We start from the raw sequence: 57,043 nt of genomic DNA on the forward strand, positions 1-57,043 counted from the left end.
GTCGAGCAGCGCCACGTCGGGCTTGAGCTTTCGGGCCAGCGCCACCGCCTCGACGCCGTCGGCGGCCTCGCCCACGACCTCCATGTCGGGCTGCGCACCGATGATCATGCCGAAGCCGGTGCGGACCATGGCCTGGTCGTCGGCGATGAGAACGCGGATCATGCTTCTGTCCTCGGGTCGATCGGGAACGCGGCGTCGACGACCCAGCCGCCCTCGATGCCGGGCATGGCCGTGATGCGGCCGCCGACCGCGCGGACCCGCTCGGTCAGGCCCACGAGACCGTACCCTGAGCGCTCGCGCGGTGCGGCGGTGCGCGCCGGGAGCTCACCGTCGTTGGCCACCCGCACCAGCAGCCACTCGGGCGTACGGCGGATCCAGACGTCGGCGGCCGTCGCGGCGGGGGCGTGCTGGCGCACGTTGGTCAGCGCCTCCATCACCACCCGGTAGGCCGAGGTGGAGACCTCGACGGGAAGACCGCCGACGTCGCCGTCGAGGTGCATGCGGGCCTTCGCGCCGCCGGCCGAGTTGAACTGGTCGAGCAGGGTGCCCAGGTCGGAGACGCCGGCGACCGGGGCGAGGGGGGCGTCGGGTTTCGAGTCGGGGTCGCGCAGCACGCCGACCATGCGCCGCATCGACGCCATCGTCTCGGCGCCGGCGGTCTCGATCTGTTCCAGGGCGAGCAGCACCCGTTTCGGGTCCTGTTCGGCGATGAACTTGGCCCCCTGGGCCTGCACGACGATGCCGGTGACGTGATGGGCGATGAAGTCGTGCAGGTCACGGGCGAACTCGGTGCGCTGCTCGGCGCGCACGGCGTCGACCGCGCGCTGGCGGGAGCCCTCGACGATGCGCAGGTAGATGGCGAAGCCGATCACCGCGGCGGCGGCCAGCGCCTGGATCAGGCCGAAGATCACGTAGACCGCGTTCTGGCCCGCCCGCAGCGGCGCGAAGCTCACCGCCGCGCCCACCACGAGCAGGGCGATCGCGCCCCGGCCGGCGGTGGAGTTGCGGGCGATCACGTAACAGACGCCGAGCAGCGCGAACGACTCGGCCAGGCCCCAACCGGCGCCGTACTCGTTGCCGTCCGACATCGCCGCGCCGACCAGCGTGACCAACAGCGACGCGCCACCCAGGACTATGGCGGCCGTGGGCAGGCGGGTCGAGCCCGGCTTGTGCACGGGCAGCCACACCGCGGCCGCGGCCAGGGCCAGCAGCACCTGGAACAGGCCCAGCACCTCGGAGCGCGACAGCAGGCCGCCCTGGGCGACGTCGAAGAGGCCGAGCAGGAACATGCCGCCGAGCGCGAGGAGCTGCGCCGCCCGGCGAAGGATCATGCGGTTGGGATTGGTCTGCATCGCCATCCAGCGTAAGCGCTGGTCCGGGGTGACCCATCGGCCGAAAGACAGACCCGCCGCCCGGCATCGACCCGGCCGCGGGCCGATGTGCCGGTCGATCGGCTGCCCCCAGACTCCTCGGCGACAAGCAAGCCACCGAGTGGAGATGACATGCAGACGCAGAGCGTGGACACGTTGGCCGCGGTCGCCGCCGTCGACCTGGTCAAGGTCTACGGCAGCGGGGACACCGCGGTCCGGGCGCTGGACGGTGTGACCGTCGGTTTCTCACGTGCCCAGTTCACCGCCATCATGGGGCCCTCGGGCTCCGGCAAGTCCACCCTGATGCACTGCCTGGCCGGCCTGGACACCGCCACCTCGGGGCAGGCCCTGCTCGGCGGCACCGACCTGACCAAGCAGCCGGACAAGGTGCTGACCAAGGTGCGGCGGGAGCGGATCGGCTTCGTCTTCCAGGCCTTCAACCTGTTGCCGCAGCTCACCGCCGCGCAGAACATCACGCTGCCGCTCGAGCTGTCCGGCCGCAGGCCCGACCCGCACCTGTACGCCCACCTCACCGAGTCGCTGGGCATCGTGGCCCGGCTCGACCACCGGCCGGGCGAGCTCTCCGGCGGTCAGCAGCAGCGGGTCGCCCTGGCCCGCGCGCTGATGTCGCGCCCCGAGGTCGTCTTCGCCGACGAGCCGACCGGCAACCTGGACTCCCGCTCGGGCGCCGAGGTGCTGCTCTTCCTGCGCAACTCGGTGCGCGAGCTCGGCCAGACGATCGTCATGGTGACCCACGACCCGGGCGCCGCCGCGTACGCCGACCGGGTCGTGCTTCTCGCCGACGGCCGGGTCGCCGGCGAGATCGACCGGCCCGACATCGCCTCGGTCACCGACGCCCTGCAGAACCTGGCGGCCGCCCGATGAGCGTGCTGCGCACCCAGCTCCGCGGCGTGGCCCGCCGCCCGGCCCGGCTGCTGCTCACCGGCCTGGCTGTGCTGGTCGTCTCGTTCGTGGTCTACGCCACGGTGCTCGCCCAGCAGATCACCGAGCGCAGCCTGCTCGACGGCCTCTCCGGCACCCCTGAGACGGTCGACGTGGTGGCCCGCAACGGCACACTCGACTCGGCCCAGCTCGCCGCGATCAACAAGCTGCCGGGGGTCGCCGAGTCGACGGCCCGGCTCGAGGTCGGCGCCGAGCTCGGCAACGAATACCTGAACCTCGCGAGCGACCCCGGGACCGGCCCGCTGGCCGTCACCAAGGTCACCCAGGGGCGTTACCCGTCGAAGGGCGGTGAGATCGCGGTCACCGCGCGCACCGCGGAACGGCTGTCCCTGCCGGTCGGCGGCACCACCCAGGCCGTCGTGAGCTGGGACGACAACGGGAAGGGCCGGCCCCCGGTCAAGCTGACCGTGGTCGGGCTGGTCGAGGCCCCGGTCGACTACGGCGCGAACGGGTTCGCGCCCACGTCCGCGCTGACCGCCCTGACCGGCGTGAAGCAGTTCCAGCGGGTCGACCTGGACGCCGCCCCCGGAACCGACCCGGCGACGTTGCGCGACCGCGTCGAGGCCCTGATGACCTCGTCGATCGCCAAGGCCGACGAGCGGGCGGAAGTGCTCGAAGGCGCCACCGTGCGGCAGAAGGAGGCCGAGGAGACCGCCTCCGGAGTGAACGCGGTGTTCGCGGTCATCGGAGCCTTCGTGGGCATCGCTGTGCTCGCCGCGGGCCTGGTCGCCACGTCGACCTTCCGCATCGTCTTCGCGCAGCGGATGCGGCAGTTGGCCCTGCTGCGCGCGGTCGGCGCGGGCCGGCGCTCGATCACCTGGGCCCTGGCCGTCGAGGGTGCGCTGACCGGGCTGGTCACGGGTCTGACCGGTGTGCTGCTGGCACTCGGCGTCGGGCACCTGGTCCCGGCCGTGGCCGGCTGGAACGACATGCAGGTGGCCTCGCCGGGCTTCCCGCTGCCCGCCGCACTGGGGACCGTGCTGCTGGCGGTGCTGCTCACGGTGCTTGCGGTGCTCGCCCCGGCCGCGTCGGCGTCGAAGGTCTCGCCGCTGGAGGCTCTGCGCGGCGCGGGCACCACCGGCGCCCGGGGCGACATCGGCAAGCTGCGCTGGGCCACCGGAATCCTGCTGGCGGCCGGGGCCGTGCTGGCCGTCGCGTACGTCGCCACGAACCTGCCCGGCCGCGACCCCAAGGACTACGACCCGACCCCGATGCTGTTCGCCGTCATCGCCTCCGCCGGGTTCGCGTTCTTCGCCCTTGTCGTGCTCGGCCCGGTGCTGGTGCGGCCGGTGCTGGCCCTGCTGGGCTGGCCGATCCGCCGCTTCAGCCCGGTGGGCCGGCTGGCCGCCGGGGGAGTGGGTGCGGCCCCGCGCCGGGCCGCCGCGGTCTCGGTCGTGGTCGCCCTCGGGGTCGCGCTGGTCGGTGGTGCGCTGGTCGGCGGCTCGTCGCTGCGGGTCCTGCTGGACCGGGAGACCGCGTCGGCGGCGCCGGCCGACTACGAGCTGACCGCCCAGGACGACGCGACGGTCCCGGCCGCGCTGACCGAGCAGCTCAAGCAGCGCGACGAGCTCAAGGACGTCACCGGTTACCGCCGGTTGCCGGTCAAGATCGGTGACATGGAAGGGCTGGACGTCACCGACCTGAAGGTCGGGGCGCTGCCCGAGCTGAAGAAGCTCGACGTGTCCTCGGGCTCGTTCGCCGACGTCGGGCCGGGCAAGGTGGCCCTCTCCGGGTTCGGCTCCGACATCACCGGGGCGGGCGTCGGCGACCAGATCGAGATCAAGACCGACAAGCGCACCGTACGGGTCACCGTCGTGGCCAAGCTGCCGGCCGACGCGCCGCTGCACGCCACGGCCCTGCTCGACCCGTCCGACCTGACCAGGCTCGGCGCTCCGGCCGCGTTCTCCGGGGTGCTGGCCAACGCGGCCGTCCCCGGCGAGGAAGGCCGCACCGACGGCAAGCGGGCGATCAGCGAGGTGCAGGGCGCGGCCGGCGGCAAATGGCAGGTCGCCGTGCTGGCCGACCAGCGCGACGAGATCAACGACCAGGTGACGCTGCTGCTCGTCATCGCGCTCGGCCTGGTCGGCCTGACCGTGATCATCGCGGTGGTCGGCGTGGGGACGACGACCGCGCTGTCGGTGGTCGAGCGGGTCCGTGAGTCGGGAGTGCTGCGCGCGGTCGGGCTGTCCCGCGCCGGTCTGCGCACGATGATGACGACCGAGTCGGCGCTCTACGGGGTCATCGGCGCCGCGCTGGGGCTCGCGCTCGGGGTGCCGTACGCCTGGCTCTTCGTGCGGGCTCTCGGGGTCAACGCCCCGCTCACCCTGCCGGTCGGGCAGCTCGTCGTGGTCTTCGCCCTGCTGGTCGCGCTGACCGCGCTGGCCGGGGTGCTGCCCGCCCGCCGCGCCGCGAAGGTGAGCCCGGTGGCGGCGCTGGCCACCGAGTAGACCGGATCAGCCGTGCCGGCGCGCCTGACCTCGGCGTTCCGGGTTGGCGGGGGCGGGGGAGGGCGGCAGCGTGAACCAGAAGGTCGCGCCCCGCCCGTCCTCGCCCTCGGCCCAGATCTCGCCGCCGTGCCGTTCGACCGCGCGGTGCACCGTGGTGAGGCCGATGCCCGTCCCCGGGAAATCCTCGGCGCTGTGCAGCCGGGCGAAGGGCCGGAAAAGCTCGCCCGCCTTGCCCGCCGGGAAGCCGGCGCCGTTGTCGCGCACGAAGAAACCGTCCGGAGAACAACCGATCTCGATCGCGGGCCCGGCGACCTTGCGGGTGAACTTGACCGCGTTGTTGATCAGGTTCTCCAGGATGACGTGGACCAGGCCCTCGTCGGCGTCGGCGCTCAACCCGTCCTGAACGGTGAAGGCGACGCGGTGCGACGGGTCGCGGGCCTCGACCTCGCCGATCACCTGCCACACCGTCGCGGTCAGGTCGAACTCGGCCCGGCGCAGGTCGCCCCGGCTGGCCCGGGCCAGGATCAGCAGCGACTCGACCAGGTCGGCCATGCGGTGGGCGGCCGCCTGGATACGCGAGAGCCGGCGGCGGGCCTCGGTGCTCAACGGATCGTCCTCGTCGTCCAGCATGTGTTCGGCGAAGCTGCTGATCACCTGCAGCGGGCCGCGCAGGTCGTGCGAGACCGAGCCCGAGAACGCCTCCAGCTCGCGGTTGCGCCACTCGAGCTCCTCGACCAGCGCCGCCCGGGTCTCGGCGAGCTGGCGGGCCGAGCGTTCCTCGGCGGCGTCCAGTTCGCGACGCATCAGCTCCTCGCGGATGCGGCGGCTCTCGTCGTGTGACTGCTTGCGCCGGATCTGCGTACGGACGTGCGCCCTCAACGCCTCCGCGCCCGAGTCGGCCCGTACGTAGTCGTCGGCTCCCGACGCGAGGCAGGCCAGCATGTCGTCGTCGTTCGCGCCGGTCATCACGATCGGCGTCTCCCCGATCACCGGCACCTCCTTGATGCGCCGGCATGCCAGCCGGCCGAGATCGCCGGACAGGCCCAGACCCAGCACGATGCAGTCGACCGGCTGCTCGGCCAGCAGGTCGAGGGCGTCCTCGGTGGACGCCACCGGGATCACGTCGTAGCCCTCGTCGCGCAGCGCCTCGGCCAGCTCGGTCAGCCGTTGCCGGTCGGGCGTCAGGGCCAGCACCTTGCTCGGCCCGTGCAGGCTGCCGGTCACCTCGATCGGGAGCTGCTCGGAGCTCTGCCGCAGCACCGCGTTCAGCTTGGCCGGCACGATCGCCAGGTTCTGCTGCTTGCGGACGAAGGCGTCGGCGCCCGCGTCGAGCATCTGCAGCTCGGTGGCGTAGTCGTCGGCCGCGGTCATCAGGATGCACGGGATGTCGCGCAGGGCCGGGTCGAGGCGGATGCGGCGGATCACGGTGGCGCCGTCGATGCCCGGCATCACGCCGTCCACGATGATCGCCTGCGGCCGGCGGTCGGCGGCGGCCCGCAGGCCCTCCTCGCCGCTGGGGGCGGTCAGCACCGCGTATCCCTCGCCCTCGAGCAACTCCCTCAGCTGTTCACGGAACGTCCTGCTGTCGTCGACGATCAGGATCGTGGTGCGGTTGTCGGCGCGGTCCTGATCGCCGAGGAGCTGGCGGACGCGGGCCACCACATAACCCGCGTCGTACGGCTTCCCGACGTACTCGTCGGCTTCTATGCGCAGCCCGGCGAGCCGGTCGGCGACCTCGTCCTCGCTGCTCAGCAGCACCGTCACGACCCGCGAGCGGCTGGGCATGCCGCGCAGCTCGGTGAGCAGCTCGAGCCCGTCGGCGTCGGGCAGCAGCACGTCGAGCACGGCCACGTCGAAGCCGTCCTCGATGAACGCCTTGCGGGCCTCGGCGCCGGTCGCGCACAGGATCGTGCCGAACCCGGCCGCCTCGAAGGACTCGTGCAGGTCCATCCGGACGGTCAGGCTGTCGTCGACGATCAGCACGCGGTGGGTCATCGCCGGCTCCCCGCGAGCTGAAGCTCGACCAGCCGGGCGGCCATCTTCATCGGCGGCAGCACGTAGGCGGCCGCGCCCAGCAGGGCGGCCTCGCGCGGCATTCCGTAGACCACGCAGCTCGCCTCGTCCTGCGCGAAGGTCACCGCGCCCCGCGCGCGCATCGCCAGCAGCCCCTCGGCGCCGTCGCGGCCCATGCCGGTGAGCAGGCAGCCGGCCGCGGACGTGCCGAACTCGGCGGCCACCGACTCGAAGAGCACGTCGACCGAGGGACGGCAGGAATGCCGCGGCGGGGCGTCGCTGATGCGCAGCAGGCCGTCGCGCACCAGCATGTGCCGGTCGGGCGGGGCGAGCACCACCCGGCCGGCGAGGGCGCCCACCGGCGTACGGTCGCGCGCGTAGGTCACGTCGCGTCCGGTCTGCCCGGCCAGCCAGTCGGAGAACGCCACCGCGAACGGCTCGCTCGCCGCGATGTGCTGCACGCAGAGCACCGGCGGCAGGAAGCCGGACGGCAGCGCGCGCAGCAGCTCGGTCAGCGCGCCCGGGCCGCCGGTCGACGCGCCGAGGACCACCGCGCGCAGGGTGTCCGCCGCCGGCAGCGGGACGACGGCAGCGGCTTCGACCCCGGGCCGCCCGCGACCGTCCAACCGGGCCCGTGGGTGCGTGATCACCCGGATGCGCGAGACGAGGCGTACGGCCGCGCACAGCCGGCGCCCCCAGCCGGAGTCGGTGGCGTCGCCGCGCGGCTTCTCCAGCACGTCGACCGCCCCGGCGGCGAGCGCGTTGTAGGTGCTGAACAGCTCGCGCCGGTCGGCCGACGAGACCACCAGGATCGGCGTCGGATGCTCGGCCATGATGTGCTCGGTGGCGACCAGCCCGCTCATCGTGGGCAGCATCATGTCCATCGTCACCACGTCGGGACGCAGCCGCCCGACCAGCTCGACCGCCTCGCCGCCGTCGGCCGCCTCGCCGACCACCTGCAGCTCCGGGTCGGCGGCGAGCGACTCGCGCAGGTGGTGGCGCATGGTCGCGGAGTCCTCCACGAGCAGGACACGAATCATCAGAGGATCAGCCTCCTGATGTGCGCGAGCAGTTCCTCCTGGTTGAACTCGCCCTTGACCACGTAGGCCGAGGCGCCCACGTCGGTGCCGCGGCGGCGGTCCTCGGCGCTGGCCCGCGAGCTGACCAGGATCGCCGGCACCGGGGCCAGCGCCGGGTCGGCCCGGGTGCGTTCGACGAAGGTGAAGCCGTCGATGCCGGGCATGTCGATGTCGGTCAGATAGAGCCCGTACGCCCGGGCGCGCGCCTTCTCCAGGCCCTCCTCGCCCGACGCGGCCAGATCGACCTCGTAGCCGGCCGACTCCAGGATGCTGCGCTCGAGCTGGCGGGTGGTCAGCGAGTCGTCCACGACCAGGATCGGCATGCGCGAGCGGGGGACGGCGGCCGACTCGCTGCGGGCCGCCGTGCTTTCGTGCCGGGCCTCGGCGACCAGGCCGTGCGCGTCGAGCACGAGCCGGGGATTGCCGTCCAGGTCGATCGAGACGCTGCCGATCACCGGGGCGGCCGGGGCGAGATCGGGCAGCGGCCGGGCGACCAGCGTGGTGGTGCCGGCCAGCCGGTCCACGCCGATCGCCACCGTGTCCCGGTCGGCGGCGAGCACGATCGCCACGCCCGAGCCGGAGTCCGACTTGTCGGGCGGCGTTGCGCGCAGGGCGGTCGCGAGCGGCAGGAAGGGGAGCACCTCGCCCTCGTGCGCGAGCCGGGCGGTGGCGGTGGCGGCGGCCATCTCGCCGGCCGAGAGGCGCACGCAGCGGCGCACGGAGTCCAGCGGCATCGTCGCGGTCATCGTGCCCGTCTCGACGATCAGGCCGTTCATGCTGAGCAGGGTCAAGGGCACGATCAGGCGTACGGTGGCCCCGTCGCCGGGCCGGTTCTCGATGGAGACCTCGCCCCCGAGCTGCACGGCCACGTCCCGGGCGACGTCCATCCCGATGCCGCGGCCGGCGACCTCGGTGACCGCCGGGGCGGTGCTGATCCCGCCGTGCAGCACCAGGTCGATCAGCTTCTGCGAATCCGCGTCGGAGCCCGTGGGCAGCAGGCCGCGCTCCTCGGCGGTGCGGCGCAGCGCGGCCAGGTCGAAGCCGCGCCCGTCGTCGCTGCAACGGAACTCGGCATAGCGGCCACGGCGTTCGACGTGGACGGTGACCGTGCCCTCGACGGGTTTGCCGGCCGCCCGGCGTTCCGGTTCGGGCTCGATGCCGTGCACCACCGCATTGCGTACGACGTGCAGGAACGCGCCGTTGATCAGGTTGAGCAGGTAGGGGCCCATCCGCACGTCGGCCCCGCTGGCCTGGAACTGGACCTGCTTGCCCTCGGCGTCGGCGGCGTCGCGCACGGCCCGGCGCAGCGCCGTGAAGATCGTTCCGGCCGGCACCAGGCGCAGCCCCTCGGCCCGGCCCCGCACCTCGTCGAGCTCGCGTTCGACCTGGTCGACGGCGTCGGTGAGGCGGCGGCCGAGCGCGCCGATCTCGCCGCCGAGCCGCCGCACCGCCGTACGGGCGGTGGAGTCCGACACGGACATGCGGCCCAGACGCATCCGCTCGCCGAGCGCCTCGACCTTCCGGTGCACGCGGGCCAGCGTGCGGCTGCCGTCGCGCAGCGGGGCGATCCGCGCGCTGGCCTCGCCGATCGCGTCGAGAAGCTCGTCGAGGTCGGCGGTGGCGGCCCGTTCCGGCTGCCGGTCAGCCGACGCCTCGGCGCCGCGCGCGTAATCGGCGTCGATGTGGGCCTGGTCGACCTCGGCCTGCGTGGTGGGCGCGTTGAGCGGGACCGTACGCACGTGTTCCGGCTCGGCGGCCGGCTCGCCGGACAGGGCCCGTACGTGTCCGGCGATCTCGTCGTTGAGGCGTAGCAGCTCGCGCATCTGGTCGGCCGGCAGCGACGGGGTGTTCTCGTCGCGGTGCGGGACCAGCACCTCCTCGAACTCGTGGGCCCGGTCGGCGATCTCCTGCTGCTTGACCACCCGGGCCGCGCCCTTGAGGGTGTGCGCGAACCGCAGCAGCCGCGCCACCAGATCGGGCCCCGGCTGCTGATCCAGGTCGAGCACCCCCGCGCTGATCTGATCGACCAGTTCGCGGGCCTCGATCCGGAAATAGCGGAGCGGGTCCTGCCCTCCCATCAGTGGCGTCCGGAGCCGACCAGGTCCAGCAGTTCGCCGGAGAGCGTGGAGAGGTGGGCGGCGGTCTGCTTGGTCTGCACGGCGCTGGCCTCGGTCTCGCGGGTGACCCGGGCGGTGTCCGAGGCTGCCACGTTGACCTGCTCGACGGCGGTGGTCTGTTGCTTGGTCGACAGCTCGATCTCGCGGGTCGCGTCGCTGGTCGTGGCGACCAGCCCGGCGATGCGGCGGAACGAGCTGGTGGCGTCGTCGAACTGCCGCGAGCCGGCGTCCACCGCCTTGGCCCCGATCTCGGTCGCCATCACCGTCGTGTTGACCGCGCCCCGGACATCCTCGATCAGCGCCCGGATCTCCTTGGCCGAGCCCGCCGTACGGTCGGCGAGCTTACGGATCTCCTCGGCCACCACGGCGAACCGGCGGCCCCACTCGCCCGCCCCGCTGGCCTCGATGGTCGCGTTGATGGCCAGGATGTTGGTCTGCTCGGCCAGCTCGGAGACCAGGTCGACGACCCCGCCGATCTGCTGCGACTTCTCACCCAGGGCCAGCATGTGCTGCACGATCTGGTCGACCTGGGTGCGGATCGCGGTGATCGAGGCGCGGGTCTGGTCGATGGTCGCGTCGCCGGTGCGGGCCGCGTCGGCGGTGTCCTCGGCGATCTTGGAGACCCGCTGGGCGCTGTCCGCGATCTGCCGCGAGGTGATCAGCAGTTCGCTGATCGTCGTGGTGATCTCGCTCATCGCGCTGGCCTGGTCGCGCCCGCCGGTCGCCTGCTGGGCCGCGGCCGCCTCGAGCTGGGCCGACGAGCTCTGGATGTGCCCGACCGCGGCGCCCACCTCACGGCGCAGGTCGCGGCTCAGCTTCCAGGCCATCAGGGCCGACCCGATGATCAGCAGAAGGCCGATGGCGACGATGAACCAGCTCGCGGCGGAGGCCCGTGCGGTCGCCGCGTCACTGCGGGCGTCCACCACGGCCATCTGCCGCTCGATGAGGGCGTTTAGCGCCCGCTGCAACGAGATCCGGGCCGCCCTCACCTCCTGGCCGCCGGAGAGCTGGCTGACGTCGGCCAGGGTCTTGAGCCCGGCACGCTGCTCGATCAGCGGCTCCAGCACCGAGGCGTGCCTCTCCTCGGCCTCGGCGACGCTCTGCAGCAGATTGCGGGAGGTCGGGTCGGTGATCGTGGTACGCAACGACGCGACCTGGCCGAGGAACCTGGTGCGGTCCTGGCCGGCGGCGGTGCGGTACTCCTCGTTGGCGGTGAGCAGGTATCCCCGGTAGTCCGCGATCCGCGACTCCATCGCGGCGTTCAGCACCTCGGAGCCGACCAGGTTCACCCGGGCCGCGGTGATCACGTTGTCCTTCGTGCTCAGCACGTAGCGCAGGGTGAGGACGGAGGTTGCCGTCATCAGCAGGGTCAACGCCAGGGTCAGGCCGAAACCGGCGGCCAGCTTGGTGCCGAAAGTGCGTCCGGCCATCATGAAGCGTTCTCCTCGTCGGTGGCTGGGGTGTGCCCGGCCAGGCCGTGCACGGTGACGCGGGTGGCGGGGATGTCGATGATCGGACGGCTGCCGCCGGGCAGGTCGACCAGCCCGCGCAGGCTGCCGGTGCGGGTGTCGCCCTCGTCGCCCGATTCGCGGATGATGTCGGCGGTCACCGCGCGCACGTGCCCGTCGAGCTCGTGGAAGGCCAGGCCGAGCAGGGGCGAGCCGGCTGCCAGCACCAGCCAGCGCGGCACGTCCGGCACCGGATGGCCGAGCAGTGCGGCCAGGTCGTAGACCGGCACCACGGCTCCGGCGAACCCGGCCAGGCCCAGCAGAGCGGGCATCGGTCCGGGCAGCGCGGTTACCGGACGGTCCGGGTGCACCCCCGAGGTCTGCGAGAGCCTGATCGCGTACGGCCGTCCGCCCGCCCGGATCGTGAGCAGCTCGAGATGCTCCTCGTCGTGGCTGCGCGCCGGCTCGGCGAAGGACTGGTCGAAGTCCTCGCGCAGCGCCCGCAGCCGCCGGATCACCGAGCCGGCCGGGGCGGTCAGAGCTTGCTGGGCCCACCCTCCTGGCCCGGCGAACGCTTCGCTGACTCCGGTGCAGTCGGTCATGGCCGGCGCACCCCGCAGGCGTCCAGTTCGGAGCGGCACACCACCGTGAGGGCCAGCCGGCCGAACCCGCCACCGAACAGTGCGATCCGCTCCTCGTCCTCGCGCACCAGCAGGTCGAGCGCGCGCTCCAGCTCACCGGCGGCCGCGCGGTCGTCGCCCTGGCGCCGGGCGAGCTGGCCCAGCCGCAGCCGGGGCAGGGCGAACCCCGGGTCCAGGTACGCCGCCAGACGGTACTGCCCGACGGCCTCGGCGACGGCTGACCCCTCCTCGAGGCAGAGCCCGAGCAACTGGTGCGCGTCCGGGTTGAGGCCGTTCTCGTCGCTGAGCCGGCGGGCCAGCGCGACCGCCTCGTCCAGCCGCCCGGTCTGCGCCAGCAGCACCCCCCGCAGCAGACGGTTGCGCGCCCCGCCGCGCGACGCCCCGACCAGATCGAGCGCGTCCGCGAAGCGTTCGAGCCGCAGCAGATCCAGAGCTTTCCCGTACGGGTCCTCGTCGGCGGGCGCCGCAGCCGGCGACTCGGGCGTGGGTCGCGCGGCGGTGTCGGCCGGCGATGCGGCTCGCTGCACCGGGGGCGGCCCGCCAGTGCGCCGGTAGTAGAAGGTCTTGTGGCTGTGCCGCAGTTCGAGGCCGGCCGGATCGCTGCCCAGCGAGTCGGTGTGGCCCAGGAAGAGGAAACCGCCCGGCGCCAGCGCGTCGGTCATCCGCCGCACCAGTGAGTTCGCCACCTCCGGCGTGAGATACATCAGCAGGTTGCGGCAGAAGATCACGTCGTACTGCTCGGGGCGCCACAACCCGTCGCCGTGTTCGGCCACGTTGCCGCGCTGGAAGTGCACCAGCCGGCGGATCTCGTCGACGACCCGGAAACCGCCGTCGTCCGGCCGGAACCAGCACCGCCGCACCAGGTCCGGCGTCTCGCGCAGCGCCCACGCCGAATACCAGGCGCTCTCGGCCTTGCTCAGCATCGCCGGGTTGGCGTCGAGACCGATCACGTTGATGATCCAGTCAGGATCGGACCGCACCTCCCGCGCGGTGATCGCCAGCGAGTACGCCTCGTCGCCCGACGAGCAGGCCACCGACAGCATGCGCAGGGCCCGCTGGGCCGACCGGACCGTGGCCCGTTCGGGCAGGGCGTCCTCGCGCAGCGCGGCGAACTGCTCGCCGTGCCGGAAGAAGTAGGTCTCGGTGATGCTGAGCCGCTCGACCAGCTCGGACAACTCCGGCTCCCACCGGCGCGCGCCGAGCCGGGTCAGGTAGTCCTCGCGTTTCATGCTGTGCTCGGCGGCCCGGTCCCGCAGCAGGTCGGCGAGCTGCGGGCCGTCGCTGTCGGCGAACGTCCAGCCCAGGTGCTGGGCGAGCAGATCCCGGAAGCGCATGGTCTGCGCGGGCGCGGTCACGACGGCACCCCCAGGGTCGCGCCCGCGTCACGGGCCTCGCCGGGGCTGCTCGCGACCGGTGTTTCCCGGATCGCGTCCGGTCCGCCGGCGGTTGCTTTCGGGATCGCGGCTGGTTCGCTCGCTGCTTCCCAGACCTCGTCCGGTCCACTCGCCGCGGCGGCCGCCTCCCAGACCTCGTCCGGCACGGCACGCATGCTCTGCAACAGCAGCAGCGGCTCGGCGCCGAGAATGCCGACGCCGGCCACCAGCCGGGTGCTGCGCCCGCCCAGCAGAGCCGGGTGCCCGCCGGTGGGCTCGGCCTCGACGGTACGGATGCCGACGATCTCGCCCGTGGCCAGCGCGACGGTGCCCCGCTCGGTGCGCACGGCGAGATATCGCTCCGGCTGCTCGGCCGTGGCCCCGGCGCCGAGCAGCCGCGACACGTCGATCACGGGCGTGGGCACCCCCCGCATCACGGTGATGCCCCGCACGAACGAGGGCGTACCGGCCAGGACCCGGGTCTCGAGCGGCCGCATCGTCTCAACGATCTCGTCGAGGCTGAGCGCGCAGAGCAGCGGCCCGGCCCGGAAGACGAGCGCGACCACCCCGGCGCCCTCGTCGGAGTGCGCGGACACCTGTCCGTACTGCCGCATTCGCTCAGGTTAGCGAGAGTTCATCCCGGATAGCCGAGATTCCTTCACACCGGGAACACGTCAGGCCCCGCCCGGATGGGGGACGACGCCTCGCGCTCCTCCGGTCGGGTGGAGGCCGATACGTCGCCCCCTTGGGCCGGGTGGAGGCCGACGGGTCGGGTCCTCGGGCTGGGGTGGAAGCCGATGGGTCGGGTCCTTGGGCCGGGGTGGAAGTCGACGGGTCACGCCCTTCGGTCGGGGTGGAACCAGTCGGTGGCCTCGTCCTCGAGCGGGTCGGCCCGCCGCCCGGCCACCGGCAGCCCAGGATCATGCCGCGGCGGCAGCAGCGAGTCGGGTGCCTCAGCATCGAGCGGTACCTCAACCCCACCCACCGCATTACCCGCGACGTCATCGACACCCGGCACCCCGGGCGCCCCGGGCGCCACGTCGTCGACTTCTGGACGCCTCATTTCGCTCGGGTGTGCGGTCTCCTCCGGGCGTGTTATCTCGCTCGACTGTGCGGTTTCTCCTGGGCGCGTTATTTCGCCCGCTCGTGTTTTTTCCTCGGGGTCGCGGGGAATGGGCGGCCAGTTGGCGGGCGTCCGCGTCATGGCGGCCGCGGCCGTGGAGCGGGCCATCGCCGCCGCCGCGGACGACCGGCCGGAGCGCACCGGTGCCGCCGTGGGCAACCCGTCGGAGCGGGCCGGTGTGGCCGCGGCCAGACCGCCGGAGTGAGCCGGTTCCGCTGCGGACGACCGGCCCGAGCGTGCCGGTGCCGCCGCGGACAGTCCGCCGGAGTGAGCCGATGCCGCTGTCGCCGTCCGGCCGGACGCGGCCGCTACGGCGAGTGACGGCTCGGACGGCGGCTCTGTGGTGTGCTGCCCCGAGCGTGGCGCCGGGGCGGTGTCCGGCCACAGGCGGGGGCGGCGGCGGGCGCCCAGGTCCTCGGCCCAGCCGAACGCGACGACGGCGAGGCCGGTCAGCGCGAACGCGAGCAGCAGGTCGGTGACCGGGCCCAGGCGGTCGCCGAGGTCGTCGAGGGCCAGCACGGTCAGCACCGGCCACACCGCCGCGATCGCGATGTTGTGCCACAGGTAGACCGTGACCGCGCGGGCGTTCAGCAGCGTGACGGTCCGGTCCAGCGGGGCCACTCGGGCCAACCAGTCCATCGACGGCTGCCAGCGCAGCACGACCAGCACGAAGGCCAGCGACCACAGCGCCTGCGATTCCGAGACGTCGTTGAAGTCCCAGGTCTCCTCCTGCCGTGCCCACCACAGCGCGGCGGCTGCCATGACCAGGGCGGCCGGATAGGCCAGCCAGGGGCGCAGCCGGGCCAGCCGGCCGTCCTGGTGGGCGAAACCGGCGATCCAGCAGGCGCCGTACGTGATGAAGTCCCACAGGGCGGCGTCGGCCGTCTCGGGCAGCTCGAAACCGGTGTAGTCGAGCGCCGCCATGATCAGCAGGGGGAGGGCCACCGTGGCCCAGCCGACGCGGCGCCACAGCAGGAAGAGCACCGGGGAGAGCAGGACGAACCAGACGTACGCCCGCAGGTACCAGAGCGGCTCCCACACGTCCAACGCCTGGTCGCTGCCGGGCGGGTCGCCGATCGGCAGCAGCCAGAACACGAGCGTGGCCGGGCTGAACGGGTGCTGCCCGCCGTCCTCGCGGGTCCAGCCGGCGACCAGCATGACCGGCACCGCGATCGCGCCGAGCAGCCACAGCGGCGGCAGCAGGCGACGGAGGCGGGAGGTGACCACCTGGTTCGCCGCGCGCCGGGAGAGCGAGGCGGCGGTCAGGGAGCCGGCCAGGGCGAACATGACGCCCATCGCGGGGAGCACGATCGACAGCCATGGCCACCCGAAGAGGTGGTAGACGATCACGCGGACGATCGCGGCGGCACGGAGCAGATCGAGGTAGCGATTGCGCACCGCGACGAGGTTGCCAGTCCGGACCCGCGCGACGGGACCACCGCGAGGACCGGAAGAACGACACCCCGGGCTTACCCCGTACGAATGAACTGTCCGTTTTGTCTGTGCGGTTGTGCGACCTCCGTGCTCCGCTCCGCCGCGGGGAAACCGCAGTTGACGGCCGGTATTTCAGCGATCGCGGCCGAGGCGCCGGCGGTGACGGGCGCCGGGGAGGCAAGTGACCGTGCCCGGTCTGTGACGTTGACACCCGGTGGAGGCGGCCCGGAGAAGCCGGGCGGCCGGGAATCGATGGGGAAGACGGGGTTATGCGGAAACCACTCGTGGTGGTCTGTGCGACGGCTACGGCGCTCCTGCTGGGCGGCGGAGTCGCGGCGACCTCGGCGGCCGCCGACGAGAGGCCGGACACGGCGGGCTGGGGCGGATTCTGGTGGCCGGACCTGTTCGGCGGCTCCGGTGCCGACAGCGACGACGACGCCTTCGAGGAGCCGTTCGCCGACCGCGGCGACGCCGAGCGCCCGACGCTGGACGCCCCGCCCGGCGACACCCGGGCCGATGGCGCCCAGGCTGATGGCACCCACGCCGATGGCGCCCAGGCCGATGGCACCCATGCCCGCCCGGGCGCCGCCCCGCAGGACGATCGAGGCCGCAGCGCGCAGGACGACGCGGCCGACCAGCGCAGCAATGCGGCCCAGCGAGGCGCGGCCACCGGAGACGGCGCTGCTCAGCGAGGCGGCGCCGCCCAGAGTGACGGCGCCGACCGGCAGCGGCCCGCCACCGCCCAGCGCCCGCACGCCGCCCAGGCCCCCGTCCGTCGTCCCGGCTTCGCGGGGCAACGGCAGCCCGGTTTCGCCGCCCAGCAGCGTCAGCCCGCCGGCAACGTGATGGCCGGCGCCCGTCAGCCGGTGACCACGAGCGACGTGTCGGCCAGTCCGCACGCCCCCGTCCAGCAGCGCGTTCTCGTGCTGATCAACCAGAACCGGCGGCGCGGCGGCTGCGACCCGCTCACGCTCGACCGGCGGCTGATCGCCGCGGCCTACCGGCACGCCGCCGACATGGCCCGCCGCGACTACTTCGCGCACGAGTCGCCCAACGGCGACGACGCGGGGGAGCGGGTCAGCGAGGCCGGCTACGAGTGGAAGCGCTACGGCGAGAACATCGCGCGCGGCGCCGACAGCGCGTGGGAGGTCGTGGACGGCTGGATGAACAGCCCGACGCACCGCGAGAACATCATGGACTGCCGTCTGCACCAGATGGGCATCGGCCTGGCCATCTCGCGCGACCGCACCCCGTACTGGGTGCAGGACTTCGCCACCCCCGACCGGTAGGCGAATTGTCTTAAGTGCCGGTGGTGCGAGCCGATCTCATCTCCTGGATTCGCGCCACACTCGTTCCCCCGAGGTTCTGTGCGGCGTGGCTGTGCTTCTATGTGCGCACAACTTTCCTGGGGAGGAACCACATTGAAATCCAGTCGGGTTGCCGCCCGCCTCACCGGGGTCGTCATGGCCGCCCTGGTCGGCGGCGGTCTCGCCGCGGTGGTGACGGCTCCGGCCGCCGGTGCCGCGGTGCGCACTCCGGCGGCCAAGCCGGTGGCCACGACCGTGGTCACGAAGGCCGCGGCCGCGAGTTGTGCCACCGGTAAGTACCAGAAGAACGTCGAGTGGTGGCTCAACAAGATCGGTGGCTACGGAAAGCTGTCCTACGACGGCAAGCAGTCACCGAGTGACTGTGCCGCCATCAAGAAGTTCCAGCAGCGGTTCGGCATCCAGCCGGCCCAGGGTCTGGCCGGTCCGACGACCTTCGACGTGGCCAAGCGGCTGGGCAGCACGAACGTCGCGGCCTGCAAGCCGAAGAAGTCGGGCTACACGTTCTGTGTCGACCTGACCCAGCAGACGTCGTGGATCATGAAGAACGGCAAGAAGTTCACGAACCCGACGGTCGTCCGCACGGGCATGAAGAACTACCGCACTCCGTCCGGGACATACAAGATCAACAAGCGGACGAAGAAGGAGTGGTCCGACCCGTACGAGGTCTGGCTGCCCTACTGGCAGCGTTTCCAGGGCGGGAAGGGCTTCCACCAGACGACGACCTACATCCACGACAAGTGGCGCGGGTCGCACGGCTGCGTCAACCTGCTCCCGCAGGACGCCAAGGCGTACTGGAACGTCGGCAAGATCGGCATGACGGTCAAGCTGTTCGGACGTCGTCCGGGCACCTGATCTGCGCTTTCCTCGAAGGCGGGCTGCTATGCGGCCCGCCTTCGTGCATGGGTGGTCAGAACCTCGTGCGGCGGGAAGTGGCGTTCGCCCCCGGCCGCGGTGATCAACCACAGCCCTTCCCTGGTCAACGTGTAGCGCACGTCGACGAACCGGCTTTCCGTGTCGTCATGGTGCACGACGGTCAGCTCGTCGGCTCTCAGCATTACTCACCTTCTTTGTTTCCTGTGCGAGCAGTAGTACGGATTGAGCAGGCCACACGGTTCATTCCGGCGATCGGCATAGAGTGGCGTGCGTGTCCCGCGATCAACCGCGCCGCCGCTCCCGTCCCCTCGTGCTCGCCGCTGCCGGGCTGTTCCTGATCTCGTCGACCGCTGCCTCCTGCGGTGACGAGCAGACCGGCGTACGCCTCGGCGAAGCGTCCCGGGGCACCGTGGCCGAGATCGTCGAGGCGCCCGGCTCGGTCACCGCCCGGGCGGCCGCCACGGTCAGCGCCCCCGCCGCCGGCACCCTCGACGACCTGCGCGTCGAGCCCGGCAGGCGGGTCAGCAAGGGCCAGGTCCTGGCCGTGATCGACGCCCCCGACCTCGAGGCCCGCCGCCGCTCGGCCGAGCGCGCGCTCGACCAGGCGAGCGGTGGTGGCTCCGCCGTCGCCGATACGTCCGGCTTCACCGCCGTACGCCACCGGACCGATCGGCAGGCGGCCAAGTCGTTCGCCGAGGCCCGCGCGGCCGCCGCCAAGATCACCGACCCGGCACTGCGGCAGGTGCTGCTCAAGCAGGTCACCGCGGCCGAGGAGCAGTACGAGGCCGCTTCGAGCGCGGCGGCCGAGGTGATGCGCTCGGTGCAGACCGGGGTGGCGTCGCTGGGCGAGGCGGTCGACTCGCTCTCCACCGCCCAGCGCCTGCAGGCCCAGCAGGCCTACGACCTGGCCGACGCGGCCGTCGAGGCACTGACGCTGCGGGCGCCGGTCGCGGGGGTCGTGCAGTTCGGCGGCGTCTCCGGGGGCACCACGTCGTCGCTGACCGATCTGCTGTCGGCGGGCGGCGCTGCTCCGGCCGCGGCCGGCGGCGGGGCGGGCCTGCCGGGGGTCGACACGGCCGTCCCGGAGGGCGCGTACGTCGCCGCGGGCACACCGATCATGACGGTGGTCGACGTCAGCCGGCTCGGCCTGACCGCCGAGGTCGACGAGACCGACGTGCTGCTGGTCAAGCCGGGGGTCGCGGCCACGGTCGAGCTCGACGCGGCGACCGGGGCCACGTACGAGGCGGCTGTGCGCTCGATCGATCTGCTGCCGACGACGTCGAGCCGCGGCGGGGTCTCGTACAAGGTCAGGCTTGATCTGGCGGCCGGGAAGAACGCGCAGGGGGGAACCGCGCCGACGCCGCGGCCGGGGATGAGCGCGGTTGTGCGGCTGCAGGTGCGCGAGGCCGACGACGCCGTCACCGTGCCCGCATCGGCGATCATCAACGTGGACGGGCGTGACACGGTCTGGACCGTGCGCGGCGATCGCTACGAGCGGGTGCCGGTGACGCTCGGGGTGCAGGGCGAGGACGTCGTGCAGGTCACCGGCGGGCTCGACGCGGGGCAGCGGATCGCGGTGTCGGGCGCCGACCAGATCCAGCCGGGCGACCGCACGTCATGATCCTCGCCGACGACATCAGCCGCAGTTACGATCTCGACGGCGTCTCCGTCGAGGCGCTGCGTGGCGTGTCGCTGACCATCGAGCCGACCGACTACGTGGCGATCGTCGGGGCGTCCGGCTCGGGCAAGTCGACGCTGATGCACCTGCTCGGCGGCCTCGACCGGCCCACCGGCGGCACCCTGCTGATCGGCGGGCGCGACGTGGCCACGCTCAATCCGGCCGAGATGGCCAAGCTGCGCAACGAGACGATCGGGTTCGTCTTCCAGTCGTTCCACCTGCTGGCCCGCACGACCGCCCGCGACAACGTGGCGCTGCCGCTGGTCTATCGGGGCGTCGGCCGGCGCGAGCGGCGGGCCCGCGCGACGGCGATGCTCGAACGCGTCGGCCTGGCTCACCGCCTCGACCACCGCCCCAACCAGATGTCCGGCGGCGAGCAGCAGCGGGTGGCGATCGCCCGCGCCCTGGTCACCGACCCGTCGGTGCTGCTGGCCGACGAGCCCACCGGCAATCTCGACACCACCACCGGCCAGTCGGTGCTGGGCCTGCTCGAGTCGCTGAACGCCGAGGGCGTGGCGGTGGTGCTGGTCACCCACGACCGCGACGTCGCCGCCCGAGCCCACCGCCAGATCGTCATGCGCGACGGCTTGATCGTGGATCCCTCCTCTTCCCCCTCATTGAACATTTCGCCCTTCCCGTCCGCACCGGATATTTCGGATGCGGAAGGTGACCGGTGAGGCTAGCCGAGGCCTGGCGGGTCGCTCTCGACGCGTTGCGGGCCAACCGGCTGCGCAGCGTGCTCACCATGCTCGGCGTCGTCATCGGCGTGGCCGCCGTCGTGGCCCTGGTCGGCATCGGCACCGGCACCAAGGGGCAGATCGAGCAGCAGGTCGAGGGCCTCGGCTCCAACCTGCTGCTCGTCGTCCCGGGCCGGCTCGAAGCCGGTTCTGCCCCGACCGCGTCCACGATGAGTCTCGACGACGCCGAGGCCGTCACCCGCGTGGTCGGCGATCGCGACCGGGTCGCCGTCACCGTCGCCTCGGGCGAGACGATCCGGGCCGGTTCCCGTTCCGCGTTCGCCAGCATGCAGGGCGTTCTCGAGACCACCCCGAGCGTTTTCGTACGCCGGCTCGACCGCGGCGCCTACCTGACGCGTACGGATGTGACGACCGGCCGCCGCGTCGCGGTGCTGGGCGCGGGTACCGCCAGCGCGCTCTTCGGCGACCGCGACCCGATCGGCCGCCAGATCACGATCAGCGGCGTCCGGTTCCGGGTCATCGGCACCTTCGAGCGGCTCGGACAGAGCCTCGGCGTCGACCGTGACAGCGAGGTCCACGTACCCGTGACCGCCGCGCAGCGGCTGCTCGGCACCGACCGCATCGACGGTCTGGCGATCCGTGCCCCCGACCGCGAACGCATCAACGCGCTCGCCTCGGCCGTCGTCGCCACCCTCAGCGAACGGCACCCCGACACCGACTTCAGCGCGGTCACCCAGGAGCAGATCCTCGGCGTGCTCGGCGACATCCTCGGTGTGCTGACCGGGGTGCTCGCCGCGATCGCCGGCATCAGCCTGCTCGTCGGCGGCGTCGGCGTCTCGAACATCATGCTGGTCTCGGTGCGCGAGCGGACGAAGGAGATCGGCCTGCGCAAGGCCGTCGGCGCCCGGCCCCGCGACATCGGCGTGCAGTTCCTGCTCGAGGCGGTGCTGCTGACCACGATCGGGGGCGTGCTCGGGATGGCCCTCGGCGTGACCGCCGCGCTGCTGGTCGACGGGCTGACCCCCGTACCGGCCACCATCACCTGGTGGTCGCTCGCGCTGGCCTTCGGCGTCTCGGCCATCGTCGGCATCGTCTTCGGCGTGGTGCCCGCCCAGCGCGCCGGACGGCTCGACCCGGTGGTGGCGTTGCGCACCGAGTGACCGGCGGCACCCCCGGTCCGGCCACCCGCGCGGTCGGCGGCCCGACCGGGAAGGCTTCATCGACATGAGGAAGATCGACGTGCCCGCGCCCGCGCAGGTCCTGCTGGCCATCGCGTCCGTGCAGGTCGGCAGCGCGGTCGCGCGTGGCCTCTTCGACGACCTCAGCGCGGCCGGGGTGACCTTCCTGCGCCTGTTCCTGGCCGCGTTGATCCTGGCCGTGGTCACCCGCCCCAAGATCCGTACGTGGTCGCGGACCGCCTGGCTGGCCGCCGCGATGCTCGGCGTGGCCATGGCCGGCATGAACCTGATCTTCTATCTGTCGCTGCGTGATGTGCCGCTCGGCACCGCCGTCACGATCGAGTTCCTCGGCCCGCTGCTGCTCGCCCTGGTGCAGACCCGTCGCATGGTCGACCTGCTGTGGGCCGGGCTGGCCGCCGTCGGCGTGCTGCTGCTCGGCCTCGACGGCGGCGGGTCGGCCCCGGCGAGCGGCTTGATCCTCGCCTTCGTGGCCGGGCTCTTCTGGGCGGCGTACATCGTCTTGAGCGCCCGTCTCGGCAGCCTCGTACCCGGAACCGGGGGCCTGACCGTCTCTCTGGCGGTCGCCGCCGTGCTCGTCCTGCCGTTCGGCGCGGGCGGCGCCACCGCCGTACTGGATCGTCCGTCGCTGCTCATCGGCGCGGTCGCGGTGGCCCTGCTGTCGTCGGTGCTCTCCTACGGCCTGGAGATCAACGCGCTGCGCCGCATCCCCACCCGGGTCTTCGGCATTCTGATGAGCCTCGAACCGGCCGCCGCCGCGATCGCCGGACTGCTGATCCTGCACCAGCGCCTCGGGACCGGCGAGATCGTCGCCCTGATCCTGATCACCCTGGCCAGCGCGGGCGTGACCCTGGCCCGCCGTCGCTCGGTGGCCGTCTGAACCCTCAGCTCCGGGCGGCCGCTGCCGATTCTTCCGGGGTGCACTACCAGCTGCGTGACCAGCACGGGGCCGCGCACAGCGTCGGCTACCTGATGCTGGCCGCCGCGCCCGCCGTCTTCCTGACCGGCATCGTGCTGCCCGACGAGCACCCGCTCGGCTGGGTCGTCACCATCTCGATCACCTGCGTCTTCACGGCCTGCGTCGGCTCGATGGCGCGGTGGCGCCCGGCCCGCCTGCCGCGCGTCTGGTGGCTGATCGCGCCGTTCCTGGCCACCGTCTCGATCGCCGGCCTCAACTTCGTCTCACACGACGCCACCGCCGGCTCCCAGCTCTTCTACCTGTGGCCGGTCCTCTACGCGGCCAACTTCCTCAGCCACCGCAACGCCGCGATCACCCTGGTGCTGGTCTCGGCCGGACACGCCGCGGTCGCGTTCACGTCGCTGACCCCCAGCCGCGCACTGGCCGACTGGATCTCGGTGACGGTCGCCCTGAGCCTCACCGGCTTCCTCGTGGCGTCACTGCGCACCCGCAACGACCGCCTTCGCGAGGTGCTCGAGTCGCAGGCCCTCGCCGACCCGCTGACCGGCGTGGCCAACCGGCGCGCCTTCGACGCCGAGCTGGTCCGCTCCGTCGCCCGGGCCCGTCGCGGCGGGGAGAGCCTCGCCATGCTGACCGTCGACATCGACCACTTCAAACAGATCAACGACACCTGGGGGCACGCCGTCGGCGACCAGGCGCTGCAGGCGATCGCGGCCGCCCTGCGCGGCGTCGCACGGCGCGACGAGGACGTGGTCGCCCGCCTCGGCGGTGACGAATTCGCCGTGCTGCTGCGCACCGACGCTCTCGGCGCTCAGCGTGCCGCCGACGAGGTGCGGGCGGCCCTTCCCGGCGGGTCCCCCGGCCTGAGCATCGGCATCGCCCTGTTCCCGGAGCACGCCTCCACACCCGCCGAGTTGACGGGCGCCTCGGATGCCGCGCTCTACGAGGCCAAAGAACAAGGCCGAGGGCGTACGGCCCTCGCCGTCTAGCCGCCGAGAATGTCCTCGCGGGTGCGCGGGTACGGGCCCCAGCCGTCGCGCAGCACGTGGATGTAGACGGCCTGCAAGCACACCCCGACCCGTGCGGCCAGCTCGGCGTCGTCCGGCCCACCCAGCCGTACGGCCCGGGCGAAGTGATCGAGGGCCTCCATGTGCCGGCCCTGGTCGAAGCAGGAACGACCCGCGTTCTCGTGCACCACGCTGCGCAGCGTCTCGGGCACCTCGGCGCCGGTCGCCTTCGCGAAGAGACGGTCCGCCTCCTTGAAGTCGCCCCGCAGCCGCAGGATGTGCGCCAGCTCGGCCTGCGCGATCACCTCGGACTGAAGATCGCGGGCCGACTCGGCGTGGGCCAGCGCCAGCCGGCTCGCCGCGGCCGCCATGCCCAGCTCGCCGAGCAGCCGGTAGACCTCGGCCCGTACGCTCAGCAACCCGGACTTGGTGACGTTGTCGACCTCGTCGGCCAGCGGCCCGTCCAGGCGTTCACCCAGTTCACGCAGGGCGTCCTTGTTGTCGACGACCTCGCGCAGCGTGCCACCGTCGAGCCGCCAGCGAATCGCCTCGAGGTCGGCCGCGGACAGGGTGGGACGCGCCTTCTCGGGCTCGGTCGGGGGACCGGCGGCCTGCCGGGCGTCCCGTTGGGCCGACATCCGCTCGTCGATCCGCGCGCGCACGGACTCGGCGTCGTTGGACGGTTCCTCCCGGACGGCCTGCTGCTCGCCGGTGCTGGACATCCGCTGCACGAGATCGGTGACGTCCAGGTCGATGACGTCGCCGGCCGGTTCCTGCTCGGTCGTTCCCGGCTCCTCGACGGGCTTTGCCGGATCGGGCTGGGCCAACTCGGGCTTGGCGTCTTCGACCCTGGCTTCCGCGGGCGCGGCGTCTTCGAGCTTGGCTTCCGCAGGCTTGGCTTCCGCAGGCTTGGCTTCCGCAGGCTTGGCTTCCGCGGGCTTGGCTTCCGCGGGCTTGGCTTCCGCGGGCTTGGCTTCCGCGGGCTGGGCGTCTTCGGGCTTGGCCGTGAACCATTGCCCGCCGAACTCGGTGTCCGCCGTCCGCTTGGGCGCGTCGGGCCCCGACACGACGAGTTTCCCGATCGGCCGCAGGTTGTGCAGCGTGCCGTCCGGATCCATGTACGGCGCGGCGTGCGCTCCCGGGCGAGCCGGGTCGTTCGCCGTGGGGCCCTCCTGCTCGATGCGGCCGCCGTTGTCCGGCCCCGCGTGCCGGGACCGGCGGTCCGGTTCCGTGGGCTCGGGGTTCGCCGTGGGCTCGGGGCTCACCGTGGGCGCGGGGCTCGCCGTCTGCTGCGGGGCCTCGATCGGGGACCGCTGGGCCGGAACGCGGGGAGTCTGCTGCGCCGCCGGAGCTGGTTTGGCCTCCGGCGCGGCGAGCTGTTCCGGGGGAGTGGGCGACATCTTGGGGCCGCTCGGACCGTCGTTCGGTACGCCCGGATGCGTGTCGGCGATCCGTGGCGGTGTCAGCGCTTGGGTCGGCGCGTCGGCTCGTGGATCCGCCGGTGCGCTCACCGGACGCGGGCTGCCCACCTGCGGCGTCGCGACCGGTGGCCGGTCGCCGCGCGGCGCGCTCACGGGCGCCGTGGCGAGCGTGGTCGGCCGGCCCGTGACCGTCCCTCCCGGCGGAGGCGGCGCCCACGCCGAATCGCCGGCCGGTTTCGGGTTGACCTGCGGCGCAGGGACTTGAGGGGCCGGCGGGGAAGAGATCGGCTTGGCGGGCACGGGGCGCTGCTCGGCAACAGGCTGAGCCGGAGCCGGGGCGTGCTGGACCAGCGGTTGCTGGACCGGCGGTTGCTGGACCGGCGGTTGCTGGACCGGCGGTTGCTGGACCGGCGGTTGCTGGACCGGCGGTTGCTGGACCGGCGGTTGCTGGACCGGGGCCGGGGGAGTGGGCGGCTGGTGATCCGTCGCGTGTCGTTCCGGACCGCCGAAGAGCTTGTCCACCGCTCGCCGGAAGAAGTCCCCGCCCGTCTTGTGCCCGGCCGCGTCCTCTGCGTTCTCGTGGTGCTGCTCGGCCCCCGGGCGAGCCGGGGCGTGCTGATCCGGCACGGCCTGGTCCGCGTCGCGGTAGGCAGGCCTCGGCGCCGGCTGAGGCTCGCTCGGACGTGCGACAGGCATGGCCGGTTCGCTCGGGCGATCCACGGGCGCGGAAGGGCCGGCCGGGACCTGACCCTGAGCCGCCGCGGGAGGCGCCACAGCGGGCCGCACGTTCGGCGCGGCCGGCGGCGGCGTCGACGGTGAGACCGGCACACTGGGCGGAGCAGTCCGCTGCATCGGCGGCACCGGGATCGACGGCGGCGTCGCGGCCGGCCGCGGAACCAGGGGCGAGCCCTGAACGGGAGTGGGCCCGTGCACGCCGTGACCCGGTGGAACGTGGACAGCCGCGGCGGGTCGAGGCGCGGCCGGCGACACCGGTCGGCTGAGCCCGCTGGTCGGCACCGCGGCGGGCGGCGCCTCGTCGGCCACCATCGCCCACGGGTCCTCCCCCTCGGAGAGGAAGACGTGCGCGGTGCGAGGGCTGCGGCGCGACCGCTGACCCGGCGGAATCTCGAGCCGCGGATCGGTCTCCCACGGCGAGCGGTCGAAGTGACCCTGCGGTCCACCCGGCTGGTCGGAGTGCGCCGCGGCCTCGCGACCCGGCTGCGGCGGAACGGGCCCACGAGCGGGTGACTGCTCGAACGCTCGGCCCTGATCGCCGGGCCCGCCCCGGGGCGCCGAAACCTGTGCCGGCCTCGGGGGAACGGGACCATAGGCGGGACCCTGCCCCGCCGCCGCGACAGCAGCCGGCGGAACCGGACCCTGGCCCGAAGCAGCCGGCGCGTGGGGCGCGCGCGGCGCGGCGTCCGGGGTCTGCGGAGCCTCCCGGCCGGGGGCGGCCGGAGCCTCAGGCGCCCGTGGCGGTACCGAAGCGCGAGCAACCTGAGGCTGCGCCGGCGCGACGGGTGGCGGGGTGGCAGCGGGCCGCGGCTGCACGGCCGGCGGCTGCGGCGCGGGCGTGACGGGGGCCGGAGCGGGGCTGATCACCCGGGCCGCGGGCGTCGGCGCGTGCGTGCCGACGACGCGGGGCGCCTCCGACGGCTCGGCCTTCTTGACGACGCGTGGCGGGGGCGGCGGCTCCTCCTTGCCGATGACCTTGGGCGTGGCCGGGGGAGCGGTCTGGCCGGCCGCACGGGTGCCGGCGGCGGCGTCCTCCTCGACCGTGGGCGCAGCCTGCGCGTCGGCCGGGTTCGCCCGCGCGGCCGGTGCCGCGGGCACCGACGGCTTCCCGTGCACGACCGGCACCTCTTGCGTCTGCCGCCCGGGCGCGGCCTGCGCCGGCGGCGACTGCCGGACGGGCGGCGGCGTCGCCGACTGAGGCTGTGGCTGTGGCTGCGGCTGTGCTTGAGGTTGCGCTCCCGCGAACTGCGCCGCGGGCGGAACAGCCGACGGCTCGGCAGGCGGCCCTTGCAGCTCGGCCGCCGGAAGCATCTCCCGTCGCTCCGGACCAGCCCCGGCGGCAGCCCAGCCCGGGTCGGCCACGCCACCGTCGCCGGTCCAGCCCTGGCCGCCGACGGGGTTGCCGTCGTCCCAGCCGCGTTCGTCGCTCCAGTCCGCCGATCGCCGGGCCGCGGGCGCCGACCGCCGGTCCTCGTCCCACTCGCGGCGGGCGGCCGGACGGGCGGCGGGCCGCTCCTCCCAGCCTTCGCGTCCACCGGCGGGCCGACGGTCGCCCTCCCACGTCTCGCGGGCGGCGGGCGCCGATCGACGGTTGTCGTCCCTCGTCTCGCGGGCGGGGCCGCGCCGATCGTCGACGATCTCGCCCTCGATCGTGCGCGGGCCACGCCGGCGTTCGTCGGTCTCGTCGGCGTCGGACGGGTACGGGCGTCGTCCGTCGGCGTCACCCGGCCAGGGGCCACGCTCGTCGTAGTCGTTGCGACGCCGCGGGTCGTCGGCGCGCCGGTCGCCGTACTCGTCGCGGCGGCGCGACCGCACGTCCCGTTCGCCGGCCTCGCGGCGCTGGTCGTCGGTGCGCCGCTCGCCCACCTCGGGGGGCGGCCCGGAACGCCGTCCGTCCGGTCCCGTCCGTGGGTCGGCCACCTCGTCCCAGATCATCGCCGTGCGCTCGCCCGAACGGCGTACGCCCTCGTCCGGGTAGGGACGGCGGCGCCGCTCGTCGTAGTCGTAGGCGTCCTCGCGCGGACGGTCCCGAGGACGGCGGTAAAGGTCGTGGGAGTCCGCCGGCCGCGCCTCGGGCACCCGAGCGCGCCCACTGGCAGCCGGACGTTCCTCCTCGCGGCGCCGCTCCGGAGCGGGCCGCCATTCCGCGGCGGGACGCCGCTCGTCAGCGGTCCGCCGCTCGTCAGCGGGACGGCGCTCGTCAGCGGGACGGCGCTCGTCAGCGGGACGGCGCTCGTCAGCGGGACGGCGCTCGTCAGGGGTCCGCCGCTCCTCAGCGGGACGGCGCTGATCACCGGGACGGCGTGGATCACCGGGACGGCGTTCGTCGGCGGTCCGCCGCTCGTCGCCGGAACGCCGCTGGTCAGCGGGCCGCTGCGAGTCGCCGGGCCGACGTTCCTGAGTGGGCCGCCCGTCCGGAGCCGGCCGGCGTCCCTGAGCGGGCCGGCGATCTTGAGTGGAGCCCTGCCGCCACCGGCCGGCCGGCCGCTCCTCCTCGTCGCTGCGGCTGACCGTCTTGACCCCGGGGTTCGGCCCGTGTCCGTACGCCACCAGGTCGCGATGGTCGTACGGCTCGTCGATGTCGTCGTGCAGGCCGTAGCGCTCGTCGGGACGCCGCGAGGTCGATTCGGCGTACGTCGTGTCGGGCGCGTCGAAATCGGCGCCGAGCTCGGGCCGGTTGAAGTCGACGTCGGCGAAGTCGTCGCCGGCCAGGTTGGGCTGCGAGGTGTCGATCGGCACGAAGTCGGGGTCGTCGAGCCAGCTCGGCCGCTGCGAGTCGAAGGCGACCTGCGGCGTACGCGGCTGATCTGAACCGGCGTTGCCCTGCGAGCGGCGACGGCGGCGGGCGGCCAGCTCGTCGACCGGGGACTCGGGGCCGCCCCGGCGCGTGGGGATGACCGGCTCGGGAGTGTCGCGTCGCTGGTACTGCCGTTCCTGAACGACGGCCGCGTTGGGGACGATGGAGTACTCGGAGTATTCCTCGTCCCAGTATTCGTCGTCCTCGAAGCTCATGCCGCGGCTCCCGGGACGTGCTCACGGCGCCAGGGGGGATGCCCTTCACCCCGTCGCCGCATGCCTGGCCCCCCGTTCGTCACGCGTGCCCGGATCGTCCCCTCCCACGCGGTGGATGTGGAAGGTTAACCACGGATTTGCGGGCCGCGCCACCACCCCCAGGAGCGCGTCCCGCGACCTTGCGACCGGGCCGGGACCGAGCTGCGGTCCGGTCAGGTCGCTCCCCCGGGCTTGTTCTTCGGCGGAGAGTACGTGGACCAGCGGCGCACGGTTCAAAAGGTGTCGGCTGTCGTACAGATTTTTCGCCGCGCGCGGCGGGGATCGGCGACCCGAACTTAAGCAAGTCTTAAACCCGTTCTGAGGATACGGACGAGTAACTAAGGCCCGCCGCCAGTGGCGAACCACACTCTCCGCAGAAACGGATCATGTTGCTATGCGTGTCACGGTGGAGAGGCGCCCGGGACGATGCCGCCCCGGGCCCCCTCAGCCACACACCGAAGTCCCCCCGGCCGGCGGCCGCCGCCCCCGTCTCTAGATGGCCGCCAATCGCGCAAACGCCACGCGAACGCTCACATCGTCCTGCCCCCCATGCCGATGTGAGGTCGTGCCTGCGCGGTCGTGCCGGGAAAGGAACGGCGGCGGGCTAACTCCCCGCCGCCGTTCCGCCACTCTCCTCATCTGTCACACCCTCGGAGTAACTTCTTCGGTGTGAGCAGCTTCGAAGCCGACCCCGAGGTCGGCCTGTCCGCCCCGGCCACATTGGAGCTCCTCGAGGGCGCCCCGGTCGCGCTCGGCGGCCCGCGCGGCTTCGCCGTCACCCGCACCCTGCCCAACCGTCAGCGGCGCATGGTCGGCGCGTGGTGCTTCCTCGACGCCTACGGCCCCCACGACATCGCCGGCTCCGGGGGCATGCGCGTCGCCCCGCACCCCCACACCGGCCTGCAGACCGTCACCTGGCTGGTCGCCGGCGAGGTGCTCCACCGCGACAGCCTCGGCAACGTGCGCGAGATCCGTCCCGGTCAGCTCAACCTGATGACCGCCGGCCGCGGCATCTCGCACGCCGAGGTGACTCCCGAGAGCCACACGCCGACCCTGCACGGCGTCCAGCTCTGGGTCGCCCTGCCCCACCAGGCGCGCGACATGGCCCCCGCCTTCGCCCACCACGACGACCTGCCCGTCGTCAGCGAGAACGGCCTCACCACGACGGTCCTGATGGGCACCTTCGCCGGCGTCACCTCGCCCGCGATCTGCCACACACCCCTGGTCGGCGCCGAGATCGTCCTGGCCCCCTCGGCCGAGTCCACGCTGACCCTGAGACCAGACTTCGAGTACGCCTTACTCGCCCTCGACGGCGCCCCCACGGTCGAGGACGCCACACTGAAACCCGGCCCGCTGCTCTACCTGGGCTCCGGCCGCGACGCCGTCCGCGTGGCCACCGGCTCCGCGTCCCGCCTGCTGCTGCTCGGCGGCGAGCCCTTCGAGGAACGCCTGGTCATGTGGTGGAACTTCGTCGCCCGAGATCACGACGAGATAGTCCAGATGCGAGCCGACTGGTCCGACCACACCCCGCGCTTCGGCGAGGTCCACGGCTACGACGGCGATCCCCTGCCCGCCCCCGCGATGCCCATCAGCCGCCTCGTGCCCCGGGGCCGCACCCGCTGATCGGTTTTGACGGGTGGCGCACGGCCGGTGCGATGTGTGAGGCAATCGGGTTGACGCTGTCCGGCTGCGGGCGGATCGTCGAAGGTACGGCCTTGTCCGCCGTTCGCAGGGAGCATCAGTGAACGTCTGGGATGTGGGAAAACTCGCCCTGATCGTGGCCGCGCCGACGCTGCTCGGCGCGCTCCTGGTCTTCGCGCCCCGGTGGTGCGATGCGATAGTCGACCGCTGGTCGGCGCTGCGGCCACAACCACCCGTACCGCTGGGCCCGCCGATCGAACAGCTCGCCGCCGACCTGCGCCGCCTCCTGCGCCTGCACGGCGAGATCATCGCCTCCGCCCACCTGGCGATGCGCGCTCACCGCCTGTGGGCCGTCGAGGCAGCTATCGGCACCCGAGCGATCGAGGCCGCCCGCGCCCTGGGCGTGCCCCACCCCGAGGTGTCGGGCCACGACGCCCTGTCCCGAGGCCAGCTCCACGACCTGCTGACCGCCCTGGCCGCCGCCGGCCTGGTCCTGCCGGCCAAGGTGGGCCCGTTCACCTCGGACGGCCGCATCTGAAGCGTCCGCCGTCGAGACCAACCCCGGGCGGCCATCGCCGTGGACCTCGGCTTCGGTTACGCCGGCCGCGCGGTTCGAAGGCGTCTCAGGCGAGCCGGCGTCGGGCCGCTCTTGTGCGGCCGGTTGCGTGGCCACCGTCATCGCTACCGGCGTAATGGGGCACGGGCTTGGGTGGCAGACCACCTCCACCGCGAAGGCTTTCCACTACGCACGTGCAAGAAGATCTAAAAGGGGTATTTAAACGATCCGTAAGGTTTACCGGCCCGTTCCACGTTGATCACGCTCAGGCGGAACAAGCCCCGGGTTCAGGCGGTGAAGCGGCTCGAGCCGAGGATCCTCGTGACGGTGACCTCGATCGCTACGCGTGCGGGGTTGGGGCGCGGCGTGCGGTAGCGGGCGGCGTAACGCTCCACCGCCTCGGCCACCGCGTCGGGGTCGTCGCGGACGACGGCCAGGCCCTCGACAGTCGACCAGCGAGCGCCGTCCACCTGGCAGATCGCCACCCGGTTCTGGCCCGCGCGGACATGCCGGACGTGGGCCGACGTGGACGACGAGATCACCCGGGCCAGTCCGGCGGCCGGGTCGAGGGTCGCGCCGACCGCGACCACGTGCGGGGAGCCGTCGGCGCGCAGCGTGGTCAGGGTGCACAGGTGTCGTTCGGTCCAGAACTCGAGCAGGGCGGGGTTGTCGAGAGTGACGCGGCCGCTCACCGCGGGAGCCTGACGGGCGTACGGGAAATCATTTGATCATCATGCGCCGCGGGTGAGGGCGGCGCGCGGCTGGGGGAGGGTGGCGCGCGGCGGCGAGCATCGCGGAGCGAGGGGAAACCGCTGCCGGGTCAGGCGGTTTCTGCTGGCAGGATGCCTCGGCGGACCGCTGTCACCAGTTCGGCGTGGTCCCGCTCGACCTGGTCGGCGTAGGTGCGGGCGAAGCGGACCAGGGCCTCGGCCATCTTCGCGCTGCCGCCGATGTAGCCCGCGATCATCGAGGCTCCACTCGTGCGCGCGTGGGACTTGGCCAGCAGGTAACCGCAGATGCCCGCGTAGTCGCCCAGCGCCCGCGCGTCGATGCCCTCGACGACGATCGCGCCCTTCATGTCGCGGAATTGCCGCACGTAGTACTGCCGGTCGCCGACGGTCGCCCAGCCGAGCAGCGGGTCGGACACCGTCTGCAGTGCCTGCTGGTATTCGACGACGCGCTGTCCTTGGTGGCGGTGCCAGGCCGCGTCGCCGTGCTGGTGTTTCGCGACGACCGAGCGGCGGGCCTCCTTGAGCTGCAGGAACACCACGTCCGACGGGCTGCTGCCCTCGCACAGGGCCACGTATGCCCGCAATCCGACCGACCCGACGCCGACGACCTTGTGCGCGATGTCCACGATCCGGTAGCCGGCGAGAATCCGGGCCCAGTGCGGCGGCAGCGTGTTCAGATAGCCGTCCAGCGCCTCGGCGAGCTGGTCAAGATCGGAGGAGGAGGGCCGCGTGATCAGCGGCGGCTCCTCGACCAGCCGGGCCGTGCCGTCGCGGCGTTCGGTGAAGCGGGGCAGCGCCCGGTCGCTCGTGCGGCGGCGAGCACGTCGCGCCGCCCGGTCGATCTCGGCGCGGAAGCTGGCCCGCGACGCCGCCGAGCGCAGCCGGTCGATGTCCATCTGGTCGAAGGAGCGGCCCAGCAGGGGTTGTTCGGCCAGGTGCTGGATCTGCATCTGGTATTCCTCGACGCAGTGCTGCACCGCGTCGCCGCAGGCGCTCTCCTTGAACCCGTTCTGCCGCCCGGCCACGTACACGCTGGTCACGAGACGTCGGAGGTCCCACTCCCAGGCGCCGGGGTGCGCCTCGTCGAAGTCGTTGAGGTCGAACACCAGCTCGCGTTCGGGGGAGGCGTAGAAGCCGAAGTTGCCCAGGTGGGCGTCGCCGCAGATGACGGGCGTGATGCCGGTCGCGGGCAGCGAGGCGAAGTCGTCGGCCATCACGTTGGCCGAACCCCGCAGATATGCGTACGGCGAGGCGACCATGCGGCCGACGCGGAGCGGGACGAGCCACGGCTGCCGGCCCGCGTTGGCCTGCATGATCTGGGTGACCGGGTCGACGCGGCCGGGCGGCACCGACCAGAACGCCATCTCGGACCGGTGCGACCGTTCGCGCAGCGACCGGCCCAGCGCGTAACGCTCCGAGCGCGACCGGGCGGGCAGGCGCAGCGAGGCGAAACCCCCGTCGTCGGCGGTCTCGAGAACGACATGCCCTGTTGCTGGTTCCATCACGGCCCACCATAAGGCTCGTCGGATAGATCAACTAGGGGTGGGTAGCTCCCCTCCTCAAGGACCGCACCAGCGGGTTAACGGGTTCGTAACACAGAGTGTCAGCGCGCCGACACGAGGCCGAACGTCGATGGGCTGACCGACGGGAAGACTCCGGACAGCGAGCCGACACCGCAGCGCTTCTGCAGGATCTCGCCGATCACGGCCCGGTAGTCGGTGGTCACCGCGAGATCGCCGGCCACCAGCGCCGACGGGGCCAGGCCGGGCCACTTGGCGTATACCTTGCCGCCCTTGACCCCGCCGCCGAGCAGCAGCATCGCGTTGCCGTAGCCGTGGTCGGCGCCGCGCGAGCCGTTCTCGCGCACCCGCCGCCCGAACTCGCTGATCGTCAGCAGCGTCACCGAGTTCATGGCCTCCGGTCCGAGGTCGGCCGCGAACGCCGCCAGGGCCGTGGCCAGCTCGCTCAGGTTGTCGTACATGCGCTGGCCCTTGACCGCCGTGCCGAGACCCTGGTGCATGTCCCAGTCGCCGCAGTCGACGGCCGCGGTCGCCAGCCCCACCTTGGCCTTGATCAGCCGTGCGACGTCGCGCAGAGCAGCGCCCAGTTCGGTCTCGGGATAGGTCGCCGCCGGGGTGTACGGGGTCGCGCGGACGGACGCGCTGGCGGTCAGCGCCTTGTCCGCGGCCAGAGCCGGTACGGCCAGCATCGGGGGAGCGTCGGCGTACATGGCGCGCAACGCCGCCGCCCGGGGGCGTTTGTCCGAGTCACCGGCCAGCGTGAATTTGTCGATGGAGGCCATCGAGACCGACGCCGCGGGTCCTGCGAGGAGCCGGTCGGGCATGGCGCCGCCGACCGAGACTCCCGCGAGCGCGCCGGTCGCCCCGGTCTCGCCCAACATCCTTCCCAGCCATCCCGTACGGGTCGACGTGCCGGGCGCCGCGTTCTCCATCGCCTCCATCGCCGCGAAGTGCGAGCGCGTCTGATTCGCCTGCCCGACCGCGTGCACGCCCGCCAGCCGGCCGCTCTTCCACAGCGGCAGCAGCGGGGCGAGCGCCGGGTGCAGCCCGAAGCTGCCGTCCCCGGCGATCACCTGCGCCTTGGGCACGCCGATGGCCGGGCGCGCCTTGTAGTAGTCGGGGTCGCCGATCGGGGCCAGCGCCGAGAGCCCGTCGAAGCCGCCGTGCAGCGACAGGACGACGAGCGTGTCGCCGGTGTAGCCGGGAGCGGCGTACGCGAGCTGTGTCGACACTCCCGCCCCGGCGAGCCCGGCGAGCCCGGCCGCGCCGAGCAGGCCCCGGCGGCTGATGTGCTTTTCGCCGCAGTCGAACAACGATCTCACCTCAACTGGAATGACGGCGCGTCGAGGACCAGCGCGATCAGGTACGGCGCGTGGCCGGCGAGCGACTTGTCGGATGCGGTCAGAGGACTGGTCGGCAGCTTGCCCGCGACGCTGAGCACCGCGGCGGTGTGCCCGGCTGGCAGCTTCGCCCCGATCAGGCGCGTGGCCAGGGCGTCGACCAGGGCCCCGTACGTGCCCGGAAGAGCCGGGACGAGCGACTTGAGCAGGTCGGTGGGGCGGGTGAGCTGGCTGGGGTACCAACCGGCGGCCAGGTTGAGGTGGTTGTTGCAGCGCATGAGGAAGCCGGACGGCGACGCCCATGCGGCGGCCACGTCGGGGAAACCGTTCGGCGGGCTCCACCGGTACGGCGCGTTGCCCGCGTTGACCAGGCCGTTGTAGAGCGCGTCCAGGGCCTTGACGCCCGAGGCCTCCGGTCCGAGACCGAGGGTACGGATCGTCGCGATCAGGTCCTCGAACGGCGTGCGCGACTTCTGCCCGACCGCCGCCGCGAACTCCGGCGAGGTGAACAGAGCCTTCAGCACGGGCTTGATCGCGGTGTCGTTGTCGAGGTAGATCTTGGCCAGCCGCGTCACCAGCGACTCGGGCGCCACGTCGGCCACGAACCGCTGGCACAGCTTGGTCGCCAGGCGCTTGGCCGTGGCCGGGTGCTTGGCCAGGTGGTCGGCGAACGCCAGCGACGCCGACTCGCCCACGGCCGCGGTCGCGTTGGCGTGCTTGAACCCGAGGATCTCCACCGCGCCGGTCACGTGGCGAGCACCCTCGTAGACGTACGCCCCGGTGCTGTCGACCGTCAGCCCGGTGAGCAGATTGGCCGCCGCGTAGACGTCCTGCTCGCTGTAGACCAGGCCGACCGTGTGCAGCTCCATCAGCTCACGCGCGTAGTTCTCGTTGGGGTGGGCCTTGGTCGACGAGCGGTTGTCGAGGTAGGTGAGCATCGCCGGGTGCTTCATCGACGCCTTGAGCATGTCGGCGAAACGACCGAACGCGTGCTTGCGGATGACCTGGGTCTCGTAGTCGGAGCGGCTGTCCCACACCTGGCTCGACGGCGCGGCGATGTGCAGGTGGTTGGCCCAGAACGCGGCCGTGACCTCGAAGAGCTGCCGGTTGCTCCACGCGGCACGGGCGACCGCGGCCCGCCCGAGCTGCTTGAACGCGTCGTACGAGTTCTTGGCGATCGACGACCGGACGGTGGCGACGCTCGCGCCGGCCAGCGGCAGGCGGGCGACCAGCTTGTCGCAGGCGGCGTCGTCGATTGAGGACGCGTCGAACTGCCGGTCGAGCCAGCCCTCGACGCCCAGCTTGCGCACCTCGGCCAGCGACGCCGGGGTCGGGCCGAACGTGGCGCGGCGCAGCAGGTGCGCGAACGGGTCGGCCGGCAGTAGCTGAGCCGGGGTGGTGGCGGCAGCGGCGGCCGGGGCGGCGGCGGCCACACCGGCGGCAGTGGCGACAGCGGTGGCGGCACCGGCGGCGAGAATCGTGCGTCGGGTCGTCATGTCAGGCCCTTCGACGCGGAAGCCCGTCACCGTCGCGGCTGCAACCGTGACTAACGGATCCGCAATCCGCCCGCACCCGTACCGCGGGGACGAAGTCGGACGTACGCTCAGGCCTGTGGATCAGGCTGAATCGGTACGCACCCCCGCCTCCTGGGTCGTCGTCGGTCTCGACAACGGCGGCACCTGCAACAACGCCACGGTTCTGGACGCGACCGGTCGATATCTGGTCGACCACCTGGTCGAAAACCCGAGCATGGTCACCGACGGTCCCGAGTCGGCCATCGAGCAGCTCGCGGCGGCCTTCCACAACATCCTCGAGCTGACCAGCACCCCGGTGACCCTCGTACGCGCCGTCGGGCTCGACACCCCCGGCCCGGCCAGCGCGCACGGCGTCATCTCGTCGAAGGGCGCGACGAACTTCAGCCAGGTCTCGTGGCACGGGTTCGACATCCGCAGCGCTTTGGAGGCCCGCATCGGTTTGCCGGTCTTCTACTTGAACGACGCGAATGCCGCCGCTCTGTACGCGCATCACCGGCTATTCGGCGCCGACGCGATGACCAGGTCGTCGGTAGCCGCGATCGTCGGCACCGGCCTGGGCGGCGGCGTGGTCGAGGCCGGCAAGGTGGTCAGCGGCGCCGCCGGCATGGCGGGGGAGCTGGGCCACGTGCAGATCCCGCTGCACGACGTGCTCGAGCCGGGACAGCCCGCCCCCGAGTGCAACTGCGGCTTCACCGGTGACGTCGAGAGCATCGCCTCGCTCACCGGCATCAAGAAGAACCTGCTGCCCTACTGGCTCGCGCGCTTCCCCGATCACCCGCTGGCCGCTTTGCCGTTGCCGCAGGCGGCCAAGCAATTGCGATCGTACGGGGAGAAGGAGGACCCGCTGGCTCTGGCGGTCTTCGGTCAGCAGGCAAAGGCGATCGGCAAGCTGTTCACCATCGCGGCCAACTTCACCGATCCCGACGCCTACCTGCTCGGCGGCGGCGTGGTCGAAGCCGACCCCAAATTCCGCCAGTGGTTCCTCAACACCGTTCGCGAGAGCACGCAGCTACGCGCCGAGCAGCAGGCCGCGGCCACCTTCGCCCTGGTCGCCGACCTCGACATGGCCGGCGCGCGCGGCGCCGCCGTCGCCGCGCTGGAAGCCGTACAGAACGCCTGACCTCGCCGCGGGCGCAGGCCCGGCCATCAAGCGCCGGCCTGACGTTCAGCCGCCGGCCGGCTGGAACAGCTCGACCGGGTTGCCGGCCGGGTCGTCGAGGACGATCTGCCGGCCACCGGGGCCGGTGATCACCTCGCTGCGGAATACCACGCCCGCCGCGCGCAGCCGGTCGACCTCGGTCTCGATGTCGTCGACCAGCAGGTGAATGCGGTTCCAGCCGCCCGGATGTGGCGTGCGCCCGTCGGGCATCGACCGGCCCGCCGAGCTGGCCGGGCCCGAGAGCAGCAACCGCAGGTTCCCGCGGAGCACATCGGCGAACGCCGGCGAGTAGTTGGTGTTCAGCTCGAAGCCGAGGTTGGTGGTGTAGAAGTCGATCGCGGCCTGTACGTCGTCGACGAGATAACGCACGTGCACGGTGTTGTCGGTCATGACGCCTCCCTTGCGGGTTCGGTGGCGATGGTGTGCGACAGGAAATCGACGCGTCCGGCGATGTCGGCGGCGACGCGGTCGAACGCCGGCAAGCCGTCAGGGTCGGCGGCCGGGTCGGGGATGCTCCAGTGCGCGGCCGTCGGGCCGCCGGGGAAGTCGGGGCAGACCTCCCGGATCCGATCGCACAACGTGATCACCCAGCCGAAGTGCTGCCCGGCGAACTCGTCGAGGTGCTTCGGCCTCGCCGCACTCAGGTCGATGCCGTATGCGGCCATTGTGGTCACCGCGTGCGGGTGGATCGGTTTGGGCCGGCTGCCCGCGCTGAAGGTCGTCACCCGGCCGCCGGACCGCCGGGCCAGCAGCGCCTCGGCCATCTGTGATCGCGAACTGTTCCCGGTGCAGAGGAACAGCACCCTTGTGGATCTCGCCGTGGCCGGTCGGAGCCGGAACGCATCGGTCGGCGGTGGATCGGGCGGTGGGACGAGCCGCAGACCCGGGTTCAGCGCTGCCCCCGCCGCGGACAGCAGTTCGCCGCAGCGGGCCAGGTCGAGCCGGTAGTAGATGTCGCGCCCGTCGGCGGAGCTGCGCCGGGTGCGGACCAGCTCGGCCCTGCGCAGCAGGCCCAGGTGGTAGGAGACGAGGCTTTGCTGTTCGCCGACCAGTGCGGTCAGCTCGTGCACCTGCCGGTCGCCGCGGGCGAGCGCGTTCAACAGCCGCCACCGCACCGGGTGGGCCGCGGCCCGCAGGAAGACCGGCGGTTCCGGGTCGGCGACGTTCGGGTCTCGCCCCATTCACCGACAATACATCAAATCATTTTGATGGAAACTCGATCGGACGCCGGGATCTGCGCAGCGCCAGCCCACCGGACACGGCGGCGATCAGCCCGAGCGGGATGCTCGCGTAGCCGCCGACGACACCGTTGCCGGTCCCCGGTCCGCCGTCGGCGGTGGCCAGTATCGCCAGGCCGGCGAGCGCGCCGACCAGGCCCGCGATCAGCGCGGCCCATGATCTGCGCGAAACGGTGGTGGTGGGGCGGGCCAGGGCGAGGCCACCGATGACGGCACCGGCCAGGGCGATGAGGGCGGCCGCGGTGGCCACGACGCGGTCGAGGGTCAGGGCGGACGCGTCGACAGTCGACGCGGCGGACAGCAACATGTCGTCTCCTCGGTGGTGAGGGCTGGTCTGCGTCGATCCTGGTCGTCCGGCCCCCGGCGGGCATCGTCCCGGCGTGGGCACTTCACGCTGCCGCGCTCGGCGCAGGCCGCGGAAGAAGTACCGCGTACGCAGCAGCCGGCCCTGCCGCGCCGGCGGGATTCGCTCAACGGTCCGTGCGACTAAGGTCCCCTCATGGGGAGTGCGCGGGTCGGCGTCCGGGACGCGCTGGTCGCCGTCCGGGGTGCGCGGGGCGGCGTCCGGGACGCGCTGGTCGCCGCCGGGGTGGCGGCGGTCCTCGTGGCGGCCGGGTTGTCCGAGCATCGTTCGCCGTCCGGTTCCGGCCTGGTCGGCTATGTGCTGCTGGTGGCCGGCGGGCTCGCGCTGGTCGCCCGCCGGCGTGCCCCGGTCGCGGTGCTGGCCGTCACCGGCCTGTGCGCGGTCGGCTACCAGGCTGCCGGGTTCACCGTGTTCGCCACCGCCTACCTCGTGGCCGTGTACTCCGCGATGCGATCCGGGCACCGGGTCGCCACCGCGGTCACGAGTCTGCTCGTGCTCGTGTCGCTGCCCGTCGCGGTGATGGTCTCCGGCCGCGACGACGTGAGCGAGGCTCTCGTTCAGGCCCGCGACGTCCTCGAACTGGCCTGGCTGATCGCCGCCGCCGCGGCGGGCGAGGCCCTGCGTCAGGCCGAACGCCGCGCCGACGAGGCCGAGCGCACCCGTGAGGAGAGCGCCCTGCGCCGCGCGGACGAGGAACGGCTGCACATCGCCCGGGAACTGCACGACTCCCTGACCCACCAGATCTCCGTGATCAAGGTTCAGGCCGAGGCCGCCGTCCACGTCGCCCACAAACGCGGCGAGCCGGTCCCCGAGGCCCTGCTGGCCATCCGGGACGCCGGCCGCGAGGCGGCGCGGGAACTGCGCGCGACCCTGGAGGCGCTGCGCGAGGATGACAGGTCCCCGCCGCCCGGCCTCGACCACCTGCCCGGCCTGGTGCGGCGAGCCGGTGCGAGCGGCCTGCATGCGTCCTTGACGATCGAGGGGGAGCGCACCGAGGTCCCGGCCGCGGTGGACCGCACTGCCTACCGCATCGTGCAGGAGTCGCTGACCAACATCGCCCGGCACGCCGGGGCCGGCGCCGCGTCGGTCCGGGTCACCTATGGTCCCGGCGCCGTGGTCATCAAGGTCGACGATGACGGCACCGCCACCCCGCAGTCCCCACCGACACCCGGCGTCGGGCTGCTCGGGATGCGGGAACGTGTCACCGCCCTCGGCGGCGAACTGCGGGCCGAGCCGCGACGCGAGGGCGGCTTCACCGTGCGCGCCGAGCTCCCCGTGGACCGTACGTCGTGATCCGGGTCCTGCTGGTCGACGACCAGCCGCTGATCCGCAGCGGCTTCCGGGCCCTGCTCGACAACGAGGACGACCTCGAGGTCGTGGCCGAGGCGGGCGACGGCCACGAGGGGGTGGCGCTGGTCCGGCGACACCGGCCCGACGTCGCCCTGCTCGACGTGCGGATGCCGCGGGTCGACGGCATCGAGGCCACCCGGCGCATCACCGCCGACCCGGCCCTGACCGAGGTGCACGTCGTCGTCCTCACCAACTACGGCTTGGACGAGTACGTCTTCGAGGCGCTTCGTGCCGGGGCGGCGGGCTTCCTGGTGAAGGACATCCTGCCCGAGGACTTCCTGCATGCCGTGCGCGTCGCGGCCCGCGGCGATGCCCTGCTCGCGCCGTCGATCACCCGCAAGCTGATCGACCGCTACGTCACCCAGGCCCCACCCGGTGATGCCCGAGCCGCGCTGACCGGGCTGACCGCTCGCGAGCGGGAAGCCGTGACCCTGGTCGCCCGGGGTCTGTCGAACGACCAGATCGCCGTCCGCATGGTGATCAGCCCGGTGACCGCCAAGACGCACGTCAACCGGGCCATGACCAAGCTGCACGCCCGCGACCGGGCTCAGCTGGTCATCATCGCGTACGAGTCCGGCCTCGTTACGGCCCGCGGCGTCTGACCCCTGAAGCCCATCCCCGGTGACACGTGTTTTACAAGAGATCGACATCTGTAGATATTGACGATCTCCTTCAGTAACGTCGCTGGTGCCGTCCGCGGCCGGGGGGCCACGGACGAGCTGAAGGGGGAAACCAGATGCGACGAAGCATCGCGACCGTCTCCGCGGCGGTGCTCGGCCTAGCCCTGATCACGCCAGGGGCCGCGCAAGCCGATCCGCTCTCACTCGCTCCGCCCACGCCGTCCGGCGGTGACCTGAGCCCGGCCGACAAGGCCTCGCTCGCCGCCGGCGTCGGCATCGCACCCAAGGCACCGTACGGGGCGAAGCCGAAGGGACCCAACCCGTACCTGGCCGAGGTCGCCGATCCGGCCAAGGTGGACTACTCGGGCTGGGCGAACTACATGAAGGCCCAGGCGAAGGCGAAGACCGCGACCCGCGACAAGGCCGCCAAGGACGCGAAGGTCAACGCGGCCGCGGCCAAGCCCGCCGTCGTGGTCGACGAGGACGAGCTGCCCGGCACCAACGGCGGCAACGACATCCCGGTCAACGCGCAGCGCGTCACCGGTTACGGCACCGGCTCGGGCCAGTACCCCAACATCCGCATCCTCGGCAGCCTGGACAACGAGGTGGTCGGCACCCCGACCGTCGCGCCGGCGCCCGAGGACAACGGCTCCATCCCGCTCGCCGGCGCCACCGGGATCGGCACCGGCACCCAGAACGGCGCGGTCATCACGTCCGAGATCGGCGACGGCCCGCACGGCCGGCAGACCGGCGACGGCAGCAACGACTTCGACTTCTACAAGCTGACCGCACCGGCCGGCAAGGTGCTGACGCTCTCGACCGCCACCCCGACCGGGCCGCTCGACACTGTGCTGCAGCTGTTCGCGGCCGACGGCACGCTGGTCGCGGTCAACGACGACTTCACCGGCCTGGACAGCCGCATCAGCTACCGCGTCACCACCGCCGGGACGTACTACCTCGCGGTCGCGGCCTACGGCGGTCTGCCCGCCGACCCGTTCGACTCCGGCAGCGGCGGCGGCATCGGCGACCCCTCGCCGCCCACCGAGGGCCCGTACACCCTGACCCTCACCTCCGGCGGCGTCGACAGCGACTTCTTCGCGGTCAAGCTGCGCGCCGGTGACATCATCGGCGGCTCGGTCACCGGCTCGGCGACCTACCTGACCGTGTACGACACCGCGCCGCGCGAGGTGCACGGCTCGTTCCAGGACGCGTCGTTCATCTACCCGCTCGACTCGCCCCTGCCCGGCGGCGGCAACGCGGTCACCGACTACGTGGCGACCAAGGCCGGCTGGCACTACATCGGGGTGGCCAGTGGCTCCGGGGCGTACCAGATCACGGTCGAGGCATATCGCCCCGTGCTGCAGGGGGCCAAGCCGCAGCAGACGCTCTACCTGGACTTCGACGGTGCCCGGGTCAACACCGGGGTCTTCGGCGGTACGGGCAACGTCAACCTCACGCCGTTCGCGGCGTTCCTCACGAGCTGGGGCCTGACCCGCGCCGACGAGGACGCGGTGATCGACGCCGTGGTCGCCGGGGTGAACGAGAGCCTCAAGCACGACCTCGAAGCCAGCGGCCTGAACCCCAAGTTCAAGATCAAGATCGCGAACAGCAAGGACAACGCCGACCCGTGGGGCAAGGCGAACGTCAGCCGCGTCGTCGTCGGCGGCACCATCGCCGAGTCGGGCGTCGACACGATCGGCATCGCCCAGAGCATCGACCCCGGCAACTTCGAGACCGAGGAGACGGCCCTGGTCCTGCTCGACGTGCTGAGCTCACCCGCCGGCTCGACACCGGCGTCGCTCAACACCTACCTGGGCCCGACCAGCGACCGCGTCAAGTTCGTCGCCCAGGGCCTGGCCAACGTGATCTCGCACGAGGCCGGCCACTTCTTCGGCGACTTCCACACCGACAACCAGGACGCGCTGCCCAACCTGATGGACGCGGGCGGCACGGGCTTCGCCACGCTCTTCGGCGTAGGCCCCGACGGCATCGGCGGCACCGCGGACGACATCGACGTCGACTTCGGCGACAGCGCGTTCCTGCCGGCCGAAGGCTTCGTAGGCACCGAGGACACCCTGGGCCGTATCGTCTTCGGCGTAACCAGCTAGACCAGCACTGTTGCGCAGCCGATCCGGGCCGGCGGGCGGTGGTTCCCCCCACCACCCGCCGGCCGGTTTCACGCGGAGCGGGTGGCCGGGCTCAGTGAGCGACGACAGGTGCGGCGTCGGGATCGATCTCCAGGGGCCCGCTGCGGAAGGTGACGGCGGCGATGACGGCGCAGAGGACGAAGAGGCCGGCAGACCACCAGAAGACAGCGTGGTAGCTGTCGAGGGCCGCGAGCGGTGCGGTTCGCGGGCCGGCCCCGTGACCGGCCAAATAGCCGGTGGCGGCGGAGGCGGCGAAGGAGCTGAGGAGGGCGGTGCCGATGGAACCGCCGATCTGCTGGGCGGTGTTGATCATTGCGGAGGCGACGCCGGCGTCGTGGTGCCGCACGCCTGAGGTGGCGGCGTTCTGGGCCGGGGCGAAGATCAGTCCCATGCCGAAGCCGGTGACGAGCTGGCCGGGTAGCACGCCGGTGAGATAGCTGGAGTCCAGGTCGAGCCGGGTGAGTAAGAGCATTCCGGCGGCGGCAAGCAGCGCGCCGGCGGTGATCAGCGGCCGGGGCCCAAGGCGCGGGGTGAATATCGAGCCCATGGTGGCCGCGGTGATCACCGTCGTGGCCATCATGGGAAGGAAGGCCAGGCCGGACTGGATCGGCGTGAAGCTGAGGATGCCGGTCAGGTAGTAGGTGAGGAACAGGAACACGCCGAAGATGGCGCCGCCGGCGATCGCGACCGACACGTAGGAGCCGCCGCGGTTGCGGTCGAGTACGACCCGCAGCGGCATCAGCGGGTGCGCGACGCGGCGCTCAATGGCCACGAATGAAGTCAGGATGACCACGCCCGCGACGATGAAGCCCCACGTCAGCGGGTTGCTCCATCCGTCGGTCTCGGCGTTGCCAAGGCCGTAGACCAGTGCGGCCAGGCCGGCGACGGCGGTGACAACACCGGGCCAGTCCATCCGGTTGCGGTTCTGCACGGGCTCGTCGCTCAGTTTGAAGACCGCAGCGAGCGCGGCCAGGACGGCAAAGGCGAGGTTCACGTAGAGGCACCAGCGCCAGGAGGCGTACTCGGTCAGCAGTCCACCGAGCAGCAGGCCGACGGCGCCGCCGGCGCCGGCGATCGCGCCGAAGACGGCGAAGGCCTTGCCGCGTTCGGCGGCGTCGGTGAAGGTGATCGACAGCAGCGACAACGCGGCCGGTGCGAGCGCGGCGCCGAACGCACCTTGCAGGATGCGGGCGATGATCAGCATCTCGATGCCGTTCGCGGCGCCCCCGAGCGCGGAGGCGAGGGCGAACCCGGCGAGGCCGATCAGGAATATCTTCTTGCGGCCGAAGGAGTCCGACAGCCGTCCGCCGAGCAGGAGCAGGCCGCCGAACGCGAGGGCGTAGCCGGTGACCACCCATTGCCGGTCGGAGTCGGTGAAGCCGAGGTCGTGCTGAGCGGTGGGCAATGCGATGTTCACGATCGTCGAGTCCAGCACCACCATCAGCTGGGCCAGCGCCAAAACGCCCAGGGCCCACCACCGGCCCGGATGCCGTTGCCGGGCTGGAATTTGCGCCTGGTTCGTCGTCGTCATGGTCGTCCTTCGCGAAGTTAAGTGGAGATGGTTCCTCCGCATCGCGACGTTAGTAGCTGATTTGAGGCCCTGCCTCCGTTTGTTCGGGAGGTCACAGAAAGGGAGCACAGTCCTCCGCTTGTTACTCTCCGGATATGACCAGCACCCATCAGCCTGCTGAGAGCACCGGCCGGCCGCTGCGCCGCGACGCCGAACGAAATCGGGAGCGGATCATCGCGGCTGCCCGCGCCGTGTTCGCGACGCGCGGTCTCGCCGCGACGCTTGACGACGTGGCGCATCACGCCGGCGTCGGCATCGGCACCGTGTACCGGCGTTTCCCGAGCAAGGAAGCGCTTGTGGAAGCCGCCCTGGACGAGCGGCTCGACGAGCTCGCGGCGACGGTCGAGGCCGCGTTGGAGGCGCCCACCGGCTGGGACGGCCTCACTGGGCTGCTGCGTCAGGTCGCCGAGATGCACGCTGCCGACCGCGGTCTGCGCGACCTCGCCTTGGGCGGCGGCTGGACCATGGGGCACCACGAGCGGATCGGCACGCGGATGGTCCCGTTGATCACACGGCTCATCGAGCGTGCTCAGGCGGAGGGCTCGCTGCGCGAGGACGTCACCGCGGCGGACGTGCCGCTGATTCTGATGATGATCAGCGAGGTGGCTCTGCACAGCCATCCGGTGCGGCCGGACGCCTACGCACGGTACCTGCAACTGCTCATCGACGGCCTCCGCCGGTCGCCCGACCACGGCGACCTGGGACGGGCACTGAGCCAGGACGATGTCGACGCTGTCGCCCTTCACTGGCTGCCGAGCAGCGAGTCACGGCGCGCGCCCTCGCCGTCCTGACATGACGCGAGTGCTAATCCTTCAGGGCGGCTTCCACGTCCGAATACAGGGCGAGGTAATCGGTCAGACCCAGCGTGTCGAAGAGGCGGCGCAGGAAGCCCGAGGGGGCGGCCAGGCGCACCCAGCCGTCGCGTTCGGTGGCGCGGCCGTGGGCGGTGACCAGGACGCCGACGCCCATCGAGTCGCAGAAGTCCAGGCCCGAGACGTCGACGACAACCCTGGGGGAGGGGCGTTCGACGAGCCGGGAAAGGTTCGCCTTGAGGGCGGGCGCGGTGTCGATGTCGAGGGAACCTCGCAGCACCAGCACGGCCGTGTTCGGCGGGTGGTGCGCGACCGAGACCTGCATGGCGTGTCGCTTTCGGTGGTGACAGCGGGGGCGGGGGTGGCGCTGCATCGATCGAACGGACGGGTTGGTAGGTCTCACCCTAGGCGAGCCCGCCCCCGATAGCCGAATCGTCTACCGGGCAGTAAGTTGCTTGCGTGAGCATTCAGGCAGGTGACATCGTCGATGATTTCGAGCTCCCCGACCAGGACGGCGCACCCCGTCGGCTGAGCACCCTGCTGGCCGACGGCCCGGTGGTTCTGTTCTTCTACCCGGCCGCACTGAGCTCGGGCTGCACCGCCGAGGCCTGCAACTTCCGCGACCTGGCGGCCGAGTTCCGCGAGGCCGGCGCCCAGCGGGTCGGCATCAGCCGCGACCTTCCCGCCCGCCAGAAGCAGTTCGCCGACAAACACGGCTTCGACTACCCCCTGCTCAGCGACCCCGACTACGCCGTCGCCTCCGCACTCGGCGTCAAGCGCAAGCTCCCCCTGGGCCCCCTGAGCACCAAGCGTATGACCTTCGTGATCGACACCGACCGCCGTGTCCTGGAGGTAATCCACTCTGAGAGGAACATGAACGACCACGCGGCCCGCGCACTCGAGGTCGTCGCGGCGCGAAAGGCAGCCTGACCCGAAGCCACGCCGCGCCCGCACGCCTACATGCTCTTCCGCGAGTTCGTCGAGACCGGCACTGGTCTCCGCCGGCGTCGGTCCGCCGGCGGGGCAGGCCCGCGCCGACGTCAGCAAGCTGCGGTCACAGGTCGGCGACGGCCTCAGCGGTGGCGGGCGGCGTACCGACGGCTTCGACGGGGATGCGTGCGGCCGGCAGCTTCGTCAGGTGCGCCGCGCCCACCCGATCAAGCCGGAACCAGCGAATAGCTTGACGGCTGCGGCAATGCCCGACGAGATACCAGTGCCCCCGGGTGCGGGCCAGCAGCACCGGATCGACGTGCCGCCGCGTCGGTGAGTCGTCCCTCGAGCGGTAGTGCACCACGAGCACGCGCTGCTCATGCAACGCCTGCTCGATCGCGCGCCGGATGCGGGCGTCCCCCGGGGCGTCGGCCTGGTCGATCCACACACGCTCGTTCAGCGCGTTCGCGTGCTCCCGCGCCCGCCCGTCCATCACACCGAGGATCTTGACCAGCGCGGCGCGGGCATGACTCTCGAAGGGCTGCCCCCGGTGAGCAGCCACCGCAGCCGCAAGCCCCGAGACCTCAGCGTCCGTGAAGTTCACCGGCGGCATCGTCGCCGCCGCCTCGACGACATATCCGCCCCCCGGTCCCGGCCGCGCCCACACCGGAAAGCCCCCGTGCTGCAGCGCCGAGACGTCGCGCTTGATCGTCCGAACACTGACCTCAAAAATTTCGGCAAGCCGCTCCGCCGAACGCCCCAAGGCCCCCGCGCGCCGCAGTTCCTCCCGCAATGCGTACAGCCGATCGGTTCGGTTCACCCGGAAATAGTGACATGCCGGTGACACTCACGCCCGCGACGATGTCGTCATGAAACCTTCAGCCGATCCGATTCTGTTCCTCAGCGGTGCCGGTCTCGCCGCCTGGATCTGGGACGACGTGCGCCGCGATCTCGCCGGGAGCCGGCAGACCCTGGTCGCTGTTCGCCCCACGAACGACCGGGCCAGGCTCGCCGACTATGCCCGGGCGGCCGTCGACTCGGCGCCGCCCGGCCGCTTCGCGATCGTCGCGCATTCCTCCGGCGGCGTCATCGGCTCAGAGATCGTTCGGCAGACACCCGATCGGGTCAGCGCCTTCCTGGCGCTGACCGCCGTGATCCCGTCCCCGGGCGAATCGTTCCTCTCGGCGATGCCGCGACCGACCCGCTGGTTGCTGAACGCCGCGATGCGCCTTGCCGGAACCCGCCCGCCCGACTCGGCGGTCAGGCGCGGTATCGCCCACGGCCTGAATGAGCGGGTCGCCGACCACATCGTCACCGACTTCACCCCCGAGTCGCCCCACCTCTACCGCGACCGGACCACCCCCGGCGAGTGGACCGCCCCACGCGGTTACCTGCACACCACGAAAGACCGCGAACTACCGATCGCCCTGCAACGGCAATGCGCGAAGAACCTAGGCACCGCTTGGCAGGACGAGCTGAATACAGGCCACCTGCCGATGCTCGAAGACCACAGATCAGTGGCCGGTTCCATCACGCGTTTCCTGAATCATGCGCTGCTGGCCGGAACCCCTTGAAGGGCGCGAAGCGTCCGGCCCGAACCGGCACGGTGCGAACGCGCAACCCACCACCCAGGCCCGCCCGGGTGACGCGCAGACACCTGAACCAGAGCGCGGAAGCCGATCTACGCCCCGCCAGGGGATCACTCAGCCCGAGATGCAATCAGAGACGGGCGCAACCAGACTCCTGGCCGTGACTGACCACGATGCAAGGCTGAGGCCGGGGTGGAATTTGAAATTCCACCCGGCCTCAGCCGTCAAAGCGCAAGTTAAAGGCTGTTCTTCCAGGCCCGCCCACTACGCCCGATCAGGCGGTCAGCATCGGCGGGCCCCCACGAAGCAGCCTCATAAGTAGGAATAGGAGAGTTGTCCTGAGCCCAGTGCTCGATGATCGGGTCGACAATCCGCCAGCACTGCTCAACCTCGTCGGTACGGATGAATAGCGTAGGGTCACCCAGCAGCGCGTCCAGCAGCAGACGCTCGTACGCCTCAGGAGACTCCTCGGCGAACGTCTGCTCGTACGAGAAGTCCATGCTCGCCGTGCGAACCCGGAACGAGTGCCCCGGCACCTTGGCCCCGAACCGCAGCGAGATCCCCTCGTTGGGCTGAATGCGAAGAATCAACGCGTCAGCTTCGAGACCGGTCAGCTGGTCCTGCGGAATGGGCAGGTGCGGCGGCCGCTGGAACTGCAATGCCACCTCGGTGACCCGGGCCGGCAGCCTCTTTCCCGTACGGACGTAGAACGGCACCCCCGCCCAGCGCCAGTTGTCGACGTTCAGCCGCATAGCCGCGTACGTCTCAGTTCGAGACAGCGGATCCACCCCGACTTCTTCGCGGTAGCCCGCCATCAGATCGTCGCGCGTGCCGCCTCGCGTGTACTGCCCGCGCACCGCCAGGTCGGCGATGTCGCGGTTCGTAGGAAGCCGGATCGCCTGGAGCAGTTTCACCTTCTCGTTGCGCAGCCCCTCAGCTTCGAACGAGGCGGGCGGCTCCATCAGCGCGAGCGCCAGCACCTGCAGCACGTGGTTCTGCACGATGTCGCGCATCGCTCCCGCGCGCTCGTAGAACCCGCCCCGCGTGCCGACCCCCAGCGTCTCGGCCACCGTGATCTGCACGTGGTCGACCCACGACCGGTCCCAGATCGGCTGGAAGATCGAGTTGGCGAATCGGAGCGCCAGCACGTTCTGCACCGTGTCTTTGCCCAGGTAGTGGTCGATGCGGAAGACCTGGGACTCGTCGAACGCGCCGTGCACCACCGCGTCCAGTTCCCGTGCCGTCGGCAGGTCGCGCCCGTACGGCTTCTCGATGACCAGCCGGGAGAACGAGCCTTCGCGCGCGTGGTTGAGCCCCGCACCGGCCAGCCCGTTGATCACCGGTTCGAAGGCCTCGGCCGGGGTGGACAGGTAGAACAGGCGGTTTCCGGACGTGCCGCGCGATGCGTCGAGCTCATCGAGGGTCTCGGCGAGGCGCTTGTACGTGTCCGGGTCGTCGTACCCGCCCGAAACATAGCGGATGCCGCCCTGCAGCTGCGGCTTGTCGAGCAGGGTGCGCTCGCCGAGCGCGCTGGCCGCGAACTCCTCGTCGGCCATCGGCGTGCGAGCGACGCCGACCAGGGCGAACTGGCCGGGCAGGCGACTGTGCCGGGCGAGGCTCTCCACGGCCGGGAGGAGCTTTCGCCGGGTGAGGTCGCCCGAGGCGCCGAAGATCACCAGGGTGGCGGGTGGGGCGCTGCGCTCCTGAATGAGCTGAGGGGCGTTGTCCATGGTTCTGCGTGTCCTCCGACCGTCGAGACCGTCCGGGAAGACACTACGCAGAGTTGGTCCGGAACGGTTCATATCCATCTCCTGATGCGACCAGGGATACACCGACAAAAGTGGCAAACTGGGGGGCAAAGGCTTCAGCCCGTTTTTGGGTGGCGGGCGAGGCGGTTGGATGGGCGTGCACCCGAGGGGGACCCGTGAAGTACCGGCTCGTGACCCGCAGCGACTTCGACGGCTTGGTCTGCGCGGTGCTGCTGCGCCACCTCGACATGATCGACGACATCAAGTTCGTGCACCCCAAGGACGTTCAGGACGGGGAGGTCAAGGTCGACGAGCACGACATCCTCACCAATCTCCCGTACGCCCCGGGCGCCTACATGGTGTTCGACCATCATCACTCTGAGACCTTGCGCAACGCCGGCCTCCGGAACAACCACGTGATCGATCCGGACGCCCCGTCGGCTGCCCGGGTCATCTACGAGCACTTCGGCGCTCGTCAGCGTTTCCCGCTGGTCTCCGACGAGCTCATGCGCGCCGTGGATCAGGCGGATTCGGCTGACTACGCCCTCGACGACATTCTGCGCCCGCAGGGCTGGACGCTGCTCAATTTCCTCATGGACAGCCGTACGGGTCTCGGCCGTTTCCGCGATTTCCGCATCTCGAACTATCAGCTGATGATGCAGCTCATCGACGCCTGCCTGGAGATCGACGACGTCGCCCGCATTCTGGAGCTGCCCGACGTGGCCGAGCGGGCCGAACTGTTCCACGGGCAGCGCGACCTGTTCGTCGACCAGTTGCGCCGGGTCAGCCGGGTCGACGGCGACGTGGTCGTGGTCGACCTGCGCGAAGAGGAGATCATCCACGCGGGGAACCGCTTCATGGTGTACGCCCTGTTCCCCGAGTCGCGCGTGTCGGTGCACGCGATCTGGGGCCGCCAGAAGATCAATACCGTGTTCGCCTGCGGGAAGTCGATCCTCGACCGCACGTCGCCGGTCGACATCGGCGAGGTCATGCTGGGCTACGGCGGCGGCGGGCACATCGCGGCCGGCACGTGCCAGGTGCCCCACGAGGACGCGGAGCGGGTCGAGCGCGAGATCGTCGAGGCGCTGCGCTCACCCCGTACGGTGTCGGTCTGACAAACAACGAGGGCAGATATCTCGAGGGGCGGAAAGGTCTCCCTCCCCGCCCCTCGTCCGCGGGTCGTGGGTCATGCCCAATGACCCCACCCGCCGGTCGTGCTCCGCGCCCCACGCGCGGCATCACGACAGTTCCCGCGTCCACCAGCGCGGGAGTCTCAGCCCTTGAAGGCCCACTTGCTGTTGCCGCCGCCCGCGGTGACCGGCTCCTTCTCCTCGACCTTGGGCTCCTCGGCCGGGGTGTCGTCGGGCTCGTCGTCCTCGTCGGCGTCGGCGCGGTGCCGGCCGCGGAACATCACGATCGCGCCGCCGAGCAGGGCCAGACCGGCCACGACCCAGCCGCCGATCGACCAGAACGAGGGGCCGCGCTGCGCGTCGGAGGCGACCTGGGCGAAGTATTGGTCCTCACCCGAGCCGGCGGCTTGGGGAGCCGCGGCGCCGCCGTGCCCGTGGCCCTGAGCGGCGCCGCCCGTGGTGTCCGGGGTCAGCGCGATCGAGGCCGGCGTCATCGCCTTGCCCGGCTTGCCGTCGGCGTAGGTCGTCGACACGTCGAACTTCATCGAGCTCAGCGTCGGCAGCGGCCCGACGGCCACGCTCAGGTCGGTGCTGCGGCCGGGCGCGAGGTCCTTGCCCGGCATGGCCAGCCAGGTGATCGACGCGGCGGTCTCGGTCGTCGAGGTCTCGCCGTGCAGCGTCTTCAGCGGGGTGGCCAGCTTGCGCATCTCGATCTTCGGCGCCCAGTCGTCGACGGACAGCGGATAGGCCTCGGCCAGCGGCAGGTCACCCGGGAAGGTCAGCTTGATCGTGTGGACCGGTCTGTCCCCGTCGTTCGTGACGCGCAGCGTGACGTTCTGTCCGCTGCCCTGGGGTGCGCTCGTCGGCGACACCGTCACGTCGGCCAGCGCGGGGCCGGCGACGAGCACGCCGAGGACTGCGGCGGCGACGGGAAGGCCCGCACGGCGGGCCGGCTTGGAGTGCCTCACGACTGGTAGTTCGGATCACAGCCGTCAAAGGTTCAAAGCCCCCGGAAAAGTTTTCCGACCCCATCACGGATGATGGCGGGATGCGTGACGTGCCCATCGACGGCGACATGATCAGACTCGGTCAGTTCCTCAAGCTGGCCGACCTCATCGACACCGGTGGGGAGGGCAAGGTTCTCATCGCCTCGGGCGACGTGTCGGTCAACGGCGAGGTGGACACCCGCCGGGGCCGCCAGCTGCACCCGGGCGACGTGGTCGAGGTCTTCGGAAGGACCGCCCGCGTGGCTTCTACATAGGACGATTCACCTCCCGAATGGCCGTTCGTCTGACTGAGAGCGACGAACGGTTGACATCGCGTCGATCTCAGGCATGTACTGGTGGCCGATGTGTTACCGGCGTCACACCACTGGGTAGTGCCGCGGGGACCGAGGAAACGCCTCGTCGGGGAGGCAAGATGCCACGCAGGCACTTACGCGCCGTGCTTGCCGCGACAACCGTGACCGTGCTCGCCCTCAGCGGGTGCGCCGGCTGGGGCGGTGGGCCGGGCGGCGGAGGACCGAACAGCATCAACGTCCTGATGGTGAACAACCCGCAGATGATCGATCTGCAGCGCCTCACCGCGGACAACTTCACCAGGCAGACCGGCATCAACGTGAACTTCACGGTGCTGCCCGAGAACGACGTCCGCGACAAGATCAGCCAGGAGTTCTCGAGTCAGGCCGGCCAGTACGACGTCGCCTCGCTGAGCAACTTCGAGATCCCGATCTACGCCAAGTCGAAGTGGATCGCGCCGCTCGACGACTACGTCGCCGCCGACACCGCCTTCGACCAGGGCGACATTCTCGCGCCGATGACGCAGTCGCTGACCGCCGACGACGGCAAGCTCTACGGCGAGCCCTTCTACGGCGAGTCGTCGTTCCTCATGTACCGCAAGGACGTTCTGGACGCGAACGGCGTACAGATGCCGGCCAAGCCGACCTGGCAGCAGGTCGCCGACATCGCCGCCCAGGTCGACAACAAGCAGCCCGGCATGCGCGGCATCTGCCTGCGCGGCCAGCCCGGCTGGGGCCAGATCTTCGCCCCGCTGACCACCGTGGTCAACACGTTCGGCGGCACGTGGTTCGAGAAGGACTGGACGCCCAAGGTGAACGCGCCCGAGTTCAAGCAGGCCGTGAACTTCTACGTCGACCTGGTGCGCGCGCACGGTGAGAACGGCGCCCCGCAGGCCGGCTTCACCGAGTGCCTGAACAACCTCGTCCAGGGCAACGTGGCCATGTGGTACGACGCCACGAGCGCGGCCGGTTCCCTCGAGGCCGACGACTCCCCGGTCAAGGGCAAGATCGGGTACGCGCCGGCGCCGGTCGTGAAGACCGACAGCTCCGGCTGGCTGTACGCGTGGTCGTGGAGCATCCAGCAGGCCAGCGACCAGAAGGACAACGCCTGGAAGTTCATTTCCTGGGCCTCCAGCAAGCAGTATGAGGAACTCGTCGGCCAGCAGGTCGGCTGGTCCAGCGTCCCGGCCGGCAAGCGCGCCTCGACGTACGAGAACCAGGACTACCTCGGCGTCGCGGCGTCGTTCGCCGAGCCCACCAAGGCGGCGATCGAGGGCGCCGACCCGCGCAATCCCGGGGTGCAGCCCCGGCCCGCGATCGGCATCCAGTTCATCGACATCCCCGAGTTCACCGACCTCGGCACCCAGGCCTCGCAGTACGTCAGCTCGGCGATCGCCGGCCAGATGAGCGTCGACGAGGCGCTCGATCGTGGCCAGCGGCTGGCCGAGGACGTCGCCGAGCGCTACCAGTCCCGCGAGGAGGGTTGACCATGACATCGGTCGCCGAACAGTCCGGGACGAAGACCGGAACTCCGCCGCCCACGCCGGGGGCCGCCCGACGCGCGTCAGCCTGGGCCCGCCGGGCACCGCTGCTGCCCGCCCTCATCTTCATGATCATCGTGACGCAGCTGCCGTTCGTGGCCACGCTGGTCATCTCCTTCATGGACTGGAACGCGTACTACCCGGACGAGCGGGGCTTCGCCGGGTTCGACAACTTCGCCCGGGTCTTCACCGACGTGAACATGCGCGACGCGGTCTGGACCACGATCCTGCTGACCGCGGGCGTCGTGCTGATCAGCGTCGTGCTCGGACTCGGCATCGCGCTGCTGCTGGACCGCAAGTTCCGGGGCCGGGGCGCGGTACGCACCATGATGATCGCGCCGTTCCTGGTCGTCCCGGTGGCCGCGGCGCTGATCTGGAAGCACGCGCTCTACAATCCCGAGTACGGCCTGTTCAACGGCGCTCTCACCTGGATCTGGGGCCTGTTCGGCTCGGACAACCCGCCGCAGCCCGACTGGATCAGCAACGCCCCGCTCTGGTCGGTCATCTTCGCCCTGGTGTGGCAGTGGACCCCGTTCATGATGCTGATCCTGCTGGCCGGGCTGCAGGGCCGCCCGCTCGACGTGATCGAGGCGGCCCGCATCGACGGCGCCAACAGCTGGCAGATCTTCCGCAGCATGACGCTCCCGCACCTGCGCCAATACCTCGAGCTGGGCGCGCTGCTCGGCTCGATCTACATCGTGCAGAACTTCGACGCGGTCTTCACGATCACGTCCGGCGGCCTGGGCACGGCCAACCTGCCGTACACGATCTACCAGATCTTCTACCAGGCCCACGATTACGGACGGGCTTCCGCGGCGGCCGTGGTGGTCGTGATCGGCACCATCATCATCGCGACGTTCGCCCTGCGTACGGTCTCGTCGCTCGTCAAGGAGGAGACCCGCCGATGACGACTCTCGCCCGCCCCGCCGCCGTCGAGGAACAAGCGGTCAACAAGAAGAAGGACGGCCGCGGCGGTGCCTGGCTCAGCCTGCTCGCCTGGGTGGTCGGCATCCTGTTCGTGTTGCCCGTCCTATGGATGGTGCTGACCTCGTTCCACTCCGAGACCAACGCGGCGCAGAACCCGCCGGCCGTCTTCGCCCCGCTGACGCTGGAGGGCTACCGCGAGTTCTTCTCGGGCGGCGCCTCGCCCTGGCCGCCCCTGCTCAACTCGCTGACCGCCAGCGTCGTGTCGACGATCCTGGTGCTCCTGCTGGCGATCCCGGCGGCGTACGCGCTGAGCATCAAGCCCGTGAAGAAGTGGAGCGACGTGCTCTTCTTCTTCCTGTCCACCAAGATGCTGCCGGTCGTGGCGGGCCTGCTGCCGCTCTATCTGTTCGCGCAGAACGCGGGCCTGCTCGACAACATCTGGCTGCTGGTCATCTTCTACACCTCGATGAACCTGCCGATCGCGGTGTGGATGATGCGCTCGTTCCTGTCCGAGGTGCCGGTCGAGATGCTCGAGGCGGCCGCGGTCGACGGCGCCGGTCTGGTCAAGACGCTGCGCTCGGTGATCGCCCCGGTTGTCATGCCCGGCATCGCCGCGACCGCGCTGATCTGTTTCATCTTCAGCTGGAACGAGCTGTTGTTCGCCCGCGTGCTCACCGCAACGGTCGCGGAGACCGCCCCGGTCTTCCTGACCTCGTTCGTCACCAGCCAGGGCCTGTTCCTGGCCCAGCTCTGCGCGGCCGCCTTCGTGGTCTCGCTGCCCGTTCTGGTGGCCGGCTTCGCGGCCCAGGACAAGCTGGTGCAGGGCCTGTCGCTGGGCTCGGTGAAGTAGAGGCTTTCACTCCGCCCCCGATGAAATGGTGGCCGGTCCGATGCCACGGACCGGCCACCGCCATCATGGGCACATGAGTGATCTCGGTGAACGGGTGCGGGCGACGGCGGACGAGCTGAGTGGTTCGCGCGACCAGGTGGTGGTCGCCGCGCTGAGGGGCGATGAGGTCGAGATCGCCGGGGACCCGGACGCCGTGTTCGAGATCGGCTCGATCACCAAGGTCTTCACCGCGCTCGCCCTGGCCCGCGACGGGGGTCTCGACGAGCCCTTGCTGCCACGCAAGGAGCGCGGTGGTGTCGCGATCACCCTCGAGCACCTGGCCCGGCACACGTCGGGCCTGCCCCGACTGCCCACGGGCATGCTGCTCAAGGCCCTTCTGCACCCCCTGCAACCCGACCCGTACGCCGGCTGCACCGCTGACTTCCTGGACAGCGCGCTGGCCCGTACGCGGCTCAAGTCTGTTCCGGGCCAGAAGTTCCGCTACTCGAACTTCGGCGCCGGGCTGCTCGGCCTCGCCCTGTCCCGCCGCGCCGGGGTCTCGTACGACGAGTTGATCGCGCGGCTGACCGGCCCGCTCGGCATGACCTCGACCGGTGTGACCTTGGAGCCGCTGCAGCCCCACCGGGCCAGCGGCCAGCCGACCCCGCCGTGGAACCTCGCCGACCTGGCCGGTGCCGGGGGACTGCGCTCGACCGCCGCCGACCTGATCCTGTTCCTGCGCGCCCAGCTCACCGACGCCAGTATCGGCTGGATGGAGCGGCAACTGCCCGGAGGCCGCTCGCAGCTCTGGCACAACGGCGCCACCGGTGGCTCCTGTGCCTTCGCCGGCCTCGAACCCGGCCGGGGCGTCGCCGTGGTGGCCCTCAGCAACACCATGCGCCTCATGGACAAGCCGGCCGTCGATCTGCTCACCACGCTGGGGGAGACTGAGTAACGTGCGCTTCGTGCAGATCCGCCAGTTCACCGAGTCCGACTGGCCGCAGGTGTGGGAGATCGTGCGGTCGGTCGTGCGCGCCGCCGACACGTTCACCTACGACCCGGCCATGACCGAGCGCGACGCCCGCGCGATCTGGCTCGAACACCCGCCCGGCGAGACCGTGGTCGCCCTCGACGGCGACGACGTGCTCGGCACGGCCAAGGTCGGCACCAACCGCCCCGGCCCCGGCTCCCACGTGGCCACGGCCAGCTTCATGGTCGCGCCGGTCAACCGCGGTCAGGGCGTGGGCACGGCCCTGTGCCGTTTCGCTCTCGCCTGGGCCAGACAGCGCGGGTACGCCGGCATGCAGTTCAACGCCGTGGCCGAGAGCAACAAGTCCGCCGTCGAGCTCTACCGCCGCGAGGGCTTCGAGGTCGTCGGGACGGTCCCCGGCGCCTTCGCCCACCCGGTCCACGGCCGCGTGGGCCTGCACGTCATGTACGCCGACCTGACCGTGGCCCCGGGGCCACGGACCACGGTGGTGGCCACGTAGTTTCCGGGGCGCGCCGGGGGCGGTCCCGGGGCGACGGTGCTCTCAGAGGTATCGCGGGGATGCCT

49 protein-coding genes (1 of these 49 running past the window's edge) are annotated in these 57,043 nt (G+C 71.7%); 25 read left to right on the top strand and 24 right to left on the bottom strand.

What is annotated here, in order from left to right:
- Together EER30_RS37035 and EER30_RS37040 are read right to left on the bottom strand one after the other, a co-directional pair.
- A protein-coding gene (locus EER30_RS37035) for a response regulator (protein WP_127505809.1) crosses the window boundary here: on the bottom strand, nt 1-162 show its beginning. It extends 477 nt beyond the left edge of the window; only the first 162 of its 639 coding nucleotides appear in the window; the start codon lies at nt 160-162; its stop codon lies off the left edge, out of view.
- Nucleotides 159-1,352, bottom strand: a complete 1,194-nt coding sequence (locus EER30_RS37040) for a sensor histidine kinase (RefSeq protein WP_127505810.1) — start codon at nt 1,350-1,352, stop codon at nt 159-161. Before EER30_RS37040 ends, EER30_RS37035 begins: the two co-directional genes overlap by 4 nt.
- A gap of 150 nt (nt 1,353-1,502) precedes the next feature.
- Here EER30_RS37040 and EER30_RS37045 point away from each other — a divergent pair, with 150 nt between their 5' ends.
- A complete protein-coding gene (locus EER30_RS37045) occupies nt 1,503-2,255 on the top strand; it encodes an ABC transporter ATP-binding protein (RefSeq protein WP_127505812.1) in 753 nt (250 codons plus the stop codon).
- Nucleotides 2,252-4,780: an FtsX-like permease family protein gene (locus tag EER30_RS37050; protein WP_127505814.1), complete on the top strand. Its 2,529-nt coding sequence runs from the start codon at nt 2,252-2,254 to the stop codon at nt 4,778-4,780. The genes EER30_RS37045 and EER30_RS37050 overlap by 4 nt, the downstream gene beginning before the upstream one ends.
- A gap of 6 nt (nt 4,781-4,786) precedes the next feature.
- Here the strand turns inward: EER30_RS37050 and EER30_RS37055 are convergent, their stop codons facing one another.
- From EER30_RS37055 to EER30_RS48145, 8 genes are all read right to left on the bottom strand, one after another.
- Nucleotides 4,787-6,775 (bottom strand): response regulator, encoded by a 1,989-nt coding sequence (locus EER30_RS37055; RefSeq protein ID WP_127505816.1) that lies wholly within the window; start codon nt 6,773-6,775, stop codon nt 4,787-4,789.
- Entirely contained in the window at nt 6,772-7,833 is a 1,062-nt protein-coding gene (gene cheB / locus EER30_RS37060) for a chemotaxis-specific protein-glutamate methyltransferase CheB (protein WP_127505818.1), read from the bottom strand. Before cheB ends, EER30_RS37055 begins: the two co-directional genes overlap by 4 nt.
- Nucleotides 7,833-9,950, bottom strand: coding sequence for a hybrid sensor histidine kinase/response regulator (locus EER30_RS37065; protein ID WP_240670540.1), 2,118 nt, complete (start codon nt 9,948-9,950; stop codon nt 7,833-7,835). Before EER30_RS37065 ends, cheB begins: the two co-directional genes overlap by 1 nt.
- Nucleotides 9,950-11,422 (bottom strand): methyl-accepting chemotaxis protein, encoded by a 1,473-nt coding sequence (locus EER30_RS37070; protein WP_240670541.1) that lies wholly within the window; start codon nt 11,420-11,422, stop codon nt 9,950-9,952. Before EER30_RS37070 ends, EER30_RS37065 begins: the two co-directional genes overlap by 1 nt.
- Nucleotides 11,419-12,039: a chemotaxis protein CheW gene (locus EER30_RS37075; RefSeq protein WP_127505821.1), complete on the bottom strand. Its 621-nt coding sequence runs from the start codon at nt 12,037-12,039 to the stop codon at nt 11,419-11,421. The genes EER30_RS37070 and EER30_RS37075 overlap by 4 nt, the downstream gene beginning before the upstream one ends.
- Entirely contained in the window at nt 12,036-13,433 is a 1,398-nt protein-coding gene (locus EER30_RS37080) for a CheR family methyltransferase (protein ID WP_240670542.1), read from the bottom strand. Before EER30_RS37080 ends, EER30_RS37075 begins: the two co-directional genes overlap by 4 nt.
- The gene (locus EER30_RS37085; protein WP_127505823.1) at nt 13,430-14,065 is read right to left on the bottom strand and encodes a chemotaxis protein CheW; all 636 of its coding nucleotides are present in this window, start codon (nt 14,063-14,065) and stop codon (nt 13,430-13,432) included. The genes EER30_RS37080 and EER30_RS37085 overlap by 4 nt, the downstream gene beginning before the upstream one ends.
- Nucleotides 14,066-14,286: 221 nt before the next feature.
- The gene (locus EER30_RS48145) at nt 14,287-15,972 is read right to left on the bottom strand and encodes an acyltransferase family protein (protein WP_205650577.1); all 1,686 of its coding nucleotides are present in this window, start codon (nt 15,970-15,972) and stop codon (nt 14,287-14,289) included.
- A 305-nt stretch (nt 15,973-16,277) separates the two neighbouring features.
- Between EER30_RS48145 and EER30_RS37095 the strand changes: the two genes are divergently transcribed.
- The gene (locus tag EER30_RS37095) at nt 16,278-17,297 is read left to right on the top strand and encodes a CAP domain-containing protein (RefSeq protein WP_127505825.1); all 1,020 of its coding nucleotides are present in this window, start codon (nt 16,278-16,280) and stop codon (nt 17,295-17,297) included.
- Nucleotides 17,298-17,429: 132 nt separating this feature from the next.
- On the top strand, nt 17,430-18,188 hold the full coding sequence (locus tag EER30_RS37100) for a L,D-transpeptidase family protein (protein WP_432417587.1): 759 nt from the start codon (nt 17,430-17,432) through the stop codon (nt 18,186-18,188).
- 26 nt (nt 18,189-18,214) lie between these two features.
- Here EER30_RS37100 and EER30_RS47515 read toward each other — a convergent pair whose 3' ends face one another.
- Nucleotides 18,215-18,391 (bottom strand): hypothetical protein, encoded by a 177-nt coding sequence (locus EER30_RS47515; protein WP_164842612.1) that lies wholly within the window; start codon nt 18,389-18,391, stop codon nt 18,215-18,217.
- Nucleotides 18,392-18,471: 80 nt separating this feature from the next.
- Here EER30_RS47515 and EER30_RS37105 point away from each other — a divergent pair, with 80 nt between their 5' ends.
- The 5 genes from EER30_RS37105 (at nt 18,472) to EER30_RS37125 (ending at nt 23,689) form a co-directional block, all read left to right on the top strand.
- The gene (locus tag EER30_RS37105) at nt 18,472-19,830 is read left to right on the top strand and encodes an efflux RND transporter periplasmic adaptor subunit (protein ID WP_127505827.1); all 1,359 of its coding nucleotides are present in this window, start codon (nt 18,472-18,474) and stop codon (nt 19,828-19,830) included.
- On the top strand, nt 19,827-20,564 hold the full coding sequence (locus EER30_RS37110) for an ABC transporter ATP-binding protein (RefSeq protein WP_127505829.1): 738 nt from the start codon (nt 19,827-19,829) through the stop codon (nt 20,562-20,564). The genes EER30_RS37105 and EER30_RS37110 overlap by 4 nt, the downstream gene beginning before the upstream one ends.
- Nucleotides 20,561-21,745: an ABC transporter permease gene (locus EER30_RS37115; protein WP_127505831.1), complete on the top strand. Its 1,185-nt coding sequence runs from the start codon at nt 20,561-20,563 to the stop codon at nt 21,743-21,745. The genes EER30_RS37110 and EER30_RS37115 overlap by 4 nt, the downstream gene beginning before the upstream one ends.
- Nucleotides 21,746-21,809: 64 nt before the next feature.
- Nucleotides 21,810-22,661, top strand: coding sequence for an EamA family transporter (locus tag EER30_RS37120; RefSeq protein ID WP_127505833.1), 852 nt, complete (start codon nt 21,810-21,812; stop codon nt 22,659-22,661).
- A gap of 38 nt (nt 22,662-22,699) precedes the next feature.
- Nucleotides 22,700-23,689: a GGDEF domain-containing protein gene (locus tag EER30_RS37125; protein ID WP_127505834.1), complete on the top strand. Its 990-nt coding sequence runs from the start codon at nt 22,700-22,702 to the stop codon at nt 23,687-23,689.
- On the opposite strand, the gene EER30_RS47520 is transcribed toward EER30_RS37125, so the two are convergent.
- Entirely contained in the window at nt 23,686-28,875 is a 5,190-nt protein-coding gene (locus EER30_RS47520) for a hypothetical protein (RefSeq protein ID WP_164842613.1), read from the bottom strand. The genes EER30_RS37125 and EER30_RS47520 overlap by 4 nt on opposite strands.
- 708 nt (nt 28,876-29,583) lie before the next feature.
- Here EER30_RS47520 and EER30_RS37135 point away from each other — a divergent pair.
- Nucleotides 29,584-30,537 (top strand): pirin family protein, encoded by a 954-nt coding sequence (locus EER30_RS37135; RefSeq protein WP_127505836.1) that lies wholly within the window; start codon nt 29,584-29,586, stop codon nt 30,535-30,537.
- Between the two features lie 118 nt (nt 30,538-30,655).
- A complete protein-coding gene (locus EER30_RS37140; protein ID WP_127505838.1) occupies nt 30,656-31,093 on the top strand; it encodes a hypothetical protein in 438 nt (145 codons plus the stop codon).
- A 305-nt stretch (nt 31,094-31,398) separates the two neighbouring features.
- Here the strand turns inward: EER30_RS37140 and EER30_RS37145 are convergent, their stop codons facing one another.
- The 4 genes from EER30_RS37145 to EER30_RS37160 form a co-directional block, all read right to left on the bottom strand.
- Nucleotides 31,399-31,803, bottom strand: coding sequence for a pyridoxamine 5'-phosphate oxidase family protein (locus EER30_RS37145; RefSeq protein ID WP_127505840.1), 405 nt, complete (start codon nt 31,801-31,803; stop codon nt 31,399-31,401).
- A gap of 128 nt (nt 31,804-31,931) precedes the next feature.
- Nucleotides 31,932-33,344, bottom strand: a complete 1,413-nt coding sequence (locus tag EER30_RS37150) for a DUF2252 domain-containing protein (protein ID WP_127505842.1) — start codon at nt 33,342-33,344, stop codon at nt 31,932-31,934.
- A gap of 101 nt (nt 33,345-33,445) precedes the next feature.
- Complete coding sequence (locus EER30_RS37155; protein WP_240670544.1) at nt 33,446-34,684, bottom strand: DUF1501 domain-containing protein; 1,239 nt, start codon at nt 34,682-34,684, stop codon at nt 33,446-33,448.
- Nucleotides 34,681-36,198 carry a DUF1800 domain-containing protein gene (locus tag EER30_RS37160; RefSeq protein WP_127505844.1) on the bottom strand — a complete coding sequence of 506 codons (1,518 nt, stop codon included), beginning with the start codon at nt 36,196-36,198 and terminating at the stop codon, nt 34,681-34,683. The genes EER30_RS37155 and EER30_RS37160 overlap by 4 nt, the downstream gene beginning before the upstream one ends.
- Before the next feature lie 115 nt (nt 36,199-36,313).
- Between EER30_RS37160 and EER30_RS37165 the strand changes: the two genes are divergently transcribed.
- Nucleotides 36,314-37,357 (top strand): ROK family protein, encoded by a 1,044-nt coding sequence (locus EER30_RS37165; RefSeq protein ID WP_205650578.1) that lies wholly within the window; start codon nt 36,314-36,316, stop codon nt 37,355-37,357.
- A 45-nt stretch (nt 37,358-37,402) separates the two neighbouring features.
- Here the strand turns inward: EER30_RS37165 and EER30_RS37170 are convergent, their stop codons facing one another.
- The 3 genes from EER30_RS37170 to EER30_RS37180 are packed head-to-tail and all read right to left on the bottom strand — an operon-like array spanning nt 37,403 to nt 38,941.
- A complete protein-coding gene (locus tag EER30_RS37170) occupies nt 37,403-37,786 on the bottom strand; it encodes a VOC family protein (RefSeq protein WP_127505848.1) in 384 nt (127 codons plus the stop codon).
- Nucleotides 37,783-38,577 carry a metalloregulator ArsR/SmtB family transcription factor gene (locus EER30_RS37175; RefSeq protein WP_127505850.1) on the bottom strand — a complete coding sequence of 265 codons (795 nt, stop codon included), beginning with the start codon at nt 38,575-38,577 and terminating at the stop codon, nt 37,783-37,785. The genes EER30_RS37170 and EER30_RS37175 overlap by 4 nt, the downstream gene beginning before the upstream one ends.
- Nucleotides 38,578-38,596: 19 nt before the next feature.
- Nucleotides 38,597-38,941: a DUF6223 family protein gene (locus EER30_RS37180; RefSeq protein ID WP_127505851.1), complete on the bottom strand. Its 345-nt coding sequence runs from the start codon at nt 38,939-38,941 to the stop codon at nt 38,597-38,599.
- Nucleotides 38,942-39,133: 192 nt separating this feature from the next.
- On the opposite strand from EER30_RS37180, the gene EER30_RS37185 reads away from it, so the two are divergent.
- The 3 genes from EER30_RS37185 (at nt 39,134) to EER30_RS37195 (ending at nt 43,076) form a co-directional block, all read left to right on the top strand.
- Nucleotides 39,134-40,291 carry a sensor histidine kinase gene (locus EER30_RS37185; protein ID WP_127505853.1) on the top strand — a complete coding sequence of 386 codons (1,158 nt, stop codon included), beginning with the start codon at nt 39,134-39,136 and terminating at the stop codon, nt 40,289-40,291.
- Nucleotides 40,288-40,950: a response regulator gene (locus EER30_RS37190; protein ID WP_127505855.1), complete on the top strand. Its 663-nt coding sequence runs from the start codon at nt 40,288-40,290 to the stop codon at nt 40,948-40,950. The genes EER30_RS37185 and EER30_RS37190 overlap by 4 nt, the downstream gene beginning before the upstream one ends.
- Nucleotides 40,951-41,084: 134 nt before the next feature.
- Nucleotides 41,085-43,076 (top strand): PPC domain-containing protein, encoded by a 1,992-nt coding sequence (locus EER30_RS37195; RefSeq protein WP_127505857.1) that lies wholly within the window; start codon nt 41,085-41,087, stop codon nt 43,074-43,076.
- A gap of 91 nt (nt 43,077-43,167) precedes the next feature.
- Here the strand turns inward: EER30_RS37195 and EER30_RS37200 are convergent, their stop codons facing one another.
- On the bottom strand, nt 43,168-44,688 hold the full coding sequence (locus EER30_RS37200; protein ID WP_349290907.1) for an MFS transporter: 1,521 nt from the start codon (nt 44,686-44,688) through the stop codon (nt 43,168-43,170).
- 92 nt (nt 44,689-44,780) lie between these two features.
- Between EER30_RS37200 and EER30_RS37205 the strand changes: the two genes are divergently transcribed.
- Nucleotides 44,781-45,476: a TetR/AcrR family transcriptional regulator gene (locus EER30_RS37205; protein ID WP_127505859.1), complete on the top strand. Its 696-nt coding sequence runs from the start codon at nt 44,781-44,783 to the stop codon at nt 45,474-45,476.
- A 13-nt stretch (nt 45,477-45,489) separates the two neighbouring features.
- Here the strand turns inward: EER30_RS37205 and EER30_RS37210 are convergent, their stop codons facing one another.
- On the bottom strand, nt 45,490-45,822 hold the full coding sequence (locus EER30_RS37210; protein ID WP_127505861.1) for an STAS domain-containing protein: 333 nt from the start codon (nt 45,820-45,822) through the stop codon (nt 45,490-45,492).
- 134 nt (nt 45,823-45,956) lie between these two features.
- On the opposite strand from EER30_RS37210, the gene EER30_RS37215 reads away from it, so the two are divergent.
- On the top strand, nt 45,957-46,427 hold the full coding sequence (locus EER30_RS37215) for a peroxiredoxin (protein WP_127505863.1): 471 nt from the start codon (nt 45,957-45,959) through the stop codon (nt 46,425-46,427).
- Nucleotides 46,428-46,551: 124 nt separating this feature from the next.
- On the opposite strand, the gene EER30_RS37220 is transcribed toward EER30_RS37215, so the two are convergent.
- Nucleotides 46,552-47,247, bottom strand: coding sequence for a helix-turn-helix transcriptional regulator (locus tag EER30_RS37220; protein ID WP_127505865.1), 696 nt, complete (start codon nt 47,245-47,247; stop codon nt 46,552-46,554).
- Nucleotides 47,248-47,296: 49 nt separating this feature from the next.
- Between EER30_RS37220 and EER30_RS37225 the strand changes: the two genes are divergently transcribed.
- Nucleotides 47,297-48,001, top strand: a complete 705-nt coding sequence (locus EER30_RS37225; protein WP_127505867.1) for an alpha/beta fold hydrolase — start codon at nt 47,297-47,299, stop codon at nt 47,999-48,001.
- Nucleotides 48,002-48,252: 251 nt separating this feature from the next.
- Here EER30_RS37225 and zwf read toward each other — a convergent pair whose 3' ends face one another.
- Complete coding sequence (gene zwf, locus EER30_RS37230; protein ID WP_127505869.1) at nt 48,253-49,746, bottom strand: glucose-6-phosphate dehydrogenase; 1,494 nt, start codon at nt 49,744-49,746, stop codon at nt 48,253-48,255.
- 194 nt (nt 49,747-49,940) lie between these two features.
- On the opposite strand from zwf, the gene EER30_RS37235 reads away from it, so the two are divergent.
- Nucleotides 49,941-50,879: an exopolyphosphatase gene (locus EER30_RS37235; protein WP_127505871.1), complete on the top strand. Its 939-nt coding sequence runs from the start codon at nt 49,941-49,943 to the stop codon at nt 50,877-50,879.
- A gap of 158 nt (nt 50,880-51,037) precedes the next feature.
- Here EER30_RS37235 and EER30_RS37240 read toward each other — a convergent pair whose 3' ends face one another.
- Complete coding sequence (locus tag EER30_RS37240) at nt 51,038-51,862, bottom strand: DUF1775 domain-containing protein (RefSeq protein WP_127505873.1); 825 nt, start codon at nt 51,860-51,862, stop codon at nt 51,038-51,040.
- Between the two features lie 80 nt (nt 51,863-51,942).
- On the opposite strand from EER30_RS37240, the gene EER30_RS37245 reads away from it, so the two are divergent.
- The 6 genes from EER30_RS37245 to EER30_RS37270 all read left to right on the top strand — a co-directional run bounded on the left by EER30_RS37245 (nt 51,943) and on the right by EER30_RS37270 (nt 56,978).
- A complete protein-coding gene (locus tag EER30_RS37245) occupies nt 51,943-52,155 on the top strand; it encodes an RNA-binding S4 domain-containing protein (protein ID WP_127505875.1) in 213 nt (70 codons plus the stop codon).
- 158 nt (nt 52,156-52,313) lie between these two features.
- Nucleotides 52,314-53,678 carry an ABC transporter substrate-binding protein gene (locus EER30_RS37250; RefSeq protein ID WP_127505877.1) on the top strand — a complete coding sequence of 455 codons (1,365 nt, stop codon included), beginning with the start codon at nt 52,314-52,316 and terminating at the stop codon, nt 53,676-53,678.
- A gap of 2 nt (nt 53,679-53,680) precedes the next feature.
- Entirely contained in the window at nt 53,681-54,640 is a 960-nt protein-coding gene (locus tag EER30_RS37255) for a carbohydrate ABC transporter permease (RefSeq protein ID WP_127505879.1), read from the top strand.
- Nucleotides 54,637-55,509, top strand: a complete 873-nt coding sequence (locus tag EER30_RS37260) for a carbohydrate ABC transporter permease (protein WP_205650579.1) — start codon at nt 54,637-54,639, stop codon at nt 55,507-55,509. The genes EER30_RS37255 and EER30_RS37260 overlap by 4 nt, the downstream gene beginning before the upstream one ends.
- A 73-nt stretch (nt 55,510-55,582) precedes the next feature.
- The gene (locus EER30_RS37265; protein WP_164842614.1) at nt 55,583-56,443 is read left to right on the top strand and encodes a serine hydrolase domain-containing protein; all 861 of its coding nucleotides are present in this window, start codon (nt 55,583-55,585) and stop codon (nt 56,441-56,443) included.
- Nucleotides 56,444-56,453: 10 nt separating this feature from the next.
- On the top strand, nt 56,454-56,978 hold the full coding sequence (locus tag EER30_RS37270) for a GNAT family N-acetyltransferase (protein ID WP_127505932.1): 525 nt from the start codon (nt 56,454-56,456) through the stop codon (nt 56,976-56,978).
- The last annotated feature ends 65 nt before the right edge of the window (nt 56,979-57,043 follow it).

The sequence above is a fragment of the Actinoplanes solisilvae genome (genome assembly GCF_003999975.1).
Classification (GTDB): domain Bacteria; phylum Actinomycetota; class Actinomycetes; order Mycobacteriales; family Micromonosporaceae; genus Actinoplanes; species Actinoplanes solisilvae.

Coding starts and splice junctions, on each gene's coding strand:
- EER30_RS47520 (WP_164842613.1), bottom strand. CDS start 28,875: ATGAGCTTCGAGGACGACGAATACTGGGACGAGGAATACTCCGAGTAC.
- EER30_RS37160 (WP_127505844.1), bottom strand. CDS start 36,198: ATGACGACCCGACGCACGATTCTCGCCGCCGGTGCCGCCACCGCTGTC.
- EER30_RS37210 (WP_127505861.1), bottom strand. CDS start 45,822: ATGCAGGTCTCGGTCGCGCACCACCCGCCGAACACGGCCGTGCTGGTG.
- EER30_RS37180 (WP_127505851.1), bottom strand. CDS start 38,941: ATGTTGCTGTCCGCCGCGTCGACTGTCGACGCGTCCGCCCTGACCCTC.
- EER30_RS37040 (WP_127505810.1), bottom strand. CDS start 1,352: ATGCAGACCAATCCCAACCGCATGATCCTTCGCCGGGCGGCGCAGCTC.
- EER30_RS37075 (WP_127505821.1), bottom strand. CDS start 12,039: ATGACCGACTGCACCGGAGTCAGCGAAGCGTTCGCCGGGCCAGGAGGG.
- EER30_RS37045 (WP_127505812.1), top strand. CDS start 1,503: ATGCAGACGCAGAGCGTGGACACGTTGGCCGCGGTCGCCGCCGTCGAC.
- EER30_RS37065 (WP_240670540.1), bottom strand. CDS start 9,950: ATGGGAGGGCAGGACCCGCTCCGCTATTTCCGGATCGAGGCCCGCGAA.
- EER30_RS37095 (WP_127505825.1), top strand. CDS start 16,278: ATGCGGAAACCACTCGTGGTGGTCTGTGCGACGGCTACGGCGCTCCTG.
- EER30_RS37175 (WP_127505850.1), bottom strand. CDS start 38,577: ATGGGGCGAGACCCGAACGTCGCCGACCCGGAACCGCCGGTCTTCCTG.
- EER30_RS37245 (WP_127505875.1), top strand. CDS start 51,943: ATGCGTGACGTGCCCATCGACGGCGACATGATCAGACTCGGTCAGTTC.
- EER30_RS37170 (WP_127505848.1), bottom strand. CDS start 37,786: ATGACCGACAACACCGTGCACGTGCGTTATCTCGTCGACGACGTACAG.
- EER30_RS37255 (WP_127505879.1), top strand. CDS start 53,681: ATGACATCGGTCGCCGAACAGTCCGGGACGAAGACCGGAACTCCGCCG.
- EER30_RS37225 (WP_127505867.1), top strand. CDS start 47,297: ATGAAACCTTCAGCCGATCCGATTCTGTTCCTCAGCGGTGCCGGTCTC.
- cheB (WP_127505818.1), bottom strand. CDS start 7,833: ATGATTCGTGTCCTGCTCGTGGAGGACTCCGCGACCATGCGCCACCAC.
- EER30_RS37120 (WP_127505833.1), top strand. CDS start 21,810: ATGAGGAAGATCGACGTGCCCGCGCCCGCGCAGGTCCTGCTGGCCATC.
- EER30_RS37205 (WP_127505859.1), top strand. CDS start 44,781: ATGACCAGCACCCATCAGCCTGCTGAGAGCACCGGCCGGCCGCTGCGC.
- EER30_RS47515 (WP_164842612.1), bottom strand. CDS start 18,391: ATGCTGAGAGCCGACGAGCTGACCGTCGTGCACCATGACGACACGGAA.
- zwf (WP_127505869.1), bottom strand. CDS start 49,746: ATGGACAACGCCCCTCAGCTCATTCAGGAGCGCAGCGCCCCACCCGCC.
- EER30_RS37085 (WP_127505823.1), bottom strand. CDS start 14,065: ATGCGGCAGTACGGACAGGTGTCCGCGCACTCCGACGAGGGCGCCGGG.
- EER30_RS37185 (WP_127505853.1), top strand. CDS start 39,134: ATGGGGAGTGCGCGGGTCGGCGTCCGGGACGCGCTGGTCGCCGTCCGG.
- EER30_RS37050 (WP_127505814.1), top strand. CDS start 2,252: ATGAGCGTGCTGCGCACCCAGCTCCGCGGCGTGGCCCGCCGCCCGGCC.
- EER30_RS37055 (WP_127505816.1), bottom strand. CDS start 6,775: ATGACCCACCGCGTGCTGATCGTCGACGACAGCCTGACCGTCCGGATG.
- EER30_RS37250 (WP_127505877.1), top strand. CDS start 52,314: ATGCCACGCAGGCACTTACGCGCCGTGCTTGCCGCGACAACCGTGACC.
- EER30_RS37195 (WP_127505857.1), top strand. CDS start 41,085: ATGCGACGAAGCATCGCGACCGTCTCCGCGGCGGTGCTCGGCCTAGCC.
- EER30_RS37260 (WP_205650579.1), top strand. CDS start 54,637: ATGACGACTCTCGCCCGCCCCGCCGCCGTCGAGGAACAAGCGGTCAAC.
- EER30_RS37265 (WP_164842614.1), top strand. CDS start 55,583: ATGAGTGATCTCGGTGAACGGGTGCGGGCGACGGCGGACGAGCTGAGT.
- EER30_RS37200 (WP_349290907.1), bottom strand. CDS start 44,688: ATGCGGAGGAACCATCTCCACTTAACTTCGCGAAGGACGACCATGACG.
- EER30_RS37070 (WP_240670541.1), bottom strand. CDS start 11,422: ATGATGGCCGGACGCACTTTCGGCACCAAGCTGGCCGCCGGTTTCGGC.
- EER30_RS37110 (WP_127505829.1), top strand. CDS start 19,827: ATGATCCTCGCCGACGACATCAGCCGCAGTTACGATCTCGACGGCGTC.
- EER30_RS37150 (WP_127505842.1), bottom strand. CDS start 33,344: ATGGAACCAGCAACAGGGCATGTCGTTCTCGAGACCGCCGACGACGGG.